Source organism: Chryseobacterium sp. Tr-659 (genome assembly GCF_011752975.1).
In the GTDB taxonomy this organism is placed as follows: Bacteria; Bacteroidota; Bacteroidia; order Flavobacteriales; family Weeksellaceae; genus Chryseobacterium.
In genome coordinates, this window is the sequence record NZ_VWWP01000007.1 from 1 (window position 1) to 57,671 (window position 57,671).

Annotated in this window: 41 protein-coding genes and 1 pseudogene (1 of these 42 running past the window's edge); 17 read left to right on the forward strand and 25 right to left on the reverse strand. The window is 35.9% G+C overall.

All coding sequences use genetic code 11. From position 1 onward, the window contains the following. Positions 1–833 precede the first annotated feature (833 nt). Positions 834–1,778 carry a DUF4349 domain-containing protein gene (locus F3J23_RS14925; RefSeq protein ID WP_167030654.1) on the forward strand — a complete coding sequence of 315 codons (945 nt, stop codon included), beginning with the start codon at positions 834–836 and terminating at the stop codon, positions 1,776–1,778. A 263-nt stretch (positions 1,779–2,041) separates the two neighbouring features. On the opposite strand, the gene F3J23_RS14930 is transcribed toward F3J23_RS14925, so the two are convergent. Both F3J23_RS14930 and F3J23_RS14935 read right to left on the reverse strand, forming a co-directional pair. Next, positions 2,042–2,407, reverse strand: coding sequence for a hypothetical protein (locus F3J23_RS14930; protein ID WP_167030659.1), 366 nt, complete (start codon positions 2,405–2,407; stop codon positions 2,042–2,044). A gap of 23 nt (positions 2,408–2,430) precedes the next feature. After that, the gene (locus F3J23_RS14935; protein WP_167030662.1) at positions 2,431–3,570 is read right to left on the reverse strand and encodes an acyl-CoA dehydrogenase; all 1,140 of its coding nucleotides are present in this window, start codon (positions 3,568–3,570) and stop codon (positions 2,431–2,433) included. A gap of 321 nt (positions 3,571–3,891) precedes the next feature. On the opposite strand from F3J23_RS14935, the gene F3J23_RS14940 reads away from it, so the two are divergent. Both F3J23_RS14940 and F3J23_RS14945 read left to right on the forward strand, forming a co-directional pair. Next, positions 3,892–5,670, forward strand: a complete 1,779-nt coding sequence (locus F3J23_RS14940) for an AMP-dependent synthetase/ligase (protein ID WP_167030665.1) — start codon at positions 3,892–3,894, stop codon at positions 5,668–5,670. A 67-nt stretch (positions 5,671–5,737) separates the two neighbouring features. Then, on the forward strand, positions 5,738–6,346 hold the full coding sequence (locus F3J23_RS14945; protein ID WP_167030668.1) for a hypothetical protein: 609 nt from the start codon (positions 5,738–5,740) through the stop codon (positions 6,344–6,346). Positions 6,347–6,528: 182 nt separating this feature from the next. Here the strand turns inward: F3J23_RS14945 and F3J23_RS14950 are convergent, their stop codons facing one another. Both F3J23_RS14950 and F3J23_RS14955 read right to left on the reverse strand, forming a co-directional pair. Further along, positions 6,529–7,305, reverse strand: a complete 777-nt coding sequence (locus F3J23_RS14950; protein WP_167030671.1) for a zinc ribbon domain-containing protein — start codon at positions 7,303–7,305, stop codon at positions 6,529–6,531. 2 nt (positions 7,306–7,307) lie between these two features. Beyond that, positions 7,308–8,405, reverse strand: a complete 1,098-nt coding sequence (locus F3J23_RS14955; protein WP_167030674.1) for a Nif3-like dinuclear metal center hexameric protein — start codon at positions 8,403–8,405, stop codon at positions 7,308–7,310. A gap of 61 nt (positions 8,406–8,466) precedes the next feature. Here F3J23_RS14955 and F3J23_RS14960 point away from each other — a divergent pair, with 61 nt between their 5' ends. After that, positions 8,467–9,294 carry an ion transporter gene (locus F3J23_RS14960; RefSeq protein WP_167030678.1) on the forward strand — a complete coding sequence of 276 codons (828 nt, stop codon included), beginning with the start codon at positions 8,467–8,469 and terminating at the stop codon, positions 9,292–9,294. Between the two features lie 34 nt (positions 9,295–9,328). Beyond that, positions 9,329–9,487, forward strand: coding sequence for a hypothetical protein (locus F3J23_RS14965; RefSeq protein WP_167030680.1), 159 nt, complete (start codon positions 9,329–9,331; stop codon positions 9,485–9,487). 86 nt (positions 9,488–9,573) lie between these two features. Here F3J23_RS14965 and F3J23_RS14970 read toward each other — a convergent pair whose 3' ends face one another. From F3J23_RS14970 to dnaE, 3 genes are all read right to left on the reverse strand, one after another. Then, positions 9,574–11,898: a fibronectin type III domain-containing protein gene (locus F3J23_RS14970; RefSeq protein WP_167030683.1), complete on the reverse strand. Its 2,325-nt coding sequence runs from the start codon at positions 11,896–11,898 to the stop codon at positions 9,574–9,576. Between the two features lie 203 nt (positions 11,899–12,101). Then, complete coding sequence (locus tag F3J23_RS14975) at positions 12,102–15,596, reverse strand: fibronectin type III domain-containing protein (RefSeq protein ID WP_167030686.1); 3,495 nt, start codon at positions 15,594–15,596, stop codon at positions 12,102–12,104. Between the two features lie 336 nt (positions 15,597–15,932). Beyond that, entirely contained in the window at positions 15,933–20,603 is a 4,671-nt protein-coding gene (gene dnaE / locus F3J23_RS14980) for a DNA polymerase III subunit alpha (protein WP_167030689.1), read from the reverse strand. 627 nt (positions 20,604–21,230) lie between these two features. Between dnaE and F3J23_RS14985 the strand changes: the two genes are divergently transcribed. Together F3J23_RS14985 and F3J23_RS14990 are read left to right on the forward strand one after the other, a co-directional pair. Further along, positions 21,231–23,327 (forward strand): S8 family peptidase, encoded by a 2,097-nt coding sequence (locus tag F3J23_RS14985; protein WP_167030692.1) that lies wholly within the window; start codon positions 21,231–21,233, stop codon positions 23,325–23,327. A 75-nt stretch (positions 23,328–23,402) separates the two neighbouring features. After that, positions 23,403–25,475 (forward strand): thiamine pyrophosphate-dependent enzyme, encoded by a 2,073-nt coding sequence (locus F3J23_RS14990; RefSeq protein ID WP_167030695.1) that lies wholly within the window; start codon positions 23,403–23,405, stop codon positions 25,473–25,475. A gap of 48 nt (positions 25,476–25,523) precedes the next feature. Here F3J23_RS14990 and F3J23_RS14995 read toward each other — a convergent pair whose 3' ends face one another. Beyond that, positions 25,524–28,562, reverse strand: coding sequence for a T9SS type A sorting domain-containing protein (locus F3J23_RS14995; protein WP_167030698.1), 3,039 nt, complete (start codon positions 28,560–28,562; stop codon positions 25,524–25,526). A 220-nt stretch (positions 28,563–28,782) separates the two neighbouring features. Here F3J23_RS14995 and F3J23_RS15000 point away from each other — a divergent pair, with 220 nt between their 5' ends. After that, a complete protein-coding gene (locus F3J23_RS15000; protein ID WP_167030701.1) occupies positions 28,783–29,811 on the forward strand; it encodes a bestrophin family protein in 1,029 nt (342 codons plus the stop codon). A 35-nt stretch (positions 29,812–29,846) separates the two neighbouring features. On the opposite strand, the gene F3J23_RS15005 is transcribed toward F3J23_RS15000, so the two are convergent. Then, on the reverse strand, positions 29,847–30,305 hold the full coding sequence (locus F3J23_RS15005) for an Lrp/AsnC family transcriptional regulator (RefSeq protein ID WP_167030704.1): 459 nt from the start codon (positions 30,303–30,305) through the stop codon (positions 29,847–29,849). Positions 30,306–30,462: 157 nt separating this feature from the next. On the opposite strand from F3J23_RS15005, the gene F3J23_RS15010 reads away from it, so the two are divergent. After that, entirely contained in the window at positions 30,463–31,689 is a 1,227-nt protein-coding gene (locus F3J23_RS15010) for an aminotransferase class I/II-fold pyridoxal phosphate-dependent enzyme (protein ID WP_167030707.1), read from the forward strand. A 106-nt stretch (positions 31,690–31,795) separates the two neighbouring features. On the opposite strand, the gene F3J23_RS15015 is transcribed toward F3J23_RS15010, so the two are convergent. The 12 genes and pseudogenes from F3J23_RS15015 to F3J23_RS15070 all read right to left on the reverse strand — a co-directional run bounded on the left by F3J23_RS15015 (position 31,796) and on the right by F3J23_RS15070 (position 44,858). Beyond that, on the reverse strand, positions 31,796–32,308 hold the full coding sequence (locus F3J23_RS15015; RefSeq protein WP_167030710.1) for a hypothetical protein: 513 nt from the start codon (positions 32,306–32,308) through the stop codon (positions 31,796–31,798). A gap of 10 nt (positions 32,309–32,318) precedes the next feature. After that, the gene (locus tag F3J23_RS15020) at positions 32,319–32,591 is read right to left on the reverse strand and encodes a hypothetical protein (protein ID WP_167030713.1); all 273 of its coding nucleotides are present in this window, start codon (positions 32,589–32,591) and stop codon (positions 32,319–32,321) included. A 23-nt stretch (positions 32,592–32,614) separates the two neighbouring features. After that, positions 32,615–32,917, reverse strand: a complete 303-nt coding sequence (locus tag F3J23_RS15025) for a hypothetical protein (RefSeq protein ID WP_167030716.1) — start codon at positions 32,915–32,917, stop codon at positions 32,615–32,617. A 69-nt stretch (positions 32,918–32,986) separates the two neighbouring features. Continuing rightward, positions 32,987–33,283 (reverse strand): annotated as a pseudogene (locus tag F3J23_RS21835) (RHS repeat-associated core domain-containing protein); the annotation flags it as partial. A gap of 253 nt (positions 33,284–33,536) precedes the next feature. Beyond that, positions 33,537–34,079 (reverse strand): hypothetical protein, encoded by a 543-nt coding sequence (locus F3J23_RS15035; protein WP_167030719.1) that lies wholly within the window; start codon positions 34,077–34,079, stop codon positions 33,537–33,539. A 31-nt stretch (positions 34,080–34,110) separates the two neighbouring features. Continuing rightward, a complete protein-coding gene (locus F3J23_RS15040) occupies positions 34,111–34,716 on the reverse strand; it encodes a hypothetical protein (RefSeq protein ID WP_167030722.1) in 606 nt (201 codons plus the stop codon). Between the two features lie 5 nt (positions 34,717–34,721). Further along, complete coding sequence (locus tag F3J23_RS15045; RefSeq protein WP_167030725.1) at positions 34,722–34,904, reverse strand: hypothetical protein; 183 nt, start codon at positions 34,902–34,904, stop codon at positions 34,722–34,724. Between the two features lie 272 nt (positions 34,905–35,176). Further along, a complete protein-coding gene (locus F3J23_RS21660) occupies positions 35,177–35,353 on the reverse strand; it encodes an RHS repeat-associated core domain-containing protein (RefSeq protein WP_228455350.1) in 177 nt (58 codons plus the stop codon). Between the two features lie 600 nt (positions 35,354–35,953). Beyond that, positions 35,954–36,373 carry a hypothetical protein gene (locus F3J23_RS15055; RefSeq protein WP_167030727.1) on the reverse strand — a complete coding sequence of 140 codons (420 nt, stop codon included), beginning with the start codon at positions 36,371–36,373 and terminating at the stop codon, positions 35,954–35,956. Between the two features lie 3 nt (positions 36,374–36,376). Continuing rightward, complete coding sequence (locus tag F3J23_RS15060; protein WP_228455351.1) at positions 36,377–39,901, reverse strand: DUF6443 domain-containing protein; 3,525 nt, start codon at positions 39,899–39,901, stop codon at positions 36,377–36,379. Between the two features lie 61 nt (positions 39,902–39,962). Further along, on the reverse strand, positions 39,963–42,710 hold the full coding sequence (locus F3J23_RS15065; protein ID WP_167030729.1) for a hypothetical protein: 2,748 nt from the start codon (positions 42,708–42,710) through the stop codon (positions 39,963–39,965). A gap of 1,143 nt (positions 42,711–43,853) precedes the next feature. Continuing rightward, entirely contained in the window at positions 43,854–44,858 is a 1,005-nt protein-coding gene (locus tag F3J23_RS15070; RefSeq protein WP_167030732.1) for a glycosyltransferase, read from the reverse strand. Positions 44,859–44,994: 136 nt separating this feature from the next. On the opposite strand from F3J23_RS15070, the gene F3J23_RS15075 reads away from it, so the two are divergent. The 3 genes from F3J23_RS15075 (at position 44,995) to F3J23_RS15085 (ending at position 48,024) form a co-directional block, all read left to right on the forward strand. Next, entirely contained in the window at positions 44,995–45,927 is a 933-nt protein-coding gene (locus tag F3J23_RS15075; RefSeq protein WP_167030735.1) for a hypothetical protein, read from the forward strand. Between the two features lie 236 nt (positions 45,928–46,163). Then, positions 46,164–47,177, forward strand: coding sequence for an SDR family NAD(P)-dependent oxidoreductase (locus F3J23_RS15080; protein ID WP_167030738.1), 1,014 nt, complete (start codon positions 46,164–46,166; stop codon positions 47,175–47,177). Between the two features lie 40 nt (positions 47,178–47,217). Then, on the forward strand, positions 47,218–48,024 hold the full coding sequence (locus F3J23_RS15085) for a helix-turn-helix domain-containing protein (RefSeq protein ID WP_167030741.1): 807 nt from the start codon (positions 47,218–47,220) through the stop codon (positions 48,022–48,024). A 45-nt stretch (positions 48,025–48,069) separates the two neighbouring features. Here F3J23_RS15085 and F3J23_RS15090 read toward each other — a convergent pair whose 3' ends face one another. Together F3J23_RS15090 and F3J23_RS15095 are read right to left on the reverse strand one after the other, a co-directional pair. Continuing rightward, positions 48,070–48,504, reverse strand: a complete 435-nt coding sequence (locus F3J23_RS15090) for a branched-chain amino acid ABC transporter substrate-binding protein (protein WP_167030744.1) — start codon at positions 48,502–48,504, stop codon at positions 48,070–48,072. Between the two features lie 14 nt (positions 48,505–48,518). Then, the gene (locus tag F3J23_RS15095; RefSeq protein WP_167030747.1) at positions 48,519–49,685 is read right to left on the reverse strand and encodes a class I SAM-dependent RNA methyltransferase; all 1,167 of its coding nucleotides are present in this window, start codon (positions 49,683–49,685) and stop codon (positions 48,519–48,521) included. 137 nt (positions 49,686–49,822) lie between these two features. Between F3J23_RS15095 and F3J23_RS15100 the strand changes: the two genes are divergently transcribed. Both F3J23_RS15100 and F3J23_RS15105 read left to right on the forward strand, forming a co-directional pair. Continuing rightward, complete coding sequence (locus tag F3J23_RS15100; protein WP_167030750.1) at positions 49,823–50,548, forward strand: class I SAM-dependent DNA methyltransferase; 726 nt, start codon at positions 49,823–49,825, stop codon at positions 50,546–50,548. 2 nt (positions 50,549–50,550) lie between these two features. Then, positions 50,551–51,270 (forward strand): ZIP family metal transporter, encoded by a 720-nt coding sequence (locus F3J23_RS15105; RefSeq protein ID WP_167031414.1) that lies wholly within the window; start codon positions 50,551–50,553, stop codon positions 51,268–51,270. A gap of 71 nt (positions 51,271–51,341) precedes the next feature. Here F3J23_RS15105 and F3J23_RS15110 read toward each other — a convergent pair whose 3' ends face one another. Both F3J23_RS15110 and F3J23_RS15115 read right to left on the reverse strand, forming a co-directional pair. Continuing rightward, a complete protein-coding gene (locus F3J23_RS15110) occupies positions 51,342–52,727 on the reverse strand; it encodes an OmpP1/FadL family transporter (RefSeq protein ID WP_228455352.1) in 1,386 nt (461 codons plus the stop codon). A 53-nt stretch (positions 52,728–52,780) separates the two neighbouring features. Continuing rightward, entirely contained in the window at positions 52,781–53,890 is a 1,110-nt protein-coding gene (locus F3J23_RS15115; protein WP_167030756.1) for a prolyl-tRNA synthetase, read from the reverse strand. Between the two features lie 144 nt (positions 53,891–54,034). Here F3J23_RS15115 and proS point away from each other — a divergent pair, with 144 nt between their 5' ends. The 3 genes from proS to F3J23_RS15130 all read left to right on the forward strand — a co-directional run. Next, positions 54,035–55,510, forward strand: coding sequence for a proline--tRNA ligase (proS, locus tag F3J23_RS15120; protein WP_167030759.1), 1,476 nt, complete (start codon positions 54,035–54,037; stop codon positions 55,508–55,510). Positions 55,511–55,629: 119 nt separating this feature from the next. Next, positions 55,630–56,961 (forward strand): OmpA family protein, encoded by a 1,332-nt coding sequence (locus F3J23_RS15125; RefSeq protein WP_167030762.1) that lies wholly within the window; start codon positions 55,630–55,632, stop codon positions 56,959–56,961. Positions 56,962–57,073: 112 nt separating this feature from the next. Continuing rightward, positions 57,074–57,671 carry the 5' portion of an Nramp family divalent metal transporter gene (locus tag F3J23_RS15130; protein WP_167030765.1) on the forward strand. 737 nt of this gene lie beyond the right edge of the window, so only the first 598 of its 1,335 coding nucleotides appear in the window; it begins with the start codon at positions 57,074–57,076; its stop codon lies beyond the right edge, outside the window.

Sequence of the window (57,671 nt, forward strand, 5' to 3'; positions counted from 1 at the left end):
TGCCTATAATACTATAGAATTCTTAGCTATCCGCATAGTTTGTCATTCCGTAGGAATCTAGTTTACAAAATTCATAAACACCTTATTATTTATTTGATTCTCTAATATCTTTGCTTAGTATAACGCCTTTGCGAACATAGCGTTGTAAAATAGGTTTAAGCTAAAGCTCGTTCCTATTGCATATTTTTTTTTCGATGATTTTACTGATTACGCAGATTATTATTTCCAAGGTTTATCTACCATAATTGTTATTCCGTAGAAATCTAAATAGCGTATTCAAGTTTAGATGAGACCCGCTTCTACTAAATTTCTACTGCAGACCAAAATATAAATGCTTCATCGTAAAAACAGGAGCGTAGATTCCTACGGAATGACAAGGTTAGCGTGTGATATGTATTGATTAATTGCCTATAATACTATAGAATTCTTAGCTATCCGCATAGTTTGTCATTCCGTAGGAATCTAGTTTACAAAATTCATAAACACCTTATTATTTATTTGATTCTCTAATATCTTTGCTTAGTATAACGCCCTTGCGAACATAGCGTTGTAAAATAGGTTTAAGCTAAAGCCCGTTCCTATTGAATATTTTTTCTCGATGATTTTACTGATTACGCAGATTATTATTTCCAAGGTTTATCTACCCATTAATAACATGTTCAATTAATAAGTATATGCTATTGAACAAAAATAAATACTTTGTAAATCTTTTGTAAAACAAATACAAAAAACTATCAATCAGCTTATTATTATTTTACACAGGCAAAACAACTCTTTTACAATCTTTACAAGAACTTCCCTCCTAATTTTACTTCATCAAAAAAATTAACGTTATGAAAAAGTTCATATTACTCATTGCCGTATCAGGTACATTCATTATGTGTAAAAAAGGAGAAGTTGCACAGGATAAAATTAATGAAGCTATTAGTACAGCTGACAGTGCCGCTACAGTAGCAACAGATGCTATAGATCATGCTAATAAAACGGCAGATAAGGTACTGGACTCGGCAAGTATCAAAATAAAAGATTTTGAAAATACTAAAAATGATATCCGTGAGAAAATAGAAAATACTTCTAAGATAGTGGATTCTTTGTCTGATAAAATCGCTTCTGTAAAACTGGAATCAAAAATTGAGAGAAAGGATTCTGCAGCTAAGAAAGCTGAAAAGATCGTTGTGAATGTTCCTGCCCCCAAAATCATTAAGGAAACTAAAGTTATTTATAAAGAAAAACCTAAAAATGACAGCTATGAACTGAATATGCCAAAAGACAGGATGGTAAAGTCGGGATACCTTACTATCAATGCAGACAATGCGGAAACTGTAAAGGAAATGATCCGGGAAGAAGCTATTAAAAACAACGGTTATATTAAAAACGAGAACCTTTCCTATGTGGAATCCGCCAGCCGTTATAAAGAAGACCAAAAGGTATACAGCCTGGACATCAAAGTTCCTATCCAGTATTTTGACAGTTTAATGGAGGCAATCAACAGAAATATCGGGGATATTGAAACAAAAGATATTCAGGTTTCGGGGCATCAGTATGCAGATAATACAATATGTACGGTCAATGTAAATATTACGGATAAAATCGAAACGAAAAAAGAACCTGACACTTTCGGGGGGAAATCACTGGCAGCCATTGAATCCGGATGGGACGTTATCACTTCTATTTTCCTTTTTATTCTTCCATTATGGCCTCTATTTCTGATTGCAGGAATAGGATATTATTTCTACAAAAAGAAAAATAAAAGTATTTCAGACAATGATTACAACTAAATTTTAATATTTTTTTAATAAGATTTCAGGTTTCAGATTAATTTTATTTATAATTTTATCAAAACATTCATAGAAGCCGCCATCTCAAGAGAAAACGTTCAAATAGGAATTGAAAACCGGCACAATTATGGTGAATGATTTTGTAAATGAATTTTCGTGATGATGGGAAATTCAAAATAAACCAGGAAATTTTTATTTCATATATTAATATTTTGTGATTTGGTGTAAAGAATAAGGCCCTCAGATTGAGAGCCTTATTTATTTTATTTCATATTCACTACTTTGTCTACGACAAACTTTGTATTTCCTCTCCACGGAAGCGCACCATTGTATTCTTTGTAATGAAGATCAAAGGTTTTACCGCTGTTGGTTTCCAATTGTTTAAAAACTTCAGGATCGTCTACAGAAAACTCAAACTCATAACTGGTAATGGTTCCTGTTTTTCCTCTTCCGAAACCTTCCTGAATCAGTTTACCTTCATAGGTTTTGAAGATATACCCTTTTTTCATCGCATAATTCAGGTATCCGGATTTTACTCCTTCCCCGAAAACGAAGAAGAACTTATACCATATAAATACTCCTAACAAAAGAAGTACTACACCGAGAGTGATCCACAAAGATTTTTTCATAGATAGTGTGTTTTATAAAATTATTATTTTGCGATACTTCTGGAGATCACAATTTTCTGGATTTCTGAAGTTCCTTCATAGATCTGAGTGATTTTTGCATCTCTCATTAATCTTTCTACGTGATATTCTTTCACATATCCGTATCCACCGTGGATCTGTACCGCTTCAATAGTAGTGTCCATTGCCACCTGAGAAGAGTATAATTTTGCCATAGCTCCGCTTTCAGAGATATCTTTTCCTGCATCTTTCTCACAAGCTGCTTTGAAACACAGCATTCTAGCGGCAGTGATCTGAGTGGCCATATCTGCTAATTTGAATGCAATCGCCTGGTGGTTGATGATTTCAGTTTTGAATGCTTTTCTTGTTTTAGCATATTTCAAAGCCAGCTCATAAGCACCTGAAGCAATACCTAAAGCCTGGGAAGCAATACCAATTCTTCCTCCGTTCAATACAGCCATTGCAAAGTTGAATCCGAATCCGTCAGCGCCAATTCTGTTTTCTTTCGGAACTTTTACATTGTTGAAGATCAAAGAATGTGTGTCACTTCCTCTGATTCCTAATTTGTCTTCTTTTGGTCCGATTTCAAAACCTTCCCATCCTCTTTCTACGATGAAAGCATTGATTCCTTTGTGTTTTTTCTCAGGATCCGTCTGTGCAATTACAATATAATAAGAAGCTGTTCCACCGTTCGTGATCCAGTTTTTTATTCCATTTAATAAATAGTAATCTCCTTTATCTTCAGCAGTTGTTTTCTGAGAAGTTGCGTCAGAACCTGCTTCCGGCTCAGATAAAGCAAATGCTCCAATTACCTGCCCGCTTGCCAGTGGAGTAAGATATTTCACTTTTTGCTCTTCAGAAGCAAATTTTTCAAGACCTGCGCAAACCAAAGAATTGTTTACAGACATTACAACAGCTGCAGAAGCATCTACTTTTGCAATTTCCTCCATTGCCAGCACGTAAGAAACGCTGTCCATACCTGCACCGCCGTATTTTGGATCTACCATCATTCCTAAAAGCCCCATTTCTCCCATTTTCTTCACCTGTTCTGTAGGGAATTTCTGGTCGCGGTCTCTTTCAATAACTCCAGGTAATAGTTCGTTTTGTGCAAAGTCTCTTGCTGCCTGCTGAATCATCAGCTGTTCTTCCGATAAATTAAAGTCCATAAAAAAAATAATTAGATAGCCGTAAATTTACACTTTTTAAGCAAATCTGAAAAAATAAATTGGAAGTACGGAAAATAGCGGGAAAAAGGCTGTTATAAATAATCCGGGTAAAGATCATTCCATGTAAAATCTGAACTTAGCCAATAAATAACTGTGCAATGATTTTACATTAAATAAGTTTACATTTTTGTGTTTTCGGTCCTTTTTTTGATGAAATATATTATGGTAAGCATTTAACTAATTTTCATTTATTACAATGAGGTGTCTACAATTAAAAAAAATGCTTATATTTAGATTTCTTTATAAATTATTTAAAAAATCATGACGATTAAGAGATTATTCGATATTCCGCACTACGCTTTAGAAAAATATCCTAAAACGGATATGTTTGTAACGAAGTATCATGGTGAATGGAAAAAGACTTCTACACAGGAGTTTATCAATGAAGGAAATAAAATATCCAGAGGACTACTAAAGCTGGGCATAAAACCGGGTGATAAAATCGCTTTGATAACCACCAATTCCCGTACGGAATGGGCTATTATGGATTTTGGAATGTCTCAAATCGGGGTTGTCTCTGTACCGGTTTATCCAAGTATTTCTCCTGAAGATTATGAATTTATCTTCAATAATGCTGAAATTCAATATTGCTTTGTTTCTGATAAAGATCTGTTGAATAAAGTAATGAAGGTAAAACACAATATTCCAAGTTTACAGGGAATTTTCACTTTCGATAACATCAGCGGAGCTGCCAACTGGAGAGAAATCCTGGATCTGGGCAAAGACGAATCCACACAAATAGAAGTGGATGATCTTTCCAATGCTATCCATACGGAAGATCTGGCTACTATTATTTACACTTCCGGAACAACCGGAAGACCTAAAGGAGTAATGCTGACCCACAATAATATTGTCTCCAATATATTGGGTGCTATTCCAAGAATTCCAAAGAAAAAAAGCTTTGATTATAAGGAAACACGAGCATTAAGCTTCCTTCCAATCTGCCACATTTTTGAAAGAATGCTTTTCTATCTTTACCAATATAATGGTTTTTCTCTTTATTTTGCTGAAAGTATTGAGAAAATGGGTGAAAACGTAAAAGAAGTGAAGCCTCATTATATGACCGTAGTTCCAAGACTTGTAGAAAAGGTATATGATAAAATTTACAATACAGGTTCTTCTGCCGGAGGATTGAAATCAAAAATATTCTTCTGGGCTTTAAACCTGATTTCCAAAAAGAAAGAAATTTCAAAACCATCCGGACTACAGGAAATTATTGCTGACAAACTTGTATTTTCTAAATGGAGAGAAGGCTTAGGTGGTGAGATCATTACTTTGGTTTCGGGATCTGCCGCTTTATCTACCAGACTTAATTTAATGTTCCAAAATGCCGGTATTCCTATTCTGGAAGGCTATGGCTTAACGGAGACTTCTCCGGTAATCTCTGTAAACAGCTTTGATAAAATGAAAGTGGGAACAGTAGGTATTCCTTTGGATAATCTGAAAGTAAAGATTCAGGAGGATGGTGAAATTACCGTAAAAGGACCTTCAGTATTTAAAGGATATTTCCAGAACGAAGAAATGACTAAAGAAGCCTTTACTGAAGATGGTTTCTTTAAAACAGGAGACATTGGACATATCGACAGCGATGGATTTTTGCAGATCACAGACCGTAAGAAGGAAATGTTCAAAACATCCGGTGGAAAGTATATTGCTCCTCAAACAATTGAAAATTTAGCTAAAGCTTCCAAATTCATTGAACAGATTATGGTAGTGGGTGATGGTGAAAAAATGCCATGTGCCCTGGTACAGCCAGATTTTGAATTTGCGAAAAACTGGGCAATGAGAAACAACCTCAATATTGGATCTACACCGGAAGAAATTGCTAAAAGCCCTGAACTGAAGCAAAGAATTGAAAAGGAAATTGACGGAATCAATGAACATCTTGGAAACTGGGAGAAAATCAAAAAGATTGAACTTACTCCAGAAGTATGGAGCATTGAAAGCGGATTACTGACGCCTACTTTAAAGCTAAAAAGAAAAGCCGTGAAAGAGAAGTTTATTGCTTTGTATAATAAGATGTACGATCATCAGGATTAATTATTAAATGAAACTATCCAAGTATACATTCATTTGCCAATTCATACTTTTTGGATTGGCTTTTTTTATGTTTTCCTGTAAGAAACAGATTGAAAGCCCTAAAACAATATCTAAGAAAAAAATTGAAGTCCCTCAGCCTTTAAACACTGACCCACTTAATGCTTTAAAAGAGAAAGCATTGAATGATTATATTCAAACTGCTGATATTATAAAACCGAATCCAAATAACGGAATTCCTTTTAACCAGCTTGATTATGATAAGATTATTGCTTATGAATTTGCAGGTGACGAAGAAATATACCCTAATGCTATTGACAAAAAGGGAAAATTTGTACCTGTCATATTAAAACAACAATTTTTAACTCAACAGCAAGCAGATCGTATTTTATCTGCCTTAGCAAAAAATTCAAGCTATGGAGAAAGCTCTGCTGCCTGCTTTCAACCTCATCTTGGGCTGGTATTTTTTAAAGGGACAAAAAAAATCAATCAGATAAGTATTTGTTTAAGTTGTAATTCTTCTGTTACAGAAATCCACATTCCCGCAAGAACGCATAAAGTATTTAATAAAGGAACAGAAAATGAGTACTTTTTCATTGGTTTCACTTCGTCTGGAAAGAAAGCAATCATCAATTTGTGCAAACAAATTAACTTTCAGTACGGAAACAAGGAAGGGTAATATATAAAAACACGAAAGTAATTCCCCCCCTGTTTTTTATAATTTTTTGATATAGATTGAAAAGATATACCCCAATTTATGGTGAATGAAAATTACATTATTGTAAAAACAATGTGATTGAGAATCCATAAAAAAAGCTGTCTCATTTCTGAGACAGCTTTTGTATGTTTTACAATCAATAATTAGAATTTAATTACAGATTTCATTCTCTCGTTTTCTTCCATTACCAATTCGTCATCAACAAGGATTTTCCCTGAATGCTCATCAATAATGATTTTCTTTCTCTGAGCAATTTCCATTTGCTTCTGTGGAGGGATAGTGAAGAAAGATCCTTTTGGAGCTCCTCTTTCTAATCCTACTACCGCAAGACCATTGATAGAGTTTGTTCTGATTCTGTTGTAAGAAGCTAATAATCTCTCATCGATTTTACCAGCATATTCTTTAGACTGATCTAAAAGATATTCTTCTTCTTTTTGAGTTTCAGAGATCAAACCGTCCAATTCTTCTTTCTTGAATTTCAAATGATTTTTCAAATCGCCAATCTTGGCATTCAACTCACTTAAAGTTTCGTTTTTGTGAGCGATTTTTGCTCCGAATTCTTTAATTCTTTTTTCAGCAAGCTGAATTTCCAGATCCTGGAATTCCATTTCTTTTCCTAATGCTTCAAACTCTTTATTGTTTCTTACATTATCCTGCTGAGATTTGTATTTCTCAATTAAAGTCTTTGCATGGTTAATTACTTCATGCTTTGTCTTGATCTGATCATCCTGATCTTTGATGTCTGCATGAAATTTTTCAGCTCTTTTCTCAAGACCTTCAATCTCGATTTCAAGATCTTCAACTTCAATTGGCAATTCTCCTCTAGTATTTCGGATTTCATCCAATCTTGAATCAATGATCTGCAAATCGTATAAAGCTCTTAATTTTTCTTCAACTGAAATATCGTTGGTTTTTGCCATATTTAAATGAAATAATTTACTGGGTTTGTTTTTTCAATAGATTTTGAAATTGCAAATGTACTAAATTTTTGTGACAAAATTTCAAATAATTGTTGAGTTACAAATTGTTCAGATTCATAATGACCTATATCACAGATCAGCATTTTAGACTCTGCTAAAAAATAATCATGGTATTTAAGATCTCCTGTGAGATAAGCATCACATTTTTTGGCTGCTGCAGATCTGATACCACTAGCTCCGGAACCACCCAAAACCCCTACTCTTTTGATTTTTTTATTATTGAATGAGGAATGTTTTATCATCTCAAGCCCAAACTTCTCTTTTACAAATTTGAGAAAATCCGCCTCATCCATCTCTTCTTCAAGGTCACCATACATTCCTAACCCGGTATGATGGTTTTTATTATCCAGACTGTACACCTGATGGGCCACTTCTTCGTAAGGATGTGCAGCTTTCATTGCGCCTACAATCTGACCTTGCTTATAGCCTTCAAAAATCACAGAGATCATATCTTCATCCGCATTTTCACGAATTCCCTGTTGTCCTGAGAACGGATTTGAGCCTTCTACCGGTCTGAACGTCCCGTTTCCATTAATGGTAAAACTGCATTCATCATAAAACCCTATACTTCCTGCTCCTGCAGAAAATAGGGCTTCTTTTACTTTTTCCGAATACTCTTTCGGAACAAAAACCGTAAGCTGTTTCAGGTTATTTTCTTTTGGCTGCAGAATTTTTAGATTTTTTAACCCAAGCTGGCTGCATATTCCGTGGTTCACTCCAAAGAAATCATTATCAAATGCCGTATGAATAGCATAAATGGCAATTTTATTTTCGATAGCTTTTAACACCGCTCTTTCTACATAGTTTTTCCCTGTTAAAGATTTTAATCCGGAAAAAATGATAGGATGAAAACATACAATCAGATTACAGTTTTTCTGAATAGCTTCATCCACTACATTTTCCAACGCATCATGACAAACCAGGATTCCGGAGACATTACGATCAGGAACTCCGCAGAGCAGACCTACATTATCAAAATCTTCTGCCTGTTGTAAAGGAATAAGTTTATCTATTTCTGAAATTACTTTTCTTATTGTCATTTTATTCTGTATGTTTGCTACGAAAATAACGATAATTTGTTAATTTTAAAAAACATTAAAAATGGAAAGAGAGCACAATCTTGTTCCTGAAGATAAGCTCTGGAAAAGATTTCTTTACAGGATCATTTACCGTTCTGATACAAGGCTCGGAAAATTATTCGACATTATATTACTATCTTTAATTCTTGCAAGTACTGCCATTATCATGATGGAAAGCGTACCTCAGCTTGATAAAAAATTCCATTATACTTTTCTGGTTCTTGAGTGGGTGATTTCTGTTTTCTTCACGCTTGAATATTCCATGCGGATTGCTGTACTAAAAAATAAACGAAGTTATATTTTCAGTTTTTTCGGGGTTATAGATTTTCTTGCACTGGTTCCTTTCTTTCTCAGTTTTTTCTTTCCGATCACCAAATATTTTCTGATTTTCAGAATGCTGAGAATGCTGAGAATTTTCAGAATTTTCAATTTACTCGATTTCATGAATGATGGCTACCTTATTGTCCGCGCATTGAGGAACAGTTCCAGAAAAATTTATATATTTTTATTATTCCTGATTATTTTTTCGGTGATCGTAGGTTCACTGATGTTTATGGTGGAAGGCGGCCGTCCCGGGTTTGAAACCATTCCACAGTCGATCTATTGGGCAGTCGTTACGGTAACTACTGTAGGATATGGTGACGTATCTCCGGTTACTCCTATGGGAAAATTTTTTGCTGTTGTTCTGATGCTTGCCGGTTATTCCATTATTGCTGTTCCCACGGGAATTGTAACAGCCGAAATGCGAAATAAAAGACAAAACCTTGAAAAGGTGTGTGATCGTTGTGGAAATGAGGATATTGATGATGACGCAAGGTATTGCAAACAATGTGGCAAGAAATTAGCTTGATATTTGGTATTAAACATACAAATACCACAAAATCATGGAACCACAAAAGAAAAACAAACCGAACAGCTTAGTCGTCATCCTTTTTGCACTTATTGTATTAATGATCATTGTCTATTTTATACTAGCCATGTTCTTCCCTACTGTTTTTGACCTTATGAACAAAGGAGATATACAACCCGTACCTAATAAGTAATATGCAATGAATGATTATTGCACAATAATATAAAAGACGGATCATTTCTGATCCGTCTTTTTTTAATTTATATCTGAATTATTCAGTTATTTTTTAATGACTTTAACGGTTTGTTTTGATCCGTCCTTCATTTCCAGAGTTACTAAATACATTCCTTGTTTCAATTCATTTAAATGTATTGTAGAATCTGGGTTTGCAATAGTTTTCATCAGTCTTCCTGAAGCATCCATTACCATTATGTTTTTCACGTTCTTCACATCAGAAATGTTCAACACATCGGTAAAAGGATTCGGATACACTTTGATCCCGCTTTTTGTTTGGGAAACCTCAGATACTGCCAGATTAGCATTTGTAATACTGATATCATCAAGATACAGATAATACTGATTAGCATCTGAGTAAGCATTAAATCCAAAATAATATATTCCCGTTGTCGGAACAGTAAATGTTATAGATTCTGCATGTAAAGTATTATCATTGATTGACGGATAGTCTGCAATCGGGTTTGTCATCGCAGATACATTGGCTGAAGTTCCAAAAGCTACTTTTAACTTCTCCGTATAGTCCGTATCGTTATTTCCGTACTTGTAACTGATTGTATACTGCATTCCGGCCGTTAAATTTAATCCTTGAGTAAAGAACCATGCATCAGCAGGGCTAGAAAAATCATATTCATACTTCAAAACATTAGTATCGAATCCCTGAATATCAGAAGGCGCAGAATCTGTTATCCAATCGCTTCCCGATCCTGCATTGATATTTTCCGTACAGCCGGGAAGATCAGGAACCGAAACATTTTCAAAGTCTAAAGTATAAGGCAGATTTGCGGTTGCACATAACGTAGTGAATGTAGTATAATCACTCCATATACTTTTATCAGAAGCACTGCATGCGGATCTTACCCAAACATAATATGTTGTATTCGGAGCTAAGCTTGGGATATTATAAGTGGTAGCAGTAACTCCCGTAAAATTAGGTGTACTGGTTCCTGTAGGAGCAGTATTGGCTGTACTGTAATAAATCTCATATCCGTTAGCCGGTGCAGGATTGGATGCCGTCCAGGAAATAGAGGCTCCGGCAGCTGTAATATTTGAATGGGTTAATACTGTAGGCTCACTGCATGTAGGAGTTACAGCCACATTAATGTCATCAACATATAATCTGTTCATATCAGCATCAGAATACGCCTGGAATCCAAAGTAATAGGTACTTGTAGTGGCAGGGGTAAAATCTACGAAAGCACTTGTTGCTGCACTGATAATAACATCCGGATAGTCTGCCAGTGTATTTGTCATACCAGCACTTGATGCTGAAGTTCCATACGCCACTTTTAATTTCTCAGCATAGACTGTTCCTGCTGCATTTCCATATTTATATCTGATTCTGTAGCTAACTCCTGCAGTAAGGTTAATTCCGTTGGTGAAAAACCAGGTATTTGCAGGGTTTGAAGAATCATACACATATCTGAGAACATTACCTGTAAAGCCCTGATCAGCTAAATTGTACGTCTGCCATATATTTCCCGAGCCATCATTAACGGCTGAAGTACAAAGCGGTAAATTCGGAGTATTTAAACTTTCAAAATCCAGTGTGTAAGGTACATTTACAGCAACACAAGCAGTAGTAAACGTAGCCATTTGAGACCATAAACTCTTATCTGTGGCAGTACATACCGAACGTACCCATACATGATAAGCAGTAGCTGGAGTAAGCATAGATAAGTCAGCGCTCAGAGTTGTATTCGTTCCGGAAGCTGTAGTAGTTGCCGTTGGAGGTGTAACGGAAGTTGAATAATAATATTCATATCCACCGTTTGGTGCTGAAGACGAAGCGGTCCATGCAATATGAGCGGAGTTGGATGTAACTGCGGATACCGTTACTCCAGTTGGAGCAAGGCAGGTCGGAACTGCACCAATCACAACTTTATAATCATGAGCTTCTCCATAACCATCTATGTTACAAGGAATAGGATCACTTAAAAACCGATCTCCAACTCTCATTCTGTAAGTACCTGGTGTAACGGTAGCAGGAATAATAATCATACCGGATGTAATATCGTTTCCTCCTACTGAAGAGCTGGTACCTGAGGCAACAAGTTCAGGTGTAGTATCATCAAAGATTCCGTCATTGTTAAAATCAATCCAGACTCGTACATGCTGACTGCTGTAACCATGTGTAACAGAGAAATCATAGCTCAATCCTGCATTTAGATTAATTGTCATTGAAGTGTAATCTCCATATGATCCGGAAGAACAGCCGGTATTTGCATGGTTAAACCCTGCGGAAGGAATGGTAAAGGAGTCAATCATATCTCCCCCGCTACACCCATCGCTAAATTCTGGTATACAATAAGTTTGCGCAAATGAAAAGAAGCCTGTCATTAAAAGGCCAGCAAGTAAAATCTTTTTCATACAATAATATTTATAACCCAAATCTAGTAAAATTCGACATTAAAACATAAAATTTTTATATAAAATTCAATAAATACAAAATTTTTTTCATCATCTGTAAAATTCATAAAATACTCTACTATTCCTTTCCATATGTTTTCTATTTTGGGTAAAAAAAAGAGACCGCCCTAAGGCAGTCTCTCTCGTGTGTTAAAAAAAATAAATTATTTTTTAATGGCTTTAACGGTTTGTTTAGTTCCGTCTTTCATATTCAATACCACTAAATACATTCCTTCTTTCAAGTCTCTTAACTGAAGTACTGAAGACGGGTTTTCAATAGTCTTCACCAGTCTTCCGGCAAGATCAATCACTGAAACAGATTGTACTTTTGATACATCAGAGATTGTCAATGTATCAGTAAATGGATTAGGATACACTTTGATACTATTATCTTTTCCAGCCACTTCAGAAGTTCCAAGGCACGCTGAATCCACAGTTACCACAACCGGTTGTCTTGCACTTTCACAACCACTTGAGAACTTCCAGTTATAGATATAATACCAGTAATTAGGACCAGAAGAGAAACTATTACCTGTTACACTTACCACGCCTGATGTAATCGGATAGTTAGCTCCATCCGTATTTCTATTCAGGTAGATCTGCACTCCGGCCCCTTGTCCGATTCTGTATCCTGTTCCCGCAGGTAACGCATAATTAAGATTAATTGTTTGTGGAGTTGTTCCATCATTAACCGCAACTGTATAAGGAACAGAAAGCAAAGTAACACCAGCGTTATTTTTGATTTCTATTGCAGAGCTGGTTCCTATAGCCGCTGAAGAAGTAGGGAAAACATCAATACTATATAATGTGATCGGAGACGCCACATCAAATATCTGATAATACATATTAATATCATAATTTGAAGAGCTAATACTTCCGAACGTTGATGGATTTACCGGACCAACAACACCTACGGCACTGTTATTTTTAGCAGATACATAATAAGTAGTTGTTGAAGAAATAACAGGTGTTGTATAAGAATTACCTGTTCCTAGCGGAGTTACCGCCGTGTTGCTATCATACCATGAAATAGTTGCCCCCGCATCTGCAGTTGCAGAAATAGTTGCAGTTCCTGAAGCCCCACAAATAGTAGCCGGAGTTGCACTTAAAAGCGCCGGTGGCTGACACAGCGTTCTAAATGTAGCCATTAAAGACCAAACGCTCATATCTGTTCCGCTGCAGTGAGATCTTACCCAAACATAATAAGTTGTAGAAGGAGCTAACGAAGACAAAGGTGTAGAAAGTCCCGGAACTCCGTTAATATTAGGGTTAGCAGCACTTGTAGGAGCTGTATTCGATGTACTGTAATACACATCATAACCACCTGCCGGAGGTGTTGTGGAAGCAGTCCACGAAAGATTAGCTGAATTAGGTGTAATTGTACCAACAGTTAATGCGGTAGGCTCTATACAAGTTGGTATTTTTTCAACAAAAACATCATCCAGATAGATACCTCTTGCAGATCCTCCTAAGCCGTGTTTAATTGCTAAATACTGATCAGAACCAGCAGGGATAGTTACCAAATAGGATGCCCATGAAGAAGTAAGGCTAATACTGCTTCCAACAGCAGTAAAAGATGCTGGGTTAGAAGGATTGGAAAGCGTTCCTACCTGTAAAGTATACCCTGTACTGCCTCCTTTTGCCATGAATCTTACCTGTCTTGTACCATCTGTTAAATTTGTGGTTTGCGGTGAAACCAGCATTATATTTCCGGTGGTATCACTACTATTGTATAAATAATAGCAATTAGGCGAGGTGTTAGGGGAAGTACTAGATACATACCCATATCCTGCACTGTTTGCAGTTTCTACATAAGACCAGCAAAGAGGGGCATTAGTATTAGTGGATGAACCTGTAGCTGTAGTGTCAAAGTTCTGAGCATACGGCGCGTTGGTAGCTGAACAGATTGTTGAGAAACTTCTTTCTGTACAATTAGTAGAGCTTTGTGTTGCTGTATAAGCACCTATTGAATAATAATAGATGGTAGAATTATTAAGAGGTGTAGGTAAAGTATACGTAGTTACATTTCCTACATCTGCATTATTCAGAACATCTGCTGCTCCGGGTGTAGTACCTATTCTCAGCTTATATCCGCTTACTCCTGTTACCGCAGACCATGTAAATGTTGGTGTCAGCGAAACTGCCGCTGCCGAAGCTGCCGGAGCAGATACCGTAGGACAGATTGATAATGTAGTGAACGTTCTTTCTGAGCAGCCTACAGAGGTATTTGTAGCATTGTAAGAATTGATTGTATAATAATATTTCGTATTATAATTCAGCTCATTAGGAAGCGTGTAAGTAAGCACGTTTCCAACATCAAAACCATTCAGGACATCTGTTCCTCCTGATGTAGTTCCAATGGAGATTTTATATCCTGTGGCTTCAGCATTTGACGCCCATGTAAATGTAGGTTTTACAGCAACTCCCGTAGCACTGGAGCTTGGTGCAGACACTGTAGGACACAATGTTAAAGTTGTGAAATTTCTTTCCGTACAGCTTGAAGATGTTAAAGCACCGCTATATGAGTTTACTGTATAATAATATTTTGTATTGTAATTAAGCGGTGTCCCGTTGTAAGTATAGGTAGTTACATTCCCTACATCCATGTTATTCATCACGTCTGTACCGCCTGTGGTTGTTCCGATAGAAATCCTATATCCTGTTGCGGCATCAGATGCTGTCCAGGTAAAAACAGGAGTTCTTGAAACGTTTGTTGCAGAAGAAGACGGTGCTGAAACTGTTGGACAAGGAATTGTCTTTGTTATAAAACTTCTTTCTGTACATCCCGTTGCCACTCCCATTGTATTTTTAGGAGAAACAGTAAGATAATAGGTTGTCATGTAAGACAACTGTGAAGCCGCCGGAACCGTGTAACTTGTCACTAGCCCTACATCCACATTATTCATAATATTGTTACCTCCCGGTGTTGTTCCAAGATTTACAACATAAGAAGTTGCTCCTGATGCTGTAGCCCAGCTGAAGGTAGGAGTAAGAGAAACTCCTGTAGCCCCGACTGCCGGTGCTGATATTGCACTACATGCGGGCGGTGATGCTGGTGTCAATCCCAACACTTGCATTACGGACCTGTATCCAGACTGCGTACCTGTAATTGTAGGTGCTGCAGGATCCGGGTTAGTAGTGTCATTTCTATAGTATAGACTGGAGTTTGAAGCTACAGAATATTTATAGAAATACTCACTGGTTCCTCCTGCAGTATCATATCCATCTTTATTTTCATCAATAGCAACCACCAGATTATCTACATTATTGTAAGCAAAAGGGGTAGTAAATGTTACATCTACCATTCCGTTATTGTTGGTAACTGTACCGGCAAAAACCTGGGTAAGGGAAGATATTGGCACCCATGAAGTACTTGTTGCAAATGTATCATTTGGGGTGTGTCCCAGATACACTACAATTTCATTCGAGTTCAGTAAAGTCGCAGTACTTCCTAAAAAGAACCTTAGTCCTGTGATATTCCCTGCGGTTGTATTCAGCTCTGTCTTTTTAATAATCTGCTGACAATAGGAAAATTTGTAGTAATTACTCCAAGGTATCGCATCAGAGGAACTGGTAATGGATGTACCACTTCCTAACTGAAGTTGTGCAGATGCTCCTATTCCGAGAGCCAGCATGCACATGAGTAGAATTTTCTTCATAAATAGTAATAATAATAATTGTTAGGGCGGTAAATGTATAAATATTAATCCAAATATTAAAAAATATCATAAAATATTAAACAAAAACTCATAATAACATTATTATTTTACAATAAAATCAAACAGTTATTTAATTTTAATAAATATTTCGCAAATCAATGAAAAACAATATGTATTTAAAGATCAAATAGTTACGTTTAATTCACTCAAAATCGGTTCATGAAAAATTTTCTACTTAACATAAAAAAATATTAAAAAAATTACTACAATTCAAACAATAAGTAAACAAAAAAAAGTGACCCAAAAGCCACTTTTATTTTTGTTGTTATTTATTTTTTAATTCAGATAGAACTCATATTTATTGAGCAGCTGAATTTCTTTTATCAGATCTCCGTTCAGATCTACTGAATGTTTCATAGACTGCACTTCAATATGAGAATCATCTTCAATGTTTTTAATAAAAAATTTCAGCTTTTGATTTCCTTTATTACGATCGAGAACAGTCCTGAAAAAGTCCAGATCTTCAGGTCTTACATCCATTACATCCATCACCAGAGATATACTCTTAGCAAACCTTTCAAATGCTTCCTGAAGCTCGATTACATCATTTACATTAACAAAAACTCTCCCATCCTTTACCTGGGCAAATTTAATTTTAAAAATAACAAACCGCTGCACTTCAAGCTTTTCTTTCAACCTCATATAGTCTCTGTCTCCCAATCTGAAAGAGTATGAACCTGAATAATCCTCCAGGGTTACAAAAGCCACTTTTTCGCCACTTCTGAAGCCATCCTGAACTCTGTACTCCGTAATCAAGCCAGCTACAGTATATTCTTTCCCTGCGCCTCCGTTTTCTCTTTCTTTCTGAAGTGTTTTCCAGTCTTTCTTTTTCTCTTCGAATAATTCTTCCTGCTTATTGGCAAAAGCCTGTTCTTTATAAGCATCTACCTCATCCAGGTTTAAGAAAAGGAAATTACCTTTGGGTTCTGCCTTTTTGGTTACTTCTTCTACAACTTCCTCTTCCCCTGCTGATAAATCATCTGAAACAATCTCTGCAAGATCAACCGTTTCATCCTGTGAATCCTGCTCCAGAACAGGAGCTTCATCTGTGACCACCTTTTCTTCTTCATCTTTTTCCAGCACTGCTTTTTTAGAAAGCTGTCCCTGCATAAATTGGAACTGGTATTTAAACTCATCCAATGGGTGTGCGGAAAGATAGAACCCAATGATTTCTTTTTCTTTGTTAAGCTTATGCATATTCGGCCATTCCGGACATGGCGCAAGTTTTGGCTGCTCGATCTGAACTTCTTCCGCAAAATCCGCAAATAGAGAATGTTCCATCTCATTTTTACTTTCCTGAAAACTCTGGCCATATCTGATCAGTCTTTCAAGATTTGTTCTTCCAGCCATATCGATATCAAAATACTGACCTCTATGGAAAGAGTCCAATTCATCAAAAGCTCCGGCCAGCACCAAACTTTCCGCCACTCTCTTATTCATTTGAGAAGGCAATATTCTTTCAAAGAAATCGTAAATATTTTTAAATCTTCCGTTTTCTCTTTCTCTTGTGATCGCTTCACTCGGCCCTTCCCCGATTCCTTTAATTGCACCTAATCCAAAACGGATCTGCCCTTTTTCGTTTACGGAGAATTTATATTGAGATTCATTCACATCCGGTCCTAAAACATCAACTCCCATACTTTTGCAATCTTCCATGAACATGGTAATTGAATCTGTATTGTTAATGTTGTTACTCATTACACTCGCCATGTATTCTGCGGGATAGTTTGCTTTCAAAAACGCTGTCTGGTAAGCGATAAATGCATAACAGGTAGAGTGTGATTTGTTGAAGGCATATTCTGCAAAGGCCTTCCAGTCATTCCAGATCTTTTCTAACCTTTCTTCATTCAGATTGTTCTTTCTTCCTCCTTCAATAAATTTAGGATACATCTTGTTCAGAACATCGATCTGCTTTTTACCCATTGCTTTTCTGAGGGTATCTGCCTCACCTTTTGTAAAATTGGCCAGCTTCTGAGACAAAAGCATTACCTGCTCCTGATAAACGGTAATTCCGTAAGTTTCTTTTAAATACTCTTCTGTTTCCGGTAAGTCGTAAACAATTTCTTCAATTCCATGTTTTCTGTTAATGAAATTCGGGATATATTTAATCGGGCCCGGACGGTACAATGCGTTCATGGCAATAAGATCGGCAAAAACAGTTGGTTTAAGCTCTCTCATATACTTTTGCATTCCGGGACTTTCATACTGGAAAATCCCCACCGTTCTACCTTCTTTAAACAATTGATAGGTTTTGGTATCATCCAACGGAATAAGATCCGGATCAATATCCAGCCCATATCTTGCTTTTACCAGCTTCAGTGCATCTTTAATGATCGTCAGGGTTCTAAGGCCCAGGAAGTCCATTTTCAAAAGCCCTGCACTTTCCGCTACCGAGTTATCAAACTGCGATACGAGGATATCGGCATCTTTTGCTGCAATGGTTACCGGAACAAGATTACTTACATCTTCAGGAGTAATGATTACACCACAAGCATGAATACCTGTATTCCTGATACATCCTTCCATTTTTTTCGCACTCGCAAGTACGCCATGGCGGGCATCATCCGGACTATCAAGAACATACCTCATCTCATCGACAAGCATCTGTTCTTCTGGTTTCAGTTTATCATATTTTGCTAAAGCTTTCGCTATATTCATTCCTGGTGTGGAAGGAATCAGCTTGGCAATATTATTGGTATCAGGAATCGGAACATCCAGCACTCTTCCTGCATCTTTAATGGCAGATTTTCCACCAAGAACGGAATAGGTAATGATCTGCGCCACCTGACTCTGTCCGTATTTGTCGATTACCCATTTGATAATCCTGTCTCTTCCTTCATCATCAAAATCGATATCAATATCAGGCATCGATACCCTTTCCGGGTTCAGGAATCTCTCAAAAAGGAGATCATATTTAATAGGATCCACATTGGTGATCCCTATACAGTAAGCTACTGCTGATCCGGCAGCCGATCCCCTTCCTGGACCTACCCATACTCCCATATTACGGGCTTCATTACAGAAGTCCTGCACAATAAGGAAGTATCCCGGATAACCGGTATTGGCAATTACTTCCAGCTCGAAATCAAGACGTTCTTTGATCTCATCAGTAATCCCGCCAAACTGGTCATATCTTCTTTTGGCTCCTTCATATGTTAGATGGGTAAGATAAGCCATTTCCCCTCTTTTTCCTCCGTCTACCTCATCTTCAGCATGGATAAATTCTTCCGGAATATCAAATTTAGGAAGCAATACATCTCTTTTTAAGGTATAAGGTTTAAACTTTGCAAAGAATTCCTCATAAGCCTCAAATGCATCAGGATAAGCCAGGAAAGCTTCTTTTATTTCATCGGAATTTTTGATATAATATTCCCCTGTTGCCAGTCCTCTTCGTTTACCGAATCCTTTTCCAACAGGTGTTGAAAGCTTTTCTCCATCTTTGATACAGCTTACAATATCCTGAATATTGGAATCATCTTTATTGGTATAGAACGTTTCGTTCTGCGCCAGAATTTTAACATTGTATTTATCTGCCAGATATAAAAGAACTTCATTCAAGTGTTCTTCCTCTGGCAGTTTATGGTTTTGAAGCTGTACATAAAAGTCATCTTCAAAGGTATCTTTCCACCATTTGAAGAGTTCCTCTCCTTTCTGTTCCCCGGTATTCAGAATTGCATCGGGAATATCTCCCATAATTCCGGAAGTGAGTGCAATTATTCCTTCTTTATATTGGGCAATAAGTTCGCGGCTTATCCTCGGAACCCCAAAATAGAACCCTTTAAGGAAACCGATACTTGAAAGTTTCGCCAGATTTTTATACCCGTTAAAATCTTTTGCTAAAAGTACAACCTGAGTTCTCCTGTCCGGATCATCTTTGGTAAACTGCTTCTGTTCATAGCGTTCTGAAATATAAAACTCACAGCCCACCACAGGAATCAGAGGTTCAGAAACCGGTTCTTCTTCGTTAAATTCTGTTCCGTTTTCTTCCGCCTCCTGCTTTTTAGCTAAATATTCTTTATGCTTTTTGCTTCTGTCTCCGTTAGCTCCTTCCACTGCTGAAACAAACTTGAAAGCCCCCATCATATTCCCAAGATCCACCATCCCTACTGCAGGAAAGTTTTCATCAGAAGCTTTTTTAATCAGGTCATTGATACTTGAAGTAGCCGTAAGTGTAGAGAAGACGCTATGGTTATCGAAATTGAAATATTTGCCTAAATCAATTTCATCAATACTTCCGAAATCCTGCTGCTTTTTCTTATTATGAAAATCAGCAACCTGCCTTCTGATAACAATACTGAAAGGCTTGATGGGATCGGGGTAAAGGCTTTTAAAATAACTTAGCTGATCTTCGGATGTTTTCAGAAGTTCAGCAGGAATTATTCCAATTCTCATCATTTCAAAGAACACCTGAGCGGTAGCATTTACATCCGCCGCCGCATTGTGAGCTTCGTCAAATTTATTACCGTAGAGCTTTTCGTATAGCTCTTCAAGTTTCGGAGGTTTAAACCTGCCTCCTCTTCCTCCGCCTAGCTGGCAGAAGTCGGTTCCCAGAATCATTGTATCCGCTCTGGGTTTTTCCTGTAAATTGTCTTTTAAATTTTTTCTGTAAAATTCTGCTCCTACAATATTATAGTCGAATTCTACATTATGCCCGGAAACTACCCTAACTTTTTCAAGGACTTTAGAAAACTCTTCTAAAATCTCCTGAAGATCACGTCCTTCTTCATTGGCGATTTTCGTTGTAATTCCGTGAATTCTTGCTGCATTAAAGGGAATATCATACCCTTCAGGCTTTATTATATAATCCTGGTTTTCTATCAAGTTTCCATCATCATCGTGCACTTGCCATGCAATCTGAACCATTCTTGGCCAGTTATCCGAATCTGAAAGCGGAGCGTTGAAATTTTTTGGTAACCCTGTTGTTTCTGTGTCAAAAATTAAATACATATAATGTTCTAACTTTTCTATAAAAAAAGAGAACGTAAAGTTACTTCATTTTTTTTATAAAACTTACGACAGACCACAAAGGATGACGGTATTTTTTTACTAAAAGATAATTTCTCAGCATTCATATTAATTTACATTAGGAACAAACGATAATTTAAATAATTGACACCAAATTACTTTTAACAAAATAAAAATCATGTAATATTTCCTTTTTGATTCCCGCTCTCATCCACCTCAGAATTATTGAATGATGACGACCAGGCATAATCAACAACAAATATCAGCATCAAAAGCAACAGAGTCCAAAAATCCGTAAAAAATAGTTATTTCTATTTCTCAGCTGTCTTCACAGTTATAAAAACGATATTTTTTTATTTAATCCATAGAAACCATAAATTCATAAGAACAAAAAGCACTTCAAACTTAATTTTTCTTCAGTAATTAAACATAATATTTCCTTTTTCAAAAGAATAAAAAACAAGAAACACATTAGTTACATTAAAATTATAAAAACAAAAATAAAAATAAATTCATTTTTTTAACAAAAACACTGATATACAACAAGTTAAAACAAAACAATATATTTATTCAATATATTTGACTATTACAATGACATTATTAAAAATTATGAATAAAATCTTTATTTCTATCAGTATTTTAATTATTTCTTTAGCAAGTGCACAAAATAGCAATGAAATTTTACAAAGAAAATTTGAAAAACAAAACGAAGAGAACAATAAGAAATTTGATTCTTATGTGACCAGACACTACGGTTCTAACAGGAGCCCTAAAATCTTAAAAGAGATTGAGGAGCAGAGAAAGAATCTGGGAGGTTTTATGCCTGATGGCAAACCTTATTTTCTTCAGGCAGATGACATGGACCAAATAAAGAACTCAAATGCTGACTTTCTCCAAAACGGGACCATAACAGGGCTTACAGGCTCTTTCAATGGAGAAAATATAAAATATACTGTTTTTGATGGCGGAAGAGCGTTTGCCGGGCATATTTTCTTTGATAATATTCCCAATAGAGTTACCAATAAAGAAACAGCGACTATGAATTACAGCCAGCACGCGACTGCTGTTACAAGTTTTATCGGCTCAAAAGACTTTCCTTACACATTTCAGCTTAGTAACGGAGGTACCCATCCTGTAAACTTTAAAGGGATTGCTCCTAATTCTACGTTTGATAATTATGCATTTACAACCACTACTTTGCCTGGAAATACCACCACAAGCACTGTATTTCAGAAAATACTTACGGCAGCACCCAAAATCTCCAATCACTCCTACGGAACAAATATGGGATGGCATGATCAGATCATTGCCGGAGCGCTGGTATGGACCGGAAGCTACGATGCAGGAACCTATTATGATATACAGGGAACTTATTTTACAGACGATCAAAACTATGATGAGATTGTGTATAATAATCCTTCTTATGTCATTGTAAAATCTGCCGGTAACTCATATGGAATGGGACCTAATGGAAATACAACTCCAAGATATTATCAGGATGCCACAGGTAATAACGTACCATTTGCAGCGACTGATGTTTTACCTCCAAACAATTGCTCCCAGGGATATGACTGCATTGGGGGAGGCTCTCTGGCCAAAAACCTCATTATTGTTGGTGCTACTGATATTATCACATCAAATAATGGCAGGTATACAGTTCCCGGTGATGTCATTCATTCAAATTACAGCAGTGCAGGGCCAAGAGATGATGGTGGAATTAAACCAGACATCACCACTACAGGAACGGATGTTGCCCATGCTGCAACTGCTGAAGATACCACAGGAAGCCAGAATGCAAGTGTAGGAAGCGGAACTTCTTATTCAGCACCGGTAGTAACGGGTATTATTGGTGTTTGGATGCAAGTTTACAAACAGCTGTTTCCTACTCTTGAACTTAATGCAGCATCTGCGAAAACCTTAACTATACACTCTGCTTCAGAGGCAGGAAATATTGGCCCTGATCCATGGTTTGGCTGGGGATATATCAATGCTAAGAAAGGAGCAGAATTATTAGTAGGAAAATCAAACAATACTGTTATTTTTAATGATGAAACTTTAAATAATGCTGCAACAAACCAGAAAACTGTGGTTGCATCTGGCAGTGAACCTTTGAAAGTAACAATATCATGGATTGATCCCGCGTATGTAGTTCCAAACGATCTCACATGGCAAGATGCTTATAATAACAGAAGTTCCAGATTAATTAACGACCTGGATTTAAGAATCATAGACACTGTAACTAATACCATCTACTTCCCGTGGAAGCTTAATGCTAATAATCCGATGGCCCCTGCTACAAAAGCAGATAATACAGTTGATAATGTAGAGCAGGTAGTTATTGATGCTCCTGTTGCCGGAAGAAGCTACAGAATTGAGATTTCCAATAAGGGGACATTAAAAAATAACACTCCTCAAAACTATTCGATTATTGCTACCGGATATACACAACTTTTAAACACAAGAGATGTTAATCACTTATCGGGTATTGCTGTAGTGCCTACTGTAACTAAAGATATTGTCAGTATTCTTAAAGCTCCTAAGAAATCAACGTTTACCGTTTATGATCTATCCGGTAAAAAACTACAAACCGGAATAGTTAATAGTGACAGAGAAGCAATAGATCTATCATCAAATCCAAAAGGGATATACATCATTGAGATAAAAACCAATAAGGACATTATTTCTAAGAAAGTTATTAAAGAATAATCCTTTACTTCATGCAATTTTCACAAAATACTAACAGTTGTTAGTATTTTGTTTTTTTATGTATATTTGCTTCCTATGGAAAATACACTTCACGAAAAAGTTTCTCAGGATATATTACTCAAAGCGTATAATCATATGATGCTGGCTAAAGCCATGGCTGATATCTACGAAGAGAATAGAAATATCTGTAAATATGTTCATAGTACATCAAGAGGGCATGAAGCTATTCAGCTTGCAACTGCTTATCAGCTTAAGAAAGAAGACTGGGTTTCTCCTTATTACAGGGATGAAAGTATTCTTTTAGGAATTGGCTTTGAGCCTTACCAGCTTATGCTTCAGTTATTAGCTAAAGCTGATGATCCTTTTTCGGGAGGAAGGTCTTATTATTCACACCCTTCAAGTAGGGATGAAAACAAACCAAAGATCATTCACCAGAGTTCCGCAACCGGAATGCAAACTATCCCGACTACAGGAGTAGCACAGGGAATCAAATACATTCAGGACTTTAATCTTCAGAATTTCGAAAACAATCCTGTAGTGGTATGCAGCCTTGGGGACAATTCCGTAACTGAAGGTGAAGTGAGCGAAGCTTTACAGTTTGCAGCTTTGCACCAGCTTCCGATTATTTTTCTTGTTCAGGATAATGAATGGGGAATTTCCGTAACGAAAGAAGAAGCCAGAACCTGTGACGCCTATGATTTCGTAGCCGGATTTACCGGATTAAGCAGAATGAGAGTGGACGGAACTGATTTCGTGGAAAGTTTCGAAGCGATGAAAAAAGCTGTTGATTTCGTAAGAACAGAGAGAAAGCCTTTGGTGGTATGTGCAAAAACCGTATTAATCGGCCACCATACTTCCGGCGTGAGAAGAGAATTCTACAGAGATGAAGAAGATTTAACAAAACATAGAGCAAAAGATCCGGGAGAAATCCTTAGAAAACATTTACTGGAAACAGGAGCGGATGAAGATCTTTTAAAACAAATCACTAAAAAAGCCCGTCTTGAGGCTGAAGAAGCTTTTGAAAGAGCTAAAAATGCAGAAGATCCAAAACCTGAAACGGTAATGCAGCACGTTTTTGCTCCTACTCCAATTACTGAAGAAGCAGGAACCCGTGAACCTGCTAACGGAGAAAAGATCGTGATGGTAGACGCTGCTATCCATGCTATTCAGGAGCTGATGTGGAAACATCCTGAAGCTCTTCTATACGGACAGGATGTTGGAGAAAGAATTGGTGGGGTTTTCCGTGAAACGGTGACATTAGGGAAAAAATTCGGCAGCAAAAGGGTTTTTAATACCGCTATTCAGGAAGCTTATATTATTGGATCTACAGCCGGAATGAGTGCTGTAGGATTAAAACCAATCGTTGAAGTACAATTTGCTGATTATATTTACCCGGGAATTAACCAGTTGATCACTGAGATTTCAAAATCCAGCTATTTAAGTGGCGGAAAATTTCCTGTAAGCAACATCATCCGTGTACCTATCGGAGCTTATGGCGGCGGCGGACCATACCATAGCGGAAGCGTTGAAAGTATTTTAGCGAATATTAAAGGAATAAAAATAGCCTATCCGAGTAACGCTGCTGATTTCAAAGGATTGCTGAAAGCCGCTTATTATGATCCGAATCCTGTAGTAATGCTTGAGCACAAAGGATTATACTGGAGCAAAGTTCCGGGAACAGAAGATGCTAAAACCATTGAACCTGCAGAAGACTATGTTCTTCCATTTGGAAAAGGAAAAGTAATCATTGAAGCAGATAAGGATGAAACTGAAAAAGGCAGAACCTTATTGATAGTTACTTACGGAATGGGAGTTTATTGGGCTAAAGAGGCTGCTAAAAATTTCAATGGAAGAGTTGAGGTGATTGACCTAAGAACTTTAATTCCACTGGATGAAGAACTTGTTTTTGAAAGAGTGAAAGCACACGGAAAATGCATCGTTCTCACCGAAGAGCAGCTTAATAACTCTTTTGCGGAAGCTTTTGCACACCGTATTTCCAAAAATTGCTTCAAGTATCTTGATGCACCTGTAGAAACCATGGGATCTTTGGATGTACCTGCTGTTCCTATCAACCTTGTACTGGAAAAAGAAATGCTCCCAAATGCTGAAAAACTTTCGAGCAAGATAGAAGAAATGTTGAAATATTAAATATTTATATAAAAAAACCTCTAAAAATATTTTTAGAGGTTTTTTGTTTTATTTCTTAATTATTTTCTTCATCACCATTCCCTTTTCTGTTTTAATTTTTAACAGATAAACTCCACTGGCAAAATTATTTAAATCCAAAGCAACTTTAGAAGCATTAGCTTGTCTTTTATTCAAAATCAAAAGTCCACTCATATTATATACTTCAATATCTTCAATATTATTCCCTTTTGTGGATATTAAATTAACTTCAGAAACAGCAGGATTAGGATACACAATGACTGACAAATCCTTTCCATCCTTCACACTCCCAATTGTTTCATTAATTCCTAATGTAATTTGACCAACATCCATTACGTATAATTCGTTACCATAAAAATTAAAATTATTTGAATCATTAAATGGAGCATTCAAAAATATTTTATTATTTACTTTTGAAATTGAATTAATTATTTTATTGGTTACTGCTATATTATTAGATTGAATATAAAGTGGATTTACACCTCCGTAACCATTCGTAACCCATATTTCATTTTCTGAATATTCTTTATTAAGGAAAAATAAATTTCCATTTATACACACATTATGATAAGGTATAAAATTATTAGGTATAAATGTAGAATTACTTAAAGAAGGACTGGTATACACATTGTTAAACTGTCCGTTATCATATACCCACATACTATTGTAGCCATTATAATTAGGTGCGTTCATATAATAAACCTTATTATCACAGTGCGTAATAAAACTTCCGCTATATGAAGCAACCGGATAGGCTCCATTATCAAATTCATTATTTGAAATTTTATAGGTACCATTAATTGTTCCATCAGAAACATAAGGAGCATGCAAGGTTAAATTGCCCGCATTTTCGGCACAGGCAAAAAAGTACAATTTCCCATCTTTAACCTCTACATTGCTGTTGAAACCTGGATTAGAATAATGAGGATTACTGAAAGATTTCAACATAAATGTTCCGATAGCAGATCCATCAGAAACCCAAAGCTCTGTTTTGCTTGTCCAATAATCTATCTGATTATTTACTAAGAAGAAAAACTTATTATCAGCATATCCTAAAATTGAATAGAAACTCTTATTTCCATCAAAGTTATAAAACACCTGAGTTCCGTTTTGAGTACCATCTGTAAACATCAGAACTCTCTTATTTAAACTATAATCAAAAGCTGTATAATAGGTTTTATCGTTAAGAACAGCATATTTGTTCTGAAAACTTGGAAGAGCATTTAAATTAAAAGTTCCACTCTCAGTACCGTCGGAAACCCAAAGTTTAGCAGAGAAATTATTTTCATTTACTTTGAATAAAAACTTATTTGTATTTCCTACTTTAATAAATGCTGGATAATCATAAGAATTTGAACCGTCTTTGCCCATTGGGTTAACATTTTTAAGCATTGTTGTTCCAGCACTGGTTCCATCACTGACACATAATGCTACAGGAAGCCCACCTATTGAACATGGAAAATACATTTTATTATTCAGCTGTATATTAGGTACATGTTCACTAACCGGCCAATTATAGGAAGGTACATTAACATCGCTTTTTATCCTGAATGTTCCATTGGGTGTCCCATTTGAAAGCATTGGCCCTAAACCATACTCATCAGTTCCAAAATAAAAAAGTTGGTTATTAAACTCTTGTGGAGATAAAAAGGAAGATCCGGTACTGGAATTTGCGTTGTCATATAAATCTGAAAGGCCATTATTAAAATTAAATTTAAAAATCTCCTGTCCATACTTTTTATTACCCGCATTAATAATGAAATTACTATCTGATGTATCTGCAATTTCCATCTCAAAACCAGAATCATAAGCAAATATCAGATTTTGAATAGGCTTTAATGATATTCCATTAAATGCCATCAGATTATTATTGGAGTACATTTTAAAAATCAAATAATTACTTTCACCGAAATTTGAATTTGATTTTTTTTCAATATATCCATTTTCCAGCTCTGGAAATATATCGGTCAGCTTAGCCAACGTATTACCATCATAGAATAGTTTTGTATATACATTACTTCCTAAATAACAATTAAAGTAAATTTTATTTTTAAAATGGTAAATACTATTGATATTTTGAAGGTTTGGGTATGAATTAGAAGCAACAACATGAGTTCCTAAAGTTGTTCCATCTGATTTCCATAAAGAATTATTATTGAAGAACACTAAAGAATTGTTCTGCAAGAATAAATCCTCATTTCCGCTAACAGTTCCCGGAAGATTTAAGACATCTACAATAGAATTATTATTAGAATCATAGTAAGATAAAGACAGGATATTATTCTTCTTTTTTATAAAATAAAGAAGGCCATTAAAACCTACCATCTTTCCTTCTATCGTAAAATCATCCTGTATCCCATTAAAAACAAGTGAGGTATTGGTTATTGTACCATCAGATTTCCACAATTTCTTTTGTGAAGCTGAATTATAATTGATAAAATAAAGGGTATTGTTTACATTTACATAATTATTTGTCCCGCTGTTAAAATTATTATTTATCGTATTGGCAAGCACTGTTCCCCCAGGTGTTTCATCAGAAATCCACAATTCATTTCTTGAAGGTGATCCGGATTGATGGTATATATCAAAAATAAGTTTCCCATTAACTTTATTAAATGAATTAATAATAAAATCTGATGATGAAAAGCTGGTATTAGGAAATTCTTTAATCATTTTAGTTCCCGCATCCGTACCATCAGTTTTCCATAAACTTAATTGGGTACTCTTTTTTATAAAAAAATAGGCATTATTATCAATTACAGAAATATACAAAGCTTTCGCAGCAGCATAAGTATACGTATTATCTTCGTTGACATAATTTTTATACGCTGAGCTTACTTTGATTAATAACCGGCTGTTTTCATTCCCTGAACCTTTTATCGTAACTCCAAATTTAGCATTGAAAATCAATCGATCAGGTGTAATAAAATTCATTTGGGAGGGCTTACTATCGGCACTAAAATTAGTTTCCAATAAATGAGCTGTTGCCTGCAAATTCTGTCCTGAAAGATCACCATTATTCAGCAAATTCAGAAACAGAATAATCGAAGCAATTTTAGATATTCTCATGGTTTAAAAGTTTTTGCAAAGATAATTATTTCAACCATTGTTATGGGATACTTTCAAACGCTAAAAAGTGAAGTAAAAAGATCGAAAAAATACCCACATATTAAATATTTGAAACCTCTGATTTTTCAGAGTTTTTTTTATTAATTTTAATAAACAGAACGGATGCCTTATTTTGGTATCCATTTTGTTTGTATGCACACGAAAAATTCCAAGCATCTCTATGATCACAACCAAATACGTCAATTATAAGCAGGTTCTCAATTTATCAGGAATGCACCTTGTTTTAATCTCTATATGGTGTACCCTGATTGCCGTTCTCTTCTATTTCTTCAATTGGGAATGGATGACAATTCCGTGGGTGCCGGTAGCATTGATTGGTACGGCAGAAGCATTCCTTGTAGGTTTCAAGAACAATCAGGCCTATGACAGACTTTGGGAAGCCAGAAAAATATGGGGAGGTATTGTAAACTCCAGCCGTTCATTCGCTTCAATGGTATACGCTTTCGATACCAAAAATGAAGAAATTGGTGTCTTTGATCTTGAAGACCGCAAAAAAAGAATCGTTTACCGCCATATCGCATGGTTATATACTTTCCGTGAACAACTTCTGGTTCCTACAGAATGGGAACATATCAGTACTGAAAATAAGTTCGGAAATATAAATCTCAGACGTAACAGACTGATTAAAGCAGGATTTCCAGATTACGGAAGAGCTCCTATTTTCCTTCACAAATACCTTTCTGAAGAAGAATATGAGCTTAAAAATGATTATAAAAACTTTGCTACTTATCTGATTGCCCAACAGGCAAAAGATATTAATGAGCTTAAAAATATGAATGCTATTACAGATTTCAATCAAACTCAACTTCAAAATAGTTTGAATGAATTCTATAATTTCCAGGGACAGGCAGAGAGAATCAAAAAATTCCCTTCCCCCAGACAGTTCGCCAGCACAGCATTTGTTTTTAATATCCTGTTTATTCTCTTACTTCCGTTGGGGTTAGTTAATGAGTTTGCAAAATTGGGTGATTGGGGAATCTGGACTTCCATTCCTTTCTGTATTGTCATTGGCTGGATTTATATTATCATGGAACTTGTAGGTGATTATTCTGAAAACCCGTTTGCAGGACTAATGTTTGATGTTCCGATGCTTTCCATCTGCAGAACCATTGAAATAGACCTGCTTCAGATGGGCGGCGAAACAGATCTTCCCGATCCTATTTCTTCTAAAAACGGAGTTCTGGTGTAATCATGGGTAATATAAAAAATCTGAGGGCTGTAGTTTTACAAAACAATTGACGTTGTATTTTTCACTTCGGAAATCATGAATGAACTGTGTGTACTTGCGATATGCTGTAAAGTTGTAAGTTTAGACAACATAAAATGGCGGTAATCTTCAATATCCTTCACTCCTATTTTAAGGATATAGTCATAATCACCGCTAACATGGAAACACTCTGTAACTTCTTCAAGATTCATCACCTCTTTTTCAAACTGCAGTACAAATTCTTTTTTGTGCTGCGTGAGTTTCACATGGCATAAAGCTATGAAATTCTTCCCGATCTTATTTCTGTCCAGCAATGCAACATATTTTGAAATAACACCCGCATTTTCAAGCTTTTTTACGCGCTCATAAACAGCCGTAACGGATAATCCCAGCTTACCGGACAATTCTTTGGTGGTTTGTTTGCAGTCTTCCTGTAAAAAAAGCAGCAATTTCTTATCAGTTTCGTCAAGCTCCATAGATAATTTTTTGGTGAAAGTTTAATATTTTCGAATATACTAATTATATTTTCTAAATAAACAATATTTTACAGTTTTATATTCTATAAATTCAAATTTACATTGTAATTATTAGGAAATTAGTGCAAATTGAGCCCATAAAATAAAAACAATATTTATGGAAAACTTTAACGCAGCCAACGAGATCCAGGATCTACAGTATTTCGGTGAATTCGGGGGAGTAAATCCTTCTATTTCTGACAGCTCTACTTATACTTTCCTTTCTGCAAAGACCATGTTTGATACTTTTGAAGGAAATGCTGAAGGATGTTATCTGTATTCCAGACATTCATCTCCAATGAATCTTTACCTGGCACAAGCCCTTGCCAAGATGGAAAATACAGAGTCAGCCAACGTTACAGCATCAGGGATGGGAGCCATTACTTCCGTTTTAATGCAGGTTTGCAAAAGTGGAGACCATATTATTTCAAGCAGAACCATCTACGGAGGAACCTATGCTTTTCTTAAAAACTTCATGCCTCAGTTTAATGTAGCAACTACTTTTGTGGACATCAACAATTTTGATTCCATAGAAAATGCCATTACTCCCGCTACCAAAGTAATTTACTGTGAAAGCGTAAGCAATCCGCTTCTTGAAGTTGCAGATCTTAGAAAACTTTCTGAAATCTGTAAAAAGCACAATCTCAAATTGATCGTAGACAATACATTTTCACCACTTTCCATCTCTCCAACATTATTCGGAGCGGATGTTGTGATCCACAGCTTAACGAAGTTCATCAACGGAAGCAGTGATACGGTAGGTGGTGTATACTGTGCAACTCAGGCATTTATTGATGATACCAAAAATGTAAATTCCGGAGCATGTATGCTTCTGGGACCTACTATGGATTCCCTGAGATCGTCAAGTATTCTAAAAAATCTGAGAACATTACACATCAGAATAAAACAGCATAGCTACAATGCCATGTACCTTGCCGAAAGATTTGAAAAAGATGGATTAAAGGTATCTTACCCGGGATTACCATCTCATAAAAATCATGAATTAATGAAAAGCATGCTTCATGAGGAATACGGCTACGGCGGATTATTGACACTGGATGCAGGAACCACAGAAAAAGCCAATGAACTGATGGAACTTATGCAGACTGAAAATCTCGGATACCTGGCCGTAAGCCTTGGGTTCTATAAAACCTTATTCTCATGTTCAGGAAAATCTACATCTTCTGAAATTCCGGAAGAAGAACGTGCTTCCATAGGTATTTCTGATGGATTGATCAGATTCTCCATCGGTTTGGATCACGATATTGAAAGGACTTATCACAAAATGAAAGAATGCATGCTGAAAGTGGGTGTTCTTAACCATGAAAACATATACATATCCTAAATTTATTGTAAAAGGAAGGCTGCTCTTTTGAGCAGCCTTTTTTATTTAAAAAGAAATCAACATATTTGAATCCCATTAACCAATTTTTCATAAAATCATGACCTCTTTATTCTTCTTTTATTCTTATCTTGCCAGTAAATAATAATTGTAGATACAGTTTCAAATTGAATTTATAATTGTATATCCTTTTTAGTTTGATAGAAGAATCTATTTCTTTAAAATTATCATAGAAAAGGCCACTGATTTTAAAGACAGTATATCCTTTCTTTACAAGATAAATAACCTCATATTCTCCTCGTACACTTGTTTCAGACGTTTTGATCTTGTTATCAAAATCATCTAATTTTAAAGTGCTTCCCAAAGGTCTTAATATGGAATAATATTTTAATGAATTTTTTTGCTTATCTATAATTATATACTTAAAGTCTTTAATTACCAATAATAATGATAAAATAATTATAATCAGAATTATTATTGGAATAAGTGATCCACTATTTTCATGAATATTATCTATTTTTTTTATAACTGCTTTTACTAAGCCAAATGCTATTCCAAATTCGCACATCACCAAAAAAAAGAACCATAAATACCAATTATGGTGTATTTTACTCTTAATCATAAATTATTTTTTAATAAAGTCCATCATACATTTTTACTAAAGGACCTCCAGTTGCTTCATCAATCATATCTCCCAACCCCTTCGCTTCACCATTTATTAAATAATTAGCTCCCATTGTTCCCATATCAGCTACAAACCATACTCCGGCAACAATAGAACCTACTCCTGACATTGAAAGGCCCAACATCGCCCCATTTATTAAATGAGATGTTTTCACTTCACCAGACATTGCAACATCAGCCACTAATAAAACACCACCAGCAGCTGTCAATTTTGTTCCCAAACTTCTTGCTTCTTGAAAACCTTTTACTTGCTGCCCTCTCCAATATTTAGCTCCAGAATTACTCCATCTATTTTGCCATCTAAATGAAGTTCCTCGTGTTTTGGTCTGATGCCATAAGCATTATATTTAAAAACTCCTATTCTTGGCACATTTGCTGTCGCTCCAGCACCTACTGCAGTATTTACCCACCAGGTACTATTAGATGTTGTTTGAGAAAAATCGATATTATTAAAAAAACTATTCCCATCGCCAAGTTTTAGCATATGTCCTAACATCTCCTGAGCTGTATTGGCATCACCTAAAGCACCGCCTGTCCACCAACTCATATATCCATTATGAGTTTTCAATGAGAAATCTCCTCAATTTTGTGTAGCTAAAATTAGATCTCTATATGCCTAGGTCTCACCAAATGTTGGAAGATTTCCGGCAAATAGACCACCTCCTCGTCCAACACCAGTTGGTGCAGTTCTATCACCTCTTTCTCCTGTAATACCCATCCACCATCCAGAATTGGGATGCTGAGGAGCCATATCACTGGCTTCATTAGGTATCATTGCTTTTCTTCCGTCAGGATCTATAAAGCTGATAGGATTATTTAACGCATAAGCATAAGGAGAAAACCTTCTTGAAGTTTCTGCTAAAGGGTCTATTACTCCCCATCTTCCGATATCAGCCATATACATTCTGGCACCATAATCACTCCAACCTGTTTCGTTTTGTAATTCCTTACCGTTGTATTGGTAATTGTAAGATGGAGTTGCTTCCTACATTATTGTATTCTAAATGCTTTAATTCAAAAGGATAATAGTTGCTTTCTCCAAGAGCTTATGCGCTGCCACCTATATTTTTAAATAAGATTAAAAAATTAGATATTGAAAAATCAATATCTAATTTTTTACAAATATATTTTGTCTTTTAAGGATTAATATTGCATATTATTGACCATTAACTAATTGTTAAATCCGGTAGTTTGAAATCATTTCGATAACTTATGATTAAGGCGTCTCCACCTAGTCCTTTTATACAGCTAAAATTTGCATAGTGATTAATTAATAATTTTTCATTTTCTATATCATGAAATTTATTCTTTTTTTGAAAAGTGATATAATCAAAAAAATTAAAATTTTCAGTAGGAATGAAAAAAGTGCAACTGTAAAAATATTTCCAAACATCAAAAATAAAGTTATATGTATACTCATTTATCTTAATTCTGCCAACACTATCAAAACGAGCATTATCAAGTTCTTTCAGTACAATATATTCTCCATAATTTTCAAAATTTTCAAGTATCTTAACTTTAAGTTTTTTAAGCTCTTCCTTATCAGTTAAGTTCTCTTCTCTTCGAAAAGCAAAAAAAAGAGTATTGCTATCTGAAAACAAACATTTATATATTTTTTTTAAACGAATTAAATCCTCTGACATATATAAATCAAAATCTTCAATAGAAAGAAGATTTATATTTTTATTTAAAACATTATTAATTTTCACAGATCTTCAAAATAATATATTAAGCAATGTTTTATCTATTGCGGTTAATCTTGATATCCCAATATAAACCTAGTGAGTTTAAAACCTTTTTATACCATGGTCTAGAAATTTCTTCTTTCAAAGCTAAAGGAGATCTGATAGTCTCCCACGGAAAATCCATGTCTTGACTTTTACGTAACCATAATACATCTGGTTGTGATTCCCTGGAAGCTGTATATAAAAAAGGAAGATTTGTTAAGGGTATATTTCCTAGTGGTAATCTCTGTGTATACTTAACAATTTCTGTTTCTTGCTCAATATTTTTTATAAAAATTAATGTTGGAAACTCATAATAATGAAACATTCTATTAATTAGTTCACTATTTATAAAAGTATCTATTTTTAATTTACATAAAATAATCCTATTGTCATCACCAATATTAACTAATATTTTATCTGAAATAAAATTAATTGTATTCATAAGGTTTTCATTCTCTACCCATCGTTTAAACCCGAGAAAGTATACATATGAAGTATTTACTAAAAAATATTTAAAAATATCATCCCATTTTATTTGGTTTATTTCAAGATCATTTTCCATATCTTTTATACTAATTATGTCCTCATTATATCGAAATAAATCTAAACTCTTGTCCATAAAAATTATTTTTTATAATTCCAGTAATTAAATGGAGCATGCCAAGGATATTGAGCGGAACTTCCATACGTAGAGCCACCAATACTAAATCTAAAATGAGAATGAATCCCTATTGATCCTGTAGGGTTAGCATGAGGAATTCCATAATCCCATCGCAGTAAATTTCCACCTTGAATATTACTTTTCATGGAAAATATTGTGCCTCCTGGAACACCTGGTCCATTTCCATAAAGAGCCTCTATCTTATAGCCTCCAATTTTAAGCCCATTTTTTCCAAAAACACCATATCCACCTCTAAGCCCAAAAGGATTTATTTGAGATACTTCTTTAAATATTATTGCTTCAGCTGCCTTTTCTGTTAAATACCCTGCACCATATGAGTAATCATTTGCTGTATAATTAGGAATGTTACTCGTAAGATTTATTAAACTATTAAGTGTCTTTACTGTTCCATAAGCTCCTAAAGCAAAAGTGGATGCTGAGGAGCCATATCACTCGCTTCATTTGGTATCATTGCTTTTCTTCCGTCAGGATCTATAAAGCTTATAGGATTATTTAATGCATAAGCATAAGGAGAAAACCTTCTTGAAGGTTCTGCTAAAGGATCTATCACTCCCCATCTTCCGATATCAACCATGTATTATGGCATCATAGTCGTACATGCCACCTTCCTCGAGCTCCTCCCCATTGTATTTGTAGCTATAAAAGTTTCCAAACGGAGAGAATGTATTTCCAATATGGTTTAATCAAAAAGAGTAATAGTTATTAGCTTCAATAATTTCAAGATCATCTGCGCTATTCTTGCAAAATTTACCCTGATTGAACAACCTCCTCAGCCTCCATAAAAATTTATCTTTTACTCATCCGTCAAGATGATTTTTGTATTGTTACATATAGTGATTTTCCAAAACCAAGACAAAAAACCACCGTAGGTGACATGCCTTAAAATGAAGTGGTTTTTATTATATGTCTCAATACGAACGGATAGATTGCTTTGTTTTATCATTATAGAAAAACTTTAAGCTGTTCATTATTGATAAGTTGTGTAATGAATTTTTATTTTTTATAAATATACATAAATTGAAAAAAAGTGATTGTGGACAAAATAACTATAAAAATAATTTTATTCTTTTATAGTTATTTGTATATTAATAAGATAAAACTAGGCTGTTCGCAATTCTCTATTTTATCTAGATCAGAGACCTCTCATACAGGCATATGAAAATAGTCTTGGATACTAATTCATTTCTCCTTCAGATGCACTTAGTATAGTCCACCACTCTTTATACTTAGGAATTCGTTTAAAAGTAAATATAATGTATTTCTTTTTAGTTGAATTTACAAAAGAAATAACTGCTAAATCTTCATTAACAATATAATCTCCTAACAGCAAGTAATTCTTTTCTTTAGGTATGGCATTAATAATTTTGATCGTTTGTTCTCCTGATTCTGCTTGATATTTAAATTCTTTTTCAGTAGGGAATATCTTATTATTTTGATCTACAATTATTATTTTGTTACTATTTATAAAACTGCTTAAAGGATATAGTGTATTATCACTTTCAAAAAAAGAATTTAAACCTTTATATTGTGATTTTACCACAGAAAATGGAGCTATACACAAAAATATTATAAATATTAATATGGCTTTTATCATAATTTATTTATTAAAAATGTTGTACAAAATTTTATAATTTTGCTTTATATAAGTATTAAAAGCATCCGATGCTTTACCCGGATCTCCAATTTTTTGGTAACTATTAATAAGTTTTTTCTCAAAATAATCACCAGGGTCTCCTGCTAGATTATTTCTGCGAAATGAAGAGTTAGTTCCTGCAGATACCCCCCAATGATTAATTTCATGACTTATAAATCCTATCATCTGAACGATGTTGGTAATTCCCTCGATAGTTTTAGTATCCTTATTTGCTGTTTTAAACCACTCTAGTGTATTCATATCCATCCTTATCAAATTTATGGGGGCTTTGGGATTTGATCCATAAGGATAATCTGCAATTGAAAATGAAGTACCTTCCTTAAAACCCATTAATGCAAAGTCTGTATCACTTTTAAACATTTTATTTAATTCTTCAATAGAAAATCCAGATGTATTACTCAAAATAGTCATAAACTTTGTATCACCAGTTATTTTAGGCAAGGTATCCATTACAAAATTATAAAATTCAGAATAATTTTCCTTGTAGAATTTCTCTGCAATTTTATCAAACTGAAAAGAGGGAGAACCTTCCGCAAGATAAGCCATAATATTTCTAAACTCTTGGGTCTGCCCAAAAGTTGCAGGATTTCCATACCTCTGATCATCACCTCCTCGTCCAACACCAGTTGATGCAGTTCTATCACCTCTTTCTCCTGTAATACCCATCCACCATCCAGAATTAGGATGCTGAGGAGCCATATCACTGGCTTCATTAGGTATCATTGCTTTTCTTCCGTCAGGATCTATAAAGCTGATAGGATTATTTAACGCATAAGCATAAGGAGAAAACCTTCTTGAAGTTTCTGCTAAAGGGTCTATTACTCCCCATCTTCCGATATCAGCCATATACATTCTGGCACCGTAATCACTCCAACCTGTTTCGTTTTGTAATTCCTTACCGTTGTATTGGTAATTGTAAGAGGGGTTGCTACCTCCTACAGCATTGTATCCGGTATGCTTTAATCCAAAAGGATAGTAATTGTTTTCTTCAAGAGCTTCTGCGCTACCTCCTGCATTTTTAAAATAGCTGAGACGAACATTTCCCAGATGGTCGGTATAGCTGTAAATATACTTATTATTTTCAAAATTATAATAGCCTTCTGCTGTGGGAACAAACTTTAAAGAAGGTATAGGCAGAGAGCCTGATACTACATTATCACCTTCATACTGAAAGCCATCCAGATAGTCTGTAATGTTGACTGTTTCAAATTTGGCTCTTCCTGTTCCATATGTATAGACTTTTCTCAGCTTAGTACCATCTGCACGATAGGTATATCTGGTATTGACATTGTAAATAACTGAAGTATCATGTGATCTATACGAAGTATCAAACTTTACATAATCCGGAAGGTTCAGGAAATTATAATCAATCTGCAATACTCCTTTGTCAACATGGTTTGTCATATTTCCGTTATCATCGTAAGAAATGACATTTCCTGATGCATCAGGATAGCCGCTGTAGTTAGTAGAAGTATCTGTAACAGTGTTTAATCTATTACCTGTATAATCATAGGTAAGATCATCCATAAGAGATGCCACCCCAAACATTCCTGTATTTCTCTTGATTGAAGTGATATTGTTGTTCATATCATATCCCACCGTTTCATTATAGAAGCCATTCTGCGGAACGGAAGCAGTAGGTTCGGAATACACTGCTTTTTTCAGTCTGTTCAGTCCGTCATACTCATAGGTATATCTTCTCAACACATTATCATTGGCTGTTTTCCAGTCTACCTCTCCAATAGTGCCGTTGTATTTTGATACAGTACCTGACGGATTGGTATATTTCAGTTCATATCCAAATAATTTACCATTAAGACTGGCAGGATTATTCACTTTAATAACTGCTCCTCTGATGTCATAAGTGTAATCAATACTTTGCAGGCTATTTCCTACCTTTTTATTGGTAAGCTGTGATAACTCATTGTAGCTATTCTCTGATAAAAGCTCCTGCGGCTGGCTGTTCACCTGGTGCCACTGCTTTTTTAACCTGTTCTGGGCATCATATTCAAAAGTCTGGGTAATCACTTTCTCTGTATCTGAGGATAGTCTTTTATGATACACTTTTGACTGTTTGGGAACACCAGCAAAATCAAGTTCTGTTTCTGTTTTGGTATATCCGCCAAGATGGTTGATAGAATAGGTCCCGATAGCCCTTCCTCTGTCATCATAGTATACATAATTTTTCGTCCAGTTATCATCTTCAATATTTTTAATGAAACTCATTACCGGAAGATTTTTAGTATTGATACTGGTATTCTGCACATCAGAAATAACAGGTATTCCTAATATTGCTGCCGGAAATGCCGGATTAAAGTCATATTGAGGATAGCTATCATAATAGTTTAAAGAAAGTAAAGTAACCCAACCTGGAGATTTGGGATAAGTAAGATCCGAACTGCCATACTGGACTCCCATTCCCTGTCTGTAAAAATAAACGACATTTCCCCTGTCTACATTGTTGGATTCAAAAGTATTGGCTTCTGCCTGTTCCGCAGCTCTTGAACCTCCTATAGAGATTCCCGTATAAGCAACCCTTCCAAATTTGTCATATTTAGTGTATAGCCATTGTCCTTTTTTCTTTAATTCTGTATCCTGAGTAGCAACCAACCTGTCCTGCTTATCATACACCATATATTCCCAGCCTTTGCCCGGAAGTTTTTTCTCTATCATTCTTCCCTGTCCGTCATATTGATACTGATAGCAAAGATTATTTAGAGTGGTCTGATCTGGTGCAGAATCAGTAACAGCTAACGGAGGAATTACACAGGCTAGCTGCCCATATTCATTGTATACATAATAGGTATCTATGTCTTTGGTTCCGTCATTCTTTCTTACCAGAACAACCTGTCCCAGACCATTGGTAAACTCAATGGTGGAGTTTCCATCTGCATCCGTTACCGTTTTCTTATATAATGTATTGGCCGGATATTTTCCTTTGTAAATAACGGAACCGGAAGTAGGTGCACTGAACCATATTACTTCTCCAGTGATATTGGCTGCATAAATAAATTTTGAAGGATGCAATGCCCATTCGTTTCCTATTGGATTAACTTGTTTTACTTTACTTGTAGGAGCATTTTCCAACACTCTTTCTCCATAGATTCTTTCATTTCCGTAAATCGCTGTCGCATTATTTAACGGGGCGTTATAGATGGCTCCTCCCTGAGTTCCCGGCTGAGGTATGGGAAGATAGTTTTTGGCCTGCCTTCCAAACTCATCATAAATAATTGATGTTACAACATCTTTTCCTGCCGGTGTGGCTTTAACATCAATTGTTTGTACAGCTCTTCCCAATCCGTCAAAGTACTGAACAGTTTGAGACTGCCTGGCACCGGGATTGGAAGAAGTTACCTTTTCCAGATAGGTCCTGGTCTGTATATAGTTTTCATTAATGCTTGGATTGGTTTGTGCATAAGATGATCCTGCTACAAACAATATACTGAATATATTTAAAATTCTTTTCATAATTTTTAGATAATAAGGGTTAAAAGTTTTGATGTATGTTTTAACTGATCACTCATCACTTTTAATGTTTGTAGTTATATTCGTATTCTTTCAGGATGTTACCATCTTTATCTTCAAGCCTTTGCAATCTGTTGAAATTATCATACTTATACACTGTTCTTATTCCGTTGGAAGATGTAACTGAAGTGGTCCCGATAAGTGGATCATAAGTATAAGTAGTAATAGAATAATCTTTCATGACAGGGTCTTTTCTTAGGTTTTCCAAAGCCGTCATTAAAGCAGGCTCATTGGCAGGATTAGAGGCATCTGCATCAGAGGCAGCAATAGCCGCTGTAACTACCGCTGTTAAAGCAATCTGGCTGTAAGATGCTCCCGCAATTTTTGCAATCGGCTGTGTTCCATTATACCCATAAATAATTGCAGTAGGAATTCCGGATTTTGAAATCACTTCTCTTGGATTTCCTTTATCATCATAATTTGTAATGGTAGTTTCTGTTATCGGAGTCTGGCTCTTAATATCATAAGAAACTACAGAGCTTGGATACAGATTGGCAGGGTTATCAAATTTAGTTTCCGATTTTGCTGCTAACTTTCCGTCTACTTTGGTTTCTGTCTGTAAAGGAACAGTAAGCATACGTGCATTGATCAATTTCGTATTAGCAACATCTGAAGCATACTGCATTGTTTTCTCTGTAATAATTCCTTCTGGAGAAGTCTCTCTTATCAATGAAGGTGCAAAATTATACGGACTATATGAGGTTTCAGTACTGCTTACAAGACTGGATGCGTTATCAAAGAAAGTTGTAGAAGTCACTTTTGCAGACTTTATCCATGCTGCTTTTGAATTATATCCGGAACAGGTAGAATACTTAGGGGCTCCGGAAATATCTTCCATTATATACTCGGTATTTTGTGAGCTGGTTATTGCATTTTGCTGATTATATACTTCCTGCTTATACAAAAGTCCGGTGGAGGTGATATTATAATATGGTCGGAATGAAGGTATGGATGAGGTAAAATCTTCGGGCATTTTAAAAAAATAATTTGTATACCCCAGATTATTCCCCGAGTCTCCATAAATTTCTTTTACATTTTTATAAAGTATAATTCCGTTATCATAAAATTCATTGTTACCGTAACAGTTTTCAGAAGTATAAGCTCCTCCACTGGAATCATTCGGGTTTGAAAAAGAATTATATTCATATTTTGTTGTCTTTTTCAATACATTATTGCTGTCAAAATGTTGAATACTTGCGATTCTTACTCCCGTTTTCACCTGTATAACATTTCTGTATGGTGATGGCTGGGTAATAATAGTGCGATATATTATGTTACCATTTCCAAATCCAGGGCTATTCCCTTGCCCTTTAATCTCAAAAGTGTAATCACCTGGGGTAAGAATGTATTTACTGCAATTAGATGAAACTGGTGTAATTTCTATTCCGGATTTTTTTAACTTAAAATTAATTACATGAGGCATATGAACAGGATATTTATCTTCATACATCTCATCATAAAAAAATTCTATATAATAAGCCTTTTCAGTATCTACATGAAGATTATAAACACTGCTTTGATTGGTATCAAAAAATATCTTCTGTTCGTCACTTAATTTTTGTAAGTAAAGATTGGTCATACTTTTGTTACTCAACTGAAGTGAGTTATTATCTTGATAAATTTCATTAAACTGAAAATTATACTTTGTATATCCTCCTTCAGGATGAATCATTTTATTTAGGATACGATATTTATGTTCTGTTGTTGTATAACTGGTACACATATAATCATTATTTCCAATATTCGGATATTCAGCAAATGAAAAATCATCATATTCAAAGAATCTTTTTTCAATACTTTCCTGGTTAGGGTTAAGCTTCTCTAAACTTTTTAGCTCTCGCTTACTTCCCGAAGAATATGAGAATTTATATTTGGAAATAAGCCTGTTTGATCTATCAAAAAGGGATATACTATTTATTTTGTAAGGATCATCATATCCTTTTTCTTTAGATGACTCGTAAATATTTTCAAAACTAAGTTTTCCAAAATCAGTAGAAATTTCTTTTAGTTTGCAACTCTGGTACAATAAAGTAGTACTCGCTGGTTTATTAACATTATCTTTCTGATAGCTAAAGTTTGCAATCTCAATATTGCTCTCATCTAGAATTTTGGTGAGAAAAAAAGCAGACTTAAAGTAAAAATTAATCCCGTTAAGAGATTTACTATAATCCTCAAAAATATATTTGAAGCCTTTTTCATCAATAATTTTGAAAGAGGTTAAAACCAATGTTGCCATATTGGAGTCTCTTGTGTATTCAATTTTAATATTATTAGCTGAAATATGGCTTAAAACAAAGGTATTGTTGGTAAGATCCCTGATAAATGTAAACTTACCAGAGTTTCCGGGAATATTGTAATAATAAACATCATCAAACTGATTTTTCTTATAATCCGGTTTACTGACATTATCGTAAAATTCATCTACCTCAGCGTTTATGACACGGGATATACTCCCTCCACTGCTCAGTGACCACCCGATACCGACCTCACTACCTGGTTTATTCCCTGATGCATTGGCAACATGGTAGCTCAGGCCAGTGAACATTCCCAATTCTCCGTTGATGGTGGGTAAGCTAAATAAAGGAATTGAAATATTCGGGACACCAGTTGATAATGAAACCGGTGTATTGATATAAGAAGAGAAAGAAGAAACTGAAGGAGTCGGTTCCGGAGTATCTCCAAAGTTTCTTTGTGCCTTTCCTAACCCAAAAATCAATATGGATAACGATAGTAGTTTATGTATAGTTTTCATTGTAATTCTATTTCTTATTTAATTTGGCATTTGCTATTTATTAGTATCTGTTTTTATAGTTACCAGATAAGCTCTCTGAACCAAAGGCTGGATACCCAACTTAGGCACTTTGCTCTTCGCTTTTATATTTTGAAGCTGTCTTTCTTCTCGTAAAAAATATTGTCGATTGATAATTGTTGTAGCGGCCGTGAAAGAAAATCCCGAGTAGAGGATTGAATATCCTTCTGCCATAGAAATTCTTGAGCAGAAGTGCCCAAGACAGCGCATCCAGTAAAGGCGCCGAGATAAAGTTTTTTCATTCCCATGTTGTTTTTTTTAGTTATTAATTCGTTATTTAAAACTGCGCGAATTTAATATTTTTTAAGACACAAAATTACTTTCATGTGGTATGTCATAAAATCATACTCATAATTGTGAAATAACCTTTAAAACATATTAAAATCTATCTTATTCTGATGTAAAATTATCTATAAGGAACGCTAGAACTTGTCGTATTAAAAATTATTGAACATAATTGCGAAATTATATCATCTAAAACACAATATTACCATTCACTTTTCAAGCATAAAACACAATTTCTATATCATATTTAATCACCTGATCATCAGATATTGCTATACTTTACTTTTATCCATAGGTTTACTGTACAATGAAAAGGGTAAATTGGTAGAGTCCTCTCCAAAAAATAATAATGTATAAAATTATGCATACACAGCCTAAAAGCAGGAACCGCATCACCAGGATTTGAAGTAAAACAAAATGAACTGAAACAGTTTTTTGCCAGGAGTCTTAAAACGGATGAAACCCTTCCGAAAGAGAGTAAATAAAATAACGAAAGATCCGGAATGATGTTCCCGATCTTTTTATTTCCGCTGAAGAAGTATAAAACCTATCTTTTTCGGTTGGAAAATGCTCCGTCAGGGTTCTTAACCCCTCAGTATATATTTTTAATATCGAAGATGGGGCTACCCAACCGGAAATTTGATATAACAGACCTTAACGGAAGGTAAAAAGACCACAAAATAGTGTTTCGGAAGCCCCAATTATAATCATACATTCCTGTTTTTTATGTGGAAGATGTTATTTATTTGACAAATGGGCTAAAGCCCATCCCTATTGATTTTTTGCAGATAATTACCTCTGTTATTTTTTATAATAATGATGCGGAAAAGCTTCTTCGGGTTTCATCCTGAAAACATTCAGTAATATCCATGATTTCAGAAAGCCATATCCGTAAGAAAACATTTGAATATAGGTAGAAATTACTGCCATACCGGCAATACTTATATTTTTAGTCAGCAATAATGCATGGAAGAGTACAAGGAAAGTATACAAACCGTAAAAAGAAAGAATAACTCCTCTTCCTAAAATAAAATACTCCAGAAAGCCCATAACATATCCCAGCATAAATAAAGTAGGAAATGCAAAAGATATTTTCACGTAATTAGGGTGTCTTTGATTTAGAATTGGTCTTGCACAACCGAACTGATAAACCTGTTTAGAAAATTTTCCAAAATCTACCCTGCGTTTATGATATACAGCGATGTCATCAAAAAAAGCTGTAGTAAATCCGTTTTCCCAAAGCGTCATTGATAGATCCGGATCCTCTCCTATTCTCATTTCGGAAAACCCTCCTACTTTCTCAAAAACTTCTTTCTTCACTCCCATATTAAAGCTTCTGGGCTGGAACTTAGAAACTGCTTTTTTACTTCCTCTGATTCCTCCGGTTGTAAAAACAGAGGTCATGGAATACGAGATCGCTTTTTGCATCAGATTAAATCCTTTATGCGCTTTATCTGCTCCACCAAATGCATCACATGGAATGGTCTGGATATCATTCTTAATATGTTCAATATAATCTTTTTCTACAATCACATCGCTGTCAACAAATACCAGCCATTCATTGGCTGCTCTTTTTGCTCCGTAATTCCTTGTAAGCCCGGGTCCAGAATTATCTTTCCTGAAATATTTAACATCCAGACTTTCTTCAAAATTCTTAATAGTAGGTTTAAGATCGATTGTAGATCCGTCATCTACAATAATGATCTCAAACTCTCTATCAGTCTGCTGGCTAAGAGAGCTAAGCAATTCGAAAAGTTCATCTTTTCGGTTATAAATGGCAACAACAATGGAAATAGTAGGTTTCAAATTGAAAATTTTTCAAAATTAGTTATTCGTAAAATAATTCACAAAAGTTTATCTTGTTATTTATAAAAAAACCTGGGTAAATATTTCAAAAAAAAAAGAATATATTTGTTATCACTTAAAATATAACCTCTAAATCATGAAAATTAAATTATTATCTGTGATACTTTTAGGTATCTTTTATTCAACAAACGCACAGGTTGGGATTAATACAAAAAGTCCTTTTGGAGCACTGCATGTTGATGGAGCTAAAGATAATTCAGCAGCTCCTACCCCGGCTCAACAAGCTAATGATATGTTAGTAACAACTACCGGAGATGTTGGGATAGGAACAATCTCATTAGATTCCTCAGCAAAACTTCAAATCAACACAACAAACAAAGGATTATTAATTCCAAGAGTTACTCTTACCGCCCCTAATGACGGAACAACCATTCCCTCGCCCGCCAAAGGGCTTATTGTTTACAATACCAATATTACCACCAACATGGGAGAAGGTTTCTACACGAACTTAGGTACCTCTGCAGCTCCTTTATGGGTCACTTATCAGCAATATGATAAAACAGCATGGAAGTTTGAAAACTTTTATGACAGTGTTGCATCTGCGCCTGTAGATCAGCCGGTAACAGCTGGAACCACTATAAACAACCTTGGTTTAGGATTAAGCATAACGGTAACAATACCTGCTTTTAGTCAGGCAAAATTAGTAACCACATACAGCGTTCCTCTTGGAACTACTTCCTCAAACAATAACCTTAGCGGGTATTATGGAATCCGATTTCTTAAAGACGGAACGGAACTTCCTACAGGGTCAAGAAAATCAACTTTATTTAGCAGTCCTTCTAATGCGAGCCCTTCTTCAAGGATGATCTCTATAAGTGCCACAGTAGGTGATACAGTTGTTAATAATACCGCGACTCCTGTGAATGTTACCTATACTCTAAATGGATATTTGGAACCTACCGTTGGATCAGATACGATCCGATTCAATATGTGGTCTACTACTGATCCTAACTATAACTGGGGAAGAGGCTATATGTCTGTACAGATGTATACAAAAACTACATTATAAATTTCTGTATAACAAAATATACAAAATTTCAGTATATCTTAAATCTAAGCTCCTTTTCAAGGGGCTTTTTATTTATATAATTAAGTTAAGCTCGTTTCTTCTTATTACCGTATATATAAATTTCTCCGACCTTTACATCTGAATTGAAACTCTGAACCAAATTATTTGACATTCTAAACAAAATCATCCCTGTAAATACCTTGTAATTTTGCTTTAGAAATTTAAAACAATAAAAAATGGAACAGAATCTCAATCCAATGCAACAGCCGCTTCATTCAGGTTTCACAACCTATTCAACGGCTCAGGAAGTCATCAAAGGAATCGATCTTAATGGAAAAACAGTGATCATCACCGGGGGTTACGCCGGAATCGGTCTTGAAACCACAAGAGTTCTAACCTCAGCAGGAGCACATGTGATTATACCCGCCAGAGATATTGAAAAGGCAGGAAAAAATCTTTCAGGAATTAACCATTTTGAACTTGAAAAAATGGATCTGATGGATCCTGCATCCATTGAAGCTTTTGCAGAGAGATTTGTTGCTTCAGGCAGAAAGCTGGATCTTCTTATTAATAACGCCGGAATTATGTGGGTTCCGCTTCGCAGAGACAGCAGAGGCTTTGAATCTCAGCTGGCTACCAATTACCTTGGTCAGTTTCACCTTACGGCAAAGTTATGGCCTGCCCTGAAAAGAGCTAATGGTGCAAGAGTGATAAGTGTCTCTTCATACGGACATCAAATGTCTCCTTTCCATTTTGAAGATCCGAATTTTGAAAAACGAGATTATGAAACCCTCTCCGGATACGGCCAATCCAAAACAGCATGTAATTTATTTGCCGTGGCTCTTGACGAAAGAGGAAAAGACTTTGATATCCGAGCGTATTCTCTTCATCCGGGTTCTGTTTATGGTACAGATCTGGGCAGAGAAGAACCTATTGAGCTTTTTAAACAAATGGGAACTCATGATGAGAACGGAAATATCAAACCTGAAGTGGAAGCAAAATTAAAAACAGTTCCACAGGGTGCGGCTACTACGGTATGGTGCTCTGTAAGCCCTCAGCTCGATGGAATGGGTGGTGTATATTGTGAGAACTGTGACATTGCAGAAATTGACCGGGGACAAATTGAGCACAGATTTGATGAACCGGCAAGCATACGCGGGGTACAGCCTTATTCAATTGATAGAGAAAATGCTGAAAAATTATGGAAATTAAGCGAAGAAATGCTGGAGTTCCGTTTTGATGCAAAATAATTTCTTTTTTAAATACATTTGTAATTACAAACTACTGACAATGGATTTCCAGCTTCAATACCTAACACCGGATATCAAGCTTTCGAGCTATGATGACAAACTTTTCAAGACGGAAACAGTCTTTGAATATCATATGCTGGTATGGTTCATCTCTGGAGAAACTAAAATCATTCAGGCTGATAAAACCTATATCTTCAAAGCCGGAGATATCTTCCTGATTCCCAGAAACCACATTGCCACCATCATTAATTATCCGAAAGACGGCCTTCCGCATCAGGCAGTGGTTATGCACCTCACTACAGAACGACTGAAACAATTTTATGCTTCTGTTGATAACCAGCAGAAAACTATTTGTACGGAATCCAATATCCATCGTTTCAGCAATCATCCTCTTCTGAAAAGCTGTCTGGCATCTCTCATCCCTTATTTTGAAATTGAAGGACCGCTCCCTGAGAATATTGCTCATTTAAAAATTACAGAAGCTATTAGTATTTTAAGAGAGATTGACAGAAATATCGATTCCGTACTGGCTGATTTTGATGAACCGGGAAAGGTTGATCTGATCAACTTTATGGAAAAAAATTATATGTTTAATATGCCTTTAGAAAGATTCGGATATCTTACAGGAAGGAGTTTATCAACTTTCAACCGGGATTTCAGAAAAATTTTCCAAACTACGCCGCAACGATGGCTTACTCATAAACGGCTGGAACTGGCTTATTATCATTTATCTGAAAAGAATAAAAAGCCTTCTGATGTTTTTCTGGAAGTCGGTTTTGAAGACCTCTCTCATTTTTCACATGCTTTTAAAAAACAGTATGGCTTTGCGCCGTCTCTGGCAAGATAAAAAACAAATAATCCGTATCAGATTTTGATACGGATTATTTTATAATTAAGCGATAAATACACCTGACTTAAAATAGATGAATAAAACTACCGAAGTCATCAGTAATATTGTTGAAATACTGAAAAGAAGCAGCTTGAAAAGGTTTTTAAAATAATACAACTCCATAACGGACAAAACAAAAAATAACAAACCTGAAATTCCTGTTCCTATTAAAGAAGCTACAATTAATGTCTGTGTATAATTTTCTGACGGCAAAGGATCTTTAAAAACAATAGACAGCAAGACAGCCGCTGCTGCAATGAACCCTGCACTTATCTTTTCAGTAAAATATCTGGATCTTTTAGATACTTTTTTCTGGGGTTTCTCATCATAATTCAAACTCTTTCTGTCAGATTTTGAACGCGATGTCCCAGAGCCTGAAGTAACCAGCTCCACTACGTCAATGATTGCATCAAATACATCAAAAAAATTCCAGGACATATTTTTGTAAATGGCTATTTATTATCTTCCAGTTTATGTACTTTTTTCGTTCCTTCATACATTTCGTACTGTAAAAATCTTGTTTCCAGTTTTCCGTTGAAAAGCTTGATCTTTCTCGAAGGACGTAAACCTATTTTCTTCACAGCCTCAAGGTCTGAAGAGATCAGCCATGCTAATGTGTTAGGATAGTTTGTTTTAAAGGTATCTCCTATCTTTTTGTAGAAATCATCATCATTAATAGAGATTCTCTCATCATACGGCGGGTTGAATACCATTAATAAAGGGAAAAGTTCTTTTTTAGAATCAAAGAAATTCTGTTTTTTAATTTCAATAACATCCTCCATTTCTGCTGCTTCTACATTCATTCTGGCAGCATTAAGCATTCTGGCATCAATATCGTATCCTACGATTTTCCCGTCAAATTGTCGAACTCTGTTCACTCTGAATTCTTTAATTTTTGAAAACAGTTCCGCATCATAGTTTTTCCAGTTCTGGAATCCGAATCTTTTTCTGAATATTTGGGCCGGAAGATCCATAGCAATCATAGCCGCTTCAATCAGCAATGTTCCTGAACCACACATCGGATCAAGGAAATTCCCTTTTCCATCCCATCCTGCCAGCTGAAGCATTCCGCTCGCCAAAACTTCATTGATAGGAGCTTCTCCCTGCTCTCTTCTATAGCCTCTTTTAAACAAAGGATCACCTGAAGAATCCATTGAAATCATCACCAGTTCCCTATCTATATGAAGATGGAATTTGATATCCGGGTTTCTGGTTTCCACATTCGGACGTCTTTTGAATTTCTCCTGGAAATAATCAACAATTGCATCTTTCATTTTTAACGTTACAAACTGAGAATGCTTGAACGTTTCAGAATTAACCGTTGCATCAATAGAAAAAGATTGCTCAACATCCATAAATTCCGCCCAGTCAAATTTGAATAGTCTATCATAAAACTGATGCTGATTGAAAGCTTTGAACTGATGAATCGGAACCAGAATTTTCAATGCCGTTCTTGCAGAGTAATTAATTTTATAAAGGAAACCAAGATCCCCCTCACAATTTACTGCTCTGTTTTTGATTTCAACCTTTCTTCCGCCCAGCTTTTTAATTTCTTCTGCCAGAATCTGCTCCAATCCGAAGAATGTTTTTATCTGTATTTGTAGATTTTCTATGTCCATAATATAAATTTTAAAGGTTTAAAGCATTAGTAATTAAACAATTACCTATTCAACATCCCTTCTTATTGAATTTTTCAATTTCTTAATGTTATAAAATACTTTGCTTTTAACCGCACAAATTTAGTTATTTTTGCATTATGGAATGGTTTGAATCTTGGTTTGATACCCCTTATTATCATTTACTTTATAGCAACAGAGACTATACTGAAGCTGAAAACTTCATCACAAAGCTTACTGCGGATCTCCAGCTTCCGCCACAATCCAAAATCATAGATCTTGCCTGTGGTAAAGGAAGACACTCCGTTTTTCTTAATAAATTAGGATATGATGTTTTGGGACTTGACCTTTCAAGACAAAGTATTGAATCTGATAAACAATATGAAAATCAAACATTAATTTTTGAGGTTCACGACATGAGAAACCCGATTGATGCAGATCCTATGGACGCTGTCTTCAATCTATTTACAAGCTTCGGGTATTTCGATAATGAAAACGACGACAAAAAGGTATTTAAATCTGTTTACAACGTTCTGAAGCCCGGGGGATATTTCGTTCTGGATTATCTGAATGAAGAATTTGTAAGAAATACTATCGTTCCTGAAACGATAATTACCCGTGGTGATATAGATTTTAAAATCCTGAAAAAGATTGAAGGGAGACATATCATCAAAGACATCCGTTTTGAAGCAAATGGTAAACCTTTTCATTTCTTTGAAAAAGTAAAGCTTCACACTTTGGAAGCCATTCATGCGTATGCCTCTGAATGCGGTTTCGAGAGGATAAAAATCTGGGGAGATTATCAGCTTAATGAGTTTAACAAAGAGAATTCCCCACGTTGCATCAATTTATTTAAGAAAAACTAATGATAACAGTACTTTTACTGATTTTAAGTGTGATCACAGGAGTATTTCTGGGAAAATATTTTGGTAAAAAAGAAAAGCTTGCCAAAAATCTGCTGATATTAAGTGCCGGTTTTCTGATTACAATCTGTCTCAATGAAGTTTTCCCGCAGGTTTATACTTCTGCCCAAGCCAGTAATCTTGGGATATTCGTGATTGGCGGAGTTCTTCTCCAGATGATCCTGGAAGCTCTTACCAAAGGTTTTGAACATGGTCATTTTCATCACCATAATGATCATAATATTCTTCCTGCTGCTTTAATGGTAGGGTTATTCATTCATGCTTTTATTGAAGGAATTCCTTTGGCTAATGAAAAGCACGCGCTGTCTCCGTATCTTTTGGGAATTGTTTTCCACAATCTTCCTATTTCATTTATTCTGGGAGCATTTTTATTCAATAGAAAAGGAGAATCCAAAAGTTCATCATCTTACCCTTCAATTCTGATTGTAGCTCTGTTTGCTTTAGCTTCTCCAATGGGAATGCTGCTGGGAAATTATTTCGACCCCAATCTTCAGCCTTATTTCCTGGCTGTTGTAGGTGGAATTTTCCTTCACATCTCATCTGTAATCATTTTTGAAAGCAATAAGAATCATAATATCGACTGGGTTAAAATAGGACTGGTTGTTTTGGGAGTTTCACTGGCTCTGGTCATGCATCTCTTCCATCAACATCCTGTTGCCAGCTAATTATCCATTAAAAATAAAAAAGCTCCGAAAATTCGGAGCTTTCATTTTATAATCTTTCTATTACTTAACGTTTAGAATTTCCATCCTACGGTAAGAAAGAAATTATTTCTGTTGTTCTTCACTTCACTTACAGCATAAGAATCACTCTCGAATATCTTGTTATATGAATAATAAGAAGAATCAAAGTTATCACCCATATATCCTCTCATAAAAGGATTGCTGTATTTAGATGAAATATTTTGATATGATGCATCAATATAGAATGCCTTGAAATCATACCCAATACCGAATGAAAGTGTATTTCTGTCACTTAACATCAAATTGCTGTAAGATTGATCTCCTACGCTGCCAGCATCATTAAATCTACTGATCGTAAGAGCATCCAAAGGACTTGACTGGTAAGCATAACCTCCTCTCAATCTGAATTGCTGTACTCTATACTCAGCTCCTACTCTTACTTCAGACAGATTCTTGTAATTTTCCTTAAAGAAATCATTCAATTCTCTTTCTGCCGGTCCGTATACTTTATAATCAGGTTTTGTAAGCCCTAGCGTATAATCTACGTTTAATGAGAAATTCTTGCTCGCCACAAATGCAGCACTCACTGTTGCTTTAAGCGGAGAAGTAAATTTTCTATTTTCAGCTGCTACATCATCGCCGTAAGTAGGATCATTGTAGAAATTGTAATTTCTGTCAATAGTCCAGAACGTAGGAGTTTCAAGGGAAGCCCCCACTCTGAAATTAGGACTAAGCTTTCCAATTACCCCTAATGAAGCTGAAAAACCAGAAGATCTTTCCGAATAAGGCGTATCCTGCTTGCTGAATAATTCCGTAGAACCATTAGCAAGGTTGCGGTATCCTAAAGTGTCATACTGATCTACTGAAGCACTGAAAAAGTTTAATCCTGCTCCCACATAAAAACTGTGGTTATAGTTGGCACCTACCCCAAAGCTCATCTTTGACAAGTTTCCATACCTTTCGTAAGTATGACCTGCAAGAGAAGCATCTTTGGTTACATCATCCTTATCAAAGGCATAGACTATATTACTATTCCCAGGAGACTGTACTACATTATCAAGAGATTGATTTGAGAAATTGATCCCGATATTAATAAACTTCCATCCGGTTTCTGTCATTAACGGAAAAGCAATTATTCCTCCTGCATTTCCAAGATCTCCCTTGGTTTTGCTATAGTCTATTGTAGATCCAGCCCAAGAGCTGCTGTTTTTATTTCCTAAAATAGATAAAGTTCCTGAAACCTCTCCTGAAATAGCAACTCCTAAACCTGCAGGGTTGGTAAGTAACGAGTTGGCATCACCACCCAAAGCCCCGTTAGAACCAGCCATCGCATTAAATTTGGCCGATCCTACCATAGGAGTACTTGAGTAAACATCCACGGTATTTCTTATGATAGAAACATCCTGAGCCTGCGCAAAAAATGCCGCAGAAATACTCATTATTACTAAAGATTTTTTTAACATTATTTTTTTATAGTTTATTTATTTGAAAATTATCTGAAGCCGCCTCTACCGCCGCCGCCTGATCTCATACCACCTCCGCCACCGGAACCGCCTCTGAAGCCTCCGCCTCCACCGGAATTAAAACCTCCACTGGATCTGAAACCTCCTGAATCATTAGATCTGAAACCTCCGTTATTATATCTTGGCTGAGAATCATAATTAGGTCTTGTCTGAGGAGCTGAATTACGGAATCCACCGTTAGATTGTGAATTTCTGAATCCTCCGGAATTACTGTTTCTGAATCCTCCGGAATCTCCCTGTTGTCTGAAACCACCGTTACTGTTTCTAAATCCACCATTAGAGTTAGCATCTCTGAAGCCTCCGTTGGTTGTATTTCTGAAACCTCCGTTACCATTGTTGTTTCTGAATCCAGAATTCGCTGTATTGGTTCTATAGACCGCGTTGGCAACACCCGTATTCTGGAATCCGCCACCGCTTACGCCGCTTCTTCTGTATACAGGTCTGTTATAATAACCACCGCCCCAGTAGCCGCCACCGTATCCCCAATAAGGGTTTCCGTAGTAACCGCCCCAGAATGGGTCATAATATCCTCCCCAATAAGGAGAATAGCCCCAAGGACTTCCCCATCCGAAAGAGCCTCCCCAGCCCCAGCCGAATGATCCGCCCCAACCCCAGGACAAGCTTGCACCCCAGCCCCAGCCACGGTTCCAGCCCCAATACGGACTATAACCTCCGTACCAGCCCCAAGGAGATCCCCATCCCCAGGAATTGTCATAATAGTTGGTTTGTGAACCTGCATACATCCCCCAATCCGAGTCTGTAGCATTAGTATTCCAATTGGCATTGGTACCACTCCAGTCATTATATTTGTTTTGTTGCTCCCTAGAATTCGCTTCTGCATTCTGAATCACATTGGAATCCTGGTAATAGTCGTAGTATTCTCCGACTCTGTTTCCGCTACCATTAATGATAACTCCTTCCGGTAGCGTATCCTTGTTAGGGTCATAATATACCCCATCTGTCTCGCTATACCCTCCCATCTGAGCACCACAAGACACAAGCAATAATCCGCCTGATATCGCTAGAATCCCTTTGGATCTTAGCAGACCAAGCAAATTTTTATGTATATTTCTTTTCATGATAACGTAAAAATTTTTAATTTAAATTATATTTGCAATCTGTACCAAAAATGTACCAAAATACTGGTTAAAAAATCTATCAAAAATAGATTTTTATTTTTAGATAACAATAATGTACAAAAGTTAAAAAAATTTTAAAAAATAATGGCAAAATTAACCTCAAGAAGCGAAGATTACAGCAAATGGTATAATGAGCTGGTTGTAAAAGCTGATTTAGCTGAAAACTCAGGCGTGCGTGGATGTATGGTAATCAAACCGTATGGCTATGCAATCTGGGAAAAAATGCGTGATGAAATGGATAAAAAGTTCAAAGAAACAGGTCACGTTAACGCATATTTTCCGCTTTTTGTGCCCAAGAGCTTGTTTGAGGCTGAAGAAAAGAATGCAGAAGGTTTTGCAAAAGAATGTGCAGTTGTTACCCACTACAGATTAAAAACCGATCCGGACAATCCATCGAAACTGATTGTAGATCCGGATGCAAAACTAGAAGAAGAGCTTATTGTTCGCCCTACTTCAGAAGCAATTATTTGGAATACTTACAAAAACTGGATTCAATCTTACAGAGATTTACCTATATTGATTAACCAATGGGCGAATGTTGTACGTTGGGAAATGAGAACCCGATTGTTCCTAAGAACAGCTGAATTCTTGTGGCAGGAAGGTCACACTGCCCATGCTACAAAAGAAGAAGCAGTGGAAGAAGCGGAAAAAATGAATAAAGTATATGCAGATTTTGCAGAAAATTTCATGGCCATTCCGGTAGTTCAGGGATTAAAAACTCCTTCTGAAAGATTTGCCGGAGCTGATGAAACATACTGTATCGAAGCATTAATGCAGGACGGAAAGGCATTACAGGCAGGAACTTCTCACTTCTTAGGTCAGAACTTCGCAAAGGCATTTGACGTAAAATTCACCAATAAAGAAGGAAAAATAGAACATGCATGGGCAACATCATGGGGAACTTCAACCCGTCTGATGGGAGCTTTAATCATGACCCACTCTGATGATTTCGGATTGGTACTTCCTCCTACCCTTGCTCCTATCCAGGTAGTGATTGTTCCGATCTTTAAAGGAGAAGAGCAGTTGGAACAGATCAGTGAAGTGGCGTTGGATATTCAGGCTAAATTGAGAGCAAAAGGAATTTCTGTAAAATTTGATAATGACACCCAGAACAAACCGGGCTGGAAGTTTGCAGAATATGAATTGAAAGGAGTTCCTGTAAGAATTGCAATGGGACCAAGAGATCTGGAAAACAAATCTGTGGAAATTGCAAGAAGAGATAACCTTACGAAAGAAGTTCGTTCTATTGAAGGTTTGGATTCTTACATTGAAGATTTATTAAAGACCATTCAACAGGATATTTACAACAAAGCTTTTGAATTCAGAAAAAATAACATCACAAAAGTAGATACTTACGAAGAATTTAAAAAAGTTCTGGAAGAGAAAGGAGGATTTATCTATGCTCACTGGGATGGTACCGCTGAAGAAGAAGAGCAGATCAAGGACGAAACTAAAGCTACCATCAGATGTATTCCTCTGGATGATGATGTAGAAGAAGGAACTTCACTGATTTCTGGAAAACCTTCTAAGAGACGTGTATTATTCGCAAAAGCTTACTAATAATTTTAATGATTTTAAAAAAAATCGTTAATTTTTAAAGAAATATTCAAAAAAAGGTGACATTTGGACGGATTTTTGTTTAAATTTATCTCAACATTAATCCAAAAAAATTTATTATTATGTCTTTAAATGTCATTGATTTAATTAAAGGACAATTAGGTCCCGCTTTGGTTTCACAGGCTGCATCACAGTTTGGAGAAAGCGAATCAGGTATTTCTAAAGCAATTGGTGGCTTATTACCTGCTGTAGTAGGTGGATTGGCTAATAACGCAGATCACCCTGGCGTTGTGGATGCTATTACGAAGGCTCCATCAAGTGGAATTTTAGGAAATCTATTAGGCGGATCGTCCAGTAATCCTATTATTACCAATTTATTGTCTTCACTTTTCGGAGATAAGATAGGAGGATTAGTAAATTCCATTGCCAGTTTTTCAGGAATCAGCAATACTTCTGCAGGTTCTTTGTTAAATCTGGTTACCGGAGCTACGGTAGGCACAGTTGGAAAATACGCAGCAGATAATAATTTAGGAGCTTCAGGTATTTCCAGCTTACTGAATGATCAGAAAGGCATTATTTCATCCTTATTGCCGGCAGGACTTTCTCTGGCTTCCTTTGGACTGGGAGCAGAAAATTGGTTCGGACAGGCTAAGGAAACGGTTTCTTCTGTAACTTCTACCGCTAAAGATAACATCGCTGAAGGTGTTGCTACGGCAAGAGAAAACGTTTCAGAAGGAGCAAGAGAAATAAGAGAACAATTTAATAATAACAATAATGATAATCAAGGCGGAGGTTCAATCTGGAAATGGTTGCTTCCGCTTTTATTATTAATTGCAGCCGGATATTTCTTGTGGAAACAGTGCGAGAAAAAACAGACAACAACTACTACCACTTCTGCAGATTCAACAGCGATGAAAACCGGTTCTACTACGGACACAGCAGCTGCTGGAACAGCAACTCCTGCTCCTGCAACGGCTAAGACTGACGAGAACATTGATCTTAACGGAGTCGCTTTGAAAGGTTACAAAGGAGGAATGGAAGATCAAATGATCGCATTCCTGAAATCCGATGGTTACAAAAACGCTGCTGATGATGCTGCATTGAAAGATAAGTGGTACGACTTTGATCACGTTAATTTTAAAATAGGAAGTTCTACTGAACTTGAGGCAGGTTCTCAAGGACAATTGGATAACCTGGTAGCTATTCTTAAAGCTTTCCCTGATGCTAAAATCAAAATCGGTGGTTATACTGATAAAACAGGAAATGAAGCTTCTAACGTAAAATTATCCAAAGCAAGAGCTGAATTCATTAAAGCTGCTTTAGGAAAAGCGGGTGTTGGTGCTCAGGTATTGGAAGCAGAAGGTTACGGAAGTAAATTCGCTAAAGTGGATGCAAAAGCATCTGATGCAGAAAGAGCAGCTGACAGAAAAATGGCTGTAAGATTTGCTAAATAATCTTTAGACTTAATAAAAATTAGATCCCGGAAATAATTTTCCGGGATTTTTTTTGTTATGATTTTTGTGTTTACATTTATTTAATTAAATTTGTTAGTCATTTCTAACATTTATGAACTTCAACTTAAAAAGCGCTTGGCGAAAAGATAAAACATCACATTCCTTATCAGAGGTTTATTCATCTATTAAAGTACCTAAAAAAGGGACTTTCTGGAGAAAATATCTTGCTTTTGCCGGCCCGGGGCTTATGGTAGCCGTAGGATATATGGACCCGGGAAACTGGGCTACGGATATTGCGGGAGGTGCTCAATTTGGGTATACTCTCCTTTCTGTAATCCTGATCTCCAATATCTTTGCTATGGTTCTTCAGCATTTATCCGTAAAATTAGGGGTAGTTGCTGAAAGAGATCTGGCGCAAGCCTGCAGAGATCACTTTAACCCTACCACTAATTTTATTCTTTGGGTATTCTGTGAAATCGCCATTGCTGCCTGTGATCTCGCAGAAGTTATTGGTTCCGCAATTGCTTTAAACCTGTTGTTTCATATTCCGTTAACCTGGGGAATCGTTATCACAACTGTGGATGTTCTGGTCATTCTTTTGCTTCAGGCGAAAGGTTTCCGGTGGATCGAAAGTATTGTGGGCGGCCTTATATTTATTATTCTGGCTTGCTTTGTGTATGAAATAGTCATTTCAAAACCTGCTTTCAATG

What these genes read in the sequence shown, in the direction of transcription:
- F3J23_RS14925 (WP_167030654.1), top strand. Translation starts at nt 834, where the DNA reads ATGAAAAAGTTCATATTACTCATTGCCGTATCAGGTACATTCATTATG.
- F3J23_RS14930 (WP_167030659.1), bottom strand. Translation starts at nt 2,407, where the DNA reads ATGAAAAAATCTTTGTGGATCACTCTCGGTGTAGTACTTCTTTTGTTA.
- F3J23_RS14935 (WP_167030662.1), bottom strand. Translation starts at nt 3,570, where the DNA reads ATGGACTTTAATTTATCGGAAGAACAGCTGATGATTCAGCAGGCAGCA.
- F3J23_RS14940 (WP_167030665.1), top strand. Translation starts at nt 3,892, where the DNA reads ATGACGATTAAGAGATTATTCGATATTCCGCACTACGCTTTAGAAAAA.
- F3J23_RS14945 (WP_167030668.1), top strand. Translation starts at nt 5,738, where the DNA reads ATGTTTTCCTGTAAGAAACAGATTGAAAGCCCTAAAACAATATCTAAG.
- F3J23_RS14950 (WP_167030671.1), bottom strand. Translation starts at nt 7,305, where the DNA reads ATGGCAAAAACCAACGATATTTCAGTTGAAGAAAAATTAAGAGCTTTA.
- F3J23_RS14955 (WP_167030674.1), bottom strand. Translation starts at nt 8,405, where the DNA reads ATGACAATAAGAAAAGTAATTTCAGAAATAGATAAACTTATTCCTTTA.
- F3J23_RS14960 (WP_167030678.1), top strand. Translation starts at nt 8,467, where the DNA reads ATGGAAAGAGAGCACAATCTTGTTCCTGAAGATAAGCTCTGGAAAAGA.
- F3J23_RS14965 (WP_167030680.1), top strand. Translation starts at nt 9,329, where the DNA reads ATGGAACCACAAAAGAAAAACAAACCGAACAGCTTAGTCGTCATCCTT.
- F3J23_RS14970 (WP_167030683.1), bottom strand. Translation starts at nt 11,898, where the DNA reads ATGAAAAAGATTTTACTTGCTGGCCTTTTAATGACAGGCTTCTTTTCA.
- F3J23_RS14975 (WP_167030686.1), bottom strand. Translation starts at nt 15,596, where the DNA reads ATGAAGAAAATTCTACTCATGTGCATGCTGGCTCTCGGAATAGGAGCA.
- dnaE (WP_167030689.1), bottom strand. Translation starts at nt 20,603, where the DNA reads ATGTATTTAATTTTTGACACAGAAACAACAGGGTTACCAAAAAATTTC.
- F3J23_RS14985 (WP_167030692.1), top strand. Translation starts at nt 21,231, where the DNA reads ATGAATAAAATCTTTATTTCTATCAGTATTTTAATTATTTCTTTAGCA.
- F3J23_RS14990 (WP_167030695.1), top strand. Translation starts at nt 23,403, where the DNA reads ATGGAAAATACACTTCACGAAAAAGTTTCTCAGGATATATTACTCAAA.
- F3J23_RS14995 (WP_167030698.1), bottom strand. Translation starts at nt 28,562, where the DNA reads ATGAGAATATCTAAAATTGCTTCGATTATTCTGTTTCTGAATTTGCTG.
- F3J23_RS15000 (WP_167030701.1), top strand. Translation starts at nt 28,783, where the DNA reads ATGATCACAACCAAATACGTCAATTATAAGCAGGTTCTCAATTTATCA.
- F3J23_RS15005 (WP_167030704.1), bottom strand. Translation starts at nt 30,305, where the DNA reads ATGGAGCTTGACGAAACTGATAAGAAATTGCTGCTTTTTTTACAGGAA.
- F3J23_RS15010 (WP_167030707.1), top strand. Translation starts at nt 30,463, where the DNA reads ATGGAAAACTTTAACGCAGCCAACGAGATCCAGGATCTACAGTATTTC.
- F3J23_RS15015 (WP_167030710.1), bottom strand. Translation starts at nt 32,308, where the DNA reads ATGATTAAGAGTAAAATACACCATAATTGGTATTTATGGTTCTTTTTT.
- F3J23_RS15025 (WP_167030716.1), bottom strand. Translation starts at nt 32,917, where the DNA reads ATGAGTTGGTGGACAGGCGGTGCTTTAGGTGATGCCAATACAGCTCAG.
- F3J23_RS15040 (WP_167030722.1), bottom strand. Translation starts at nt 34,716, where the DNA reads ATGGACAAGAGTTTAGATTTATTTCGATATAATGAGGACATAATTAGT.
- F3J23_RS15045 (WP_167030725.1), bottom strand. Translation starts at nt 34,904, where the DNA reads ATGAAAAGTAATATTCAAGGTGGAAATTTACTGCGATGGGATTATGGA.
- F3J23_RS21660 (WP_228455350.1), bottom strand. Translation starts at nt 35,353, where the DNA reads ATGGTTGATATCGGAAGATGGGGAGTGATAGATCCTTTAGCAGAACCT.
- F3J23_RS15055 (WP_167030727.1), bottom strand. Translation starts at nt 36,373, where the DNA reads ATGATAAAAGCCATATTAATATTTATAATATTTTTGTGTATAGCTCCA.
- F3J23_RS15060 (WP_228455351.1), bottom strand. Translation starts at nt 39,901, where the DNA reads ATGAAAAGAATTTTAAATATATTCAGTATATTGTTTGTAGCAGGATCA.
- F3J23_RS15065 (WP_167030729.1), bottom strand. Translation starts at nt 42,710, where the DNA reads ATGAAAACTATACATAAACTACTATCGTTATCCATATTGATTTTTGGG.
- F3J23_RS15075 (WP_167030735.1), top strand. Translation starts at nt 44,995, where the DNA reads ATGAAAATTAAATTATTATCTGTGATACTTTTAGGTATCTTTTATTCA.
- F3J23_RS15080 (WP_167030738.1), top strand. Translation starts at nt 46,164, where the DNA reads ATGGAACAGAATCTCAATCCAATGCAACAGCCGCTTCATTCAGGTTTC.
- F3J23_RS15085 (WP_167030741.1), top strand. Translation starts at nt 47,218, where the DNA reads ATGGATTTCCAGCTTCAATACCTAACACCGGATATCAAGCTTTCGAGC.
- F3J23_RS15090 (WP_167030744.1), bottom strand. Translation starts at nt 48,504, where the DNA reads ATGTCCTGGAATTTTTTTGATGTATTTGATGCAATCATTGACGTAGTG.
- F3J23_RS15095 (WP_167030747.1), bottom strand. Translation starts at nt 49,685, where the DNA reads ATGGACATAGAAAATCTACAAATACAGATAAAAACATTCTTCGGATTG.
- F3J23_RS15100 (WP_167030750.1), top strand. Translation starts at nt 49,823, where the DNA reads ATGGAATGGTTTGAATCTTGGTTTGATACCCCTTATTATCATTTACTT.
- F3J23_RS15110 (WP_228455352.1), bottom strand. Translation starts at nt 52,727, where the DNA reads ATGAGTATTTCTGCGGCATTTTTTGCGCAGGCTCAGGATGTTTCTATC.
- F3J23_RS15115 (WP_167030756.1), bottom strand. Translation starts at nt 53,890, where the DNA reads ATGAAAAGAAATATACATAAAAATTTGCTTGGTCTGCTAAGATCCAAA.
- proS (WP_167030759.1), top strand. Translation starts at nt 54,035, where the DNA reads ATGGCAAAATTAACCTCAAGAAGCGAAGATTACAGCAAATGGTATAAT.
- F3J23_RS15125 (WP_167030762.1), top strand. Translation starts at nt 55,630, where the DNA reads ATGTCTTTAAATGTCATTGATTTAATTAAAGGACAATTAGGTCCCGCT.